General features: G+C 47.7%; 58 protein-coding genes, 1 rRNA gene and 2 pseudogenes (1 of these 61 running past the window's edge). 9 read left to right on the forward strand and 52 right to left on the reverse strand.

The features are described 5' to 3' along the window. The 3 genes from BUB67_RS10590 to BUB67_RS16720 form a co-directional block, all read right to left on the reverse strand. Positions 1–159: ribosomal RNA gene (locus BUB67_RS10590) — 16S ribosomal RNA — on the reverse strand; the annotation flags it as partial. 463 nt (positions 160–622) lie between these two features. Continuing rightward, complete coding sequence (locus tag BUB67_RS10595; RefSeq protein WP_073239405.1) at positions 623–2,170, reverse strand: methyl-accepting chemotaxis protein; 1,548 nt, start codon at positions 2,168–2,170, stop codon at positions 623–625. A gap of 178 nt (positions 2,171–2,348) precedes the next feature. Further along, positions 2,349–2,543 (reverse strand): hypothetical protein, encoded by a 195-nt coding sequence (locus BUB67_RS16720; protein ID WP_073239406.1) that lies wholly within the window; start codon positions 2,541–2,543, stop codon positions 2,349–2,351. Positions 2,544–2,810: 267 nt separating this feature from the next. Here BUB67_RS16720 and BUB67_RS17425 point away from each other — a divergent pair, with 267 nt between their 5' ends. Then, on the forward strand, positions 2,811–3,140 hold the full coding sequence (locus tag BUB67_RS17425) for a transposase (protein ID WP_084127707.1): 330 nt from the start codon (positions 2,811–2,813) through the stop codon (positions 3,138–3,140). Beyond that, on the forward strand, positions 3,086–5,008 hold the full coding sequence (locus BUB67_RS10610; RefSeq protein ID WP_143157058.1) for a DUF294 nucleotidyltransferase-like domain-containing protein: 1,923 nt from the start codon (positions 3,086–3,088) through the stop codon (positions 5,006–5,008). The genes BUB67_RS17425 and BUB67_RS10610 overlap by 55 nt, the downstream gene beginning before the upstream one ends. A gap of 49 nt (positions 5,009–5,057) precedes the next feature. Here BUB67_RS10610 and BUB67_RS10615 read toward each other — a convergent pair whose 3' ends face one another. The 4 genes from BUB67_RS10615 to BUB67_RS10625 all read right to left on the reverse strand — a co-directional run bounded on the left by BUB67_RS10615 (position 5,058) and on the right by BUB67_RS10625 (position 8,380). Then, entirely contained in the window at positions 5,058–5,708 is a 651-nt protein-coding gene (locus BUB67_RS10615; RefSeq protein ID WP_073239409.1) for a 3'-5' exonuclease, read from the reverse strand. A 75-nt stretch (positions 5,709–5,783) separates the two neighbouring features. Beyond that, the gene (locus tag BUB67_RS16445) at positions 5,784–5,951 is read right to left on the reverse strand and encodes a hypothetical protein (protein ID WP_159431834.1); all 168 of its coding nucleotides are present in this window, start codon (positions 5,949–5,951) and stop codon (positions 5,784–5,786) included. Positions 5,952–5,974: 23 nt separating this feature from the next. Continuing rightward, positions 5,975–8,029, reverse strand: coding sequence for a solute symporter family protein (locus tag BUB67_RS10620; protein WP_073239410.1), 2,055 nt, complete (start codon positions 8,027–8,029; stop codon positions 5,975–5,977). A gap of 12 nt (positions 8,030–8,041) precedes the next feature. Further along, positions 8,042–8,380, reverse strand: coding sequence for a DUF485 domain-containing protein (locus BUB67_RS10625; protein WP_073239411.1), 339 nt, complete (start codon positions 8,378–8,380; stop codon positions 8,042–8,044). 919 nt (positions 8,381–9,299) lie between these two features. Between BUB67_RS10625 and BUB67_RS10635 the strand changes: the two genes are divergently transcribed. Next, on the forward strand, positions 9,300–9,725 hold the full coding sequence (locus BUB67_RS10635) for a hypothetical protein (RefSeq protein ID WP_238457028.1): 426 nt from the start codon (positions 9,300–9,302) through the stop codon (positions 9,723–9,725). A gap of 175 nt (positions 9,726–9,900) precedes the next feature. Here BUB67_RS10635 and BUB67_RS10640 read toward each other — a convergent pair whose 3' ends face one another. Genes BUB67_RS10640 through BUB67_RS10650 form a run of 3 tightly spaced genes read right to left on the reverse strand, consistent with a single transcriptional unit; the run spans position 9,901 to position 14,674 of the window. Continuing rightward, positions 9,901–12,993 (reverse strand): efflux RND transporter permease subunit, encoded by a 3,093-nt coding sequence (locus BUB67_RS10640; RefSeq protein ID WP_073239413.1) that lies wholly within the window; start codon positions 12,991–12,993, stop codon positions 9,901–9,903. Between the two features lie 14 nt (positions 12,994–13,007). Then, positions 13,008–14,099 (reverse strand): efflux RND transporter periplasmic adaptor subunit, encoded by a 1,092-nt coding sequence (locus BUB67_RS10645; RefSeq protein WP_073239414.1) that lies wholly within the window; start codon positions 14,097–14,099, stop codon positions 13,008–13,010. A 20-nt stretch (positions 14,100–14,119) separates the two neighbouring features. After that, on the reverse strand, positions 14,120–14,674 hold the full coding sequence (locus BUB67_RS10650; RefSeq protein WP_073239415.1) for a TetR/AcrR family transcriptional regulator: 555 nt from the start codon (positions 14,672–14,674) through the stop codon (positions 14,120–14,122). Between the two features lie 253 nt (positions 14,675–14,927). On the opposite strand from BUB67_RS10650, the gene BUB67_RS10655 reads away from it, so the two are divergent. Then, positions 14,928–16,355: an NAD-dependent malic enzyme gene (locus BUB67_RS10655; protein ID WP_073239416.1), complete on the forward strand. Its 1,428-nt coding sequence runs from the start codon at positions 14,928–14,930 to the stop codon at positions 16,353–16,355. A 109-nt stretch (positions 16,356–16,464) separates the two neighbouring features. On the opposite strand, the gene BUB67_RS10660 is transcribed toward BUB67_RS10655, so the two are convergent. From BUB67_RS10660 to BUB67_RS10715, 13 genes and pseudogenes are all read right to left on the reverse strand, one after another. Next, entirely contained in the window at positions 16,465–17,913 is a 1,449-nt protein-coding gene (locus tag BUB67_RS10660; RefSeq protein ID WP_073239417.1) for a carbon starvation CstA family protein, read from the reverse strand. A gap of 138 nt (positions 17,914–18,051) precedes the next feature. Beyond that, complete coding sequence (locus BUB67_RS10665) at positions 18,052–18,768, reverse strand: LytR/AlgR family response regulator transcription factor (RefSeq protein WP_073239418.1); 717 nt, start codon at positions 18,766–18,768, stop codon at positions 18,052–18,054. A gap of 5 nt (positions 18,769–18,773) precedes the next feature. Next, the gene (locus tag BUB67_RS10670) at positions 18,774–20,522 is read right to left on the reverse strand and encodes a sensor histidine kinase (RefSeq protein ID WP_073239419.1); all 1,749 of its coding nucleotides are present in this window, start codon (positions 20,520–20,522) and stop codon (positions 18,774–18,776) included. A gap of 80 nt (positions 20,523–20,602) precedes the next feature. Next, positions 20,603–21,256: a DUF2250 domain-containing protein gene (locus BUB67_RS10675; RefSeq protein WP_159431835.1), complete on the reverse strand. Its 654-nt coding sequence runs from the start codon at positions 21,254–21,256 to the stop codon at positions 20,603–20,605. Between the two features lie 331 nt (positions 21,257–21,587). Beyond that, positions 21,588–22,697 carry an o-succinylbenzoate synthase gene (menC, locus tag BUB67_RS10680; protein WP_073239420.1) on the reverse strand — a complete coding sequence of 370 codons (1,110 nt, stop codon included), beginning with the start codon at positions 22,695–22,697 and terminating at the stop codon, positions 21,588–21,590. Between the two features lie 2 nt (positions 22,698–22,699). After that, on the reverse strand, positions 22,700–23,530 hold the full coding sequence (locus BUB67_RS10685; protein WP_073239421.1) for a hypothetical protein: 831 nt from the start codon (positions 23,528–23,530) through the stop codon (positions 22,700–22,702). A 50-nt stretch (positions 23,531–23,580) separates the two neighbouring features. Continuing rightward, on the reverse strand, positions 23,581–24,714 hold the full coding sequence (locus tag BUB67_RS10690; protein ID WP_073239422.1) for an amidohydrolase: 1,134 nt from the start codon (positions 24,712–24,714) through the stop codon (positions 23,581–23,583). 6 nt (positions 24,715–24,720) lie between these two features. Then, positions 24,721–25,191, reverse strand: a complete 471-nt coding sequence (locus BUB67_RS10695) for a VanZ family protein (protein WP_073239423.1) — start codon at positions 25,189–25,191, stop codon at positions 24,721–24,723. Between the two features lie 219 nt (positions 25,192–25,410). Beyond that, positions 25,411–25,590: a hypothetical protein gene (locus BUB67_RS16210; RefSeq protein ID WP_143157059.1), complete on the reverse strand. Its 180-nt coding sequence runs from the start codon at positions 25,588–25,590 to the stop codon at positions 25,411–25,413. Next, a complete protein-coding gene (locus BUB67_RS10700; protein WP_073239424.1) occupies positions 25,568–27,232 on the reverse strand; it encodes a long-chain-fatty-acid--CoA ligase in 1,665 nt (554 codons plus the stop codon). The genes BUB67_RS16210 and BUB67_RS10700 overlap by 23 nt, the downstream gene beginning before the upstream one ends. 136 nt (positions 27,233–27,368) lie before the next feature. Next, the gene (locus BUB67_RS10705) at positions 27,369–27,785 is read right to left on the reverse strand and encodes an RrF2 family transcriptional regulator (RefSeq protein WP_073239425.1); all 417 of its coding nucleotides are present in this window, start codon (positions 27,783–27,785) and stop codon (positions 27,369–27,371) included. Positions 27,786–27,963: 178 nt separating this feature from the next. Beyond that, positions 27,964–28,137, reverse strand: a pseudogene (locus BUB67_RS10710) (DsrE/DsrF/DrsH-like family protein); the annotation flags it as partial. A 96-nt stretch (positions 28,138–28,233) separates the two neighbouring features. Further along, entirely contained in the window at positions 28,234–29,400 is a 1,167-nt protein-coding gene (locus tag BUB67_RS10715) for a sensor histidine kinase (RefSeq protein ID WP_073239426.1), read from the reverse strand. 515 nt (positions 29,401–29,915) lie between these two features. Between BUB67_RS10715 and BUB67_RS17235 the strand changes: the two are divergent. Next, positions 29,916–29,993: pseudogene (locus BUB67_RS17235) on the forward strand (NADH-ubiquinone oxidoreductase-F iron-sulfur binding region domain-containing protein); the annotation flags it as partial. A gap of 107 nt (positions 29,994–30,100) precedes the next feature. Here BUB67_RS17235 and BUB67_RS10720 read toward each other — a convergent pair. The 3 genes from BUB67_RS10720 to BUB67_RS10730 form a co-directional block, all read right to left on the reverse strand. After that, the gene (locus tag BUB67_RS10720) at positions 30,101–30,364 is read right to left on the reverse strand and encodes a TFIIB-type zinc ribbon-containing protein (protein WP_073239427.1); all 264 of its coding nucleotides are present in this window, start codon (positions 30,362–30,364) and stop codon (positions 30,101–30,103) included. 419 nt (positions 30,365–30,783) lie between these two features. After that, positions 30,784–31,053, reverse strand: a complete 270-nt coding sequence (locus BUB67_RS10725; protein WP_238457023.1) for a TSUP family transporter — start codon at positions 31,051–31,053, stop codon at positions 30,784–30,786. A gap of 41 nt (positions 31,054–31,094) precedes the next feature. Beyond that, a complete protein-coding gene (locus tag BUB67_RS10730) occupies positions 31,095–31,787 on the reverse strand; it encodes a GntR family transcriptional regulator (protein ID WP_073239428.1) in 693 nt (230 codons plus the stop codon). 224 nt (positions 31,788–32,011) lie between these two features. Between BUB67_RS10730 and BUB67_RS10735 the strand changes: the two genes are divergently transcribed. After that, complete coding sequence (locus tag BUB67_RS10735) at positions 32,012–32,233, forward strand: hypothetical protein (RefSeq protein ID WP_143157060.1); 222 nt, start codon at positions 32,012–32,014, stop codon at positions 32,231–32,233. 322 nt (positions 32,234–32,555) lie between these two features. On the opposite strand, the gene BUB67_RS10740 is transcribed toward BUB67_RS10735, so the two are convergent. Beyond that, positions 32,556–32,906: a hypothetical protein gene (locus BUB67_RS10740; RefSeq protein WP_073239429.1), complete on the reverse strand. Its 351-nt coding sequence runs from the start codon at positions 32,904–32,906 to the stop codon at positions 32,556–32,558. A gap of 77 nt (positions 32,907–32,983) precedes the next feature. Between BUB67_RS10740 and BUB67_RS10745 the strand changes: the two genes are divergently transcribed. Further along, positions 32,984–33,925, forward strand: coding sequence for an iron-containing alcohol dehydrogenase (locus BUB67_RS10745; RefSeq protein WP_238457024.1), 942 nt, complete (start codon positions 32,984–32,986; stop codon positions 33,923–33,925). Between the two features lie 471 nt (positions 33,926–34,396). On the opposite strand, the gene BUB67_RS10755 is transcribed toward BUB67_RS10745, so the two are convergent. The 21 genes from BUB67_RS10755 to BUB67_RS10855 form a co-directional block, all read right to left on the reverse strand. Continuing rightward, on the reverse strand, positions 34,397–34,633 hold the full coding sequence (locus tag BUB67_RS10755; protein WP_073239431.1) for a hypothetical protein: 237 nt from the start codon (positions 34,631–34,633) through the stop codon (positions 34,397–34,399). A gap of 1 nt (position 34,634) precedes the next feature. Next, positions 34,635–35,009, reverse strand: coding sequence for a hypothetical protein (locus BUB67_RS10760; RefSeq protein ID WP_073239432.1), 375 nt, complete (start codon positions 35,007–35,009; stop codon positions 34,635–34,637). An 800-nt stretch (positions 35,010–35,809) separates the two neighbouring features. Further along, on the reverse strand, positions 35,810–36,352 hold the full coding sequence (locus BUB67_RS10765; RefSeq protein WP_073239433.1) for an N-acetyltransferase: 543 nt from the start codon (positions 36,350–36,352) through the stop codon (positions 35,810–35,812). A 42-nt stretch (positions 36,353–36,394) separates the two neighbouring features. Further along, positions 36,395–37,453: a site-specific integrase gene (locus tag BUB67_RS10770; protein ID WP_073239434.1), complete on the reverse strand. Its 1,059-nt coding sequence runs from the start codon at positions 37,451–37,453 to the stop codon at positions 36,395–36,397. Positions 37,454–38,639: 1,186 nt separating this feature from the next. Further along, entirely contained in the window at positions 38,640–39,017 is a 378-nt protein-coding gene (locus BUB67_RS10775) for a hypothetical protein (protein ID WP_073239435.1), read from the reverse strand. A 15-nt stretch (positions 39,018–39,032) separates the two neighbouring features. Beyond that, a complete protein-coding gene (locus BUB67_RS10780; RefSeq protein WP_073239436.1) occupies positions 39,033–39,419 on the reverse strand; it encodes a DUF6573 family protein in 387 nt (128 codons plus the stop codon). A 413-nt stretch (positions 39,420–39,832) separates the two neighbouring features. Beyond that, complete coding sequence (locus BUB67_RS16450) at positions 39,833–40,009, reverse strand: hypothetical protein (RefSeq protein WP_159431837.1); 177 nt, start codon at positions 40,007–40,009, stop codon at positions 39,833–39,835. Between the two features lie 204 nt (positions 40,010–40,213). Beyond that, positions 40,214–40,498, reverse strand: a complete 285-nt coding sequence (locus BUB67_RS10790) for a hypothetical protein (RefSeq protein ID WP_073239438.1) — start codon at positions 40,496–40,498, stop codon at positions 40,214–40,216. A 15-nt stretch (positions 40,499–40,513) separates the two neighbouring features. Further along, on the reverse strand, positions 40,514–41,509 hold the full coding sequence (locus tag BUB67_RS10795) for a topoisomerase (protein WP_073239439.1): 996 nt from the start codon (positions 41,507–41,509) through the stop codon (positions 40,514–40,516). Positions 41,510–41,577: 68 nt separating this feature from the next. Further along, positions 41,578–41,898, reverse strand: a complete 321-nt coding sequence (locus tag BUB67_RS10800) for a hypothetical protein (RefSeq protein ID WP_073239440.1) — start codon at positions 41,896–41,898, stop codon at positions 41,578–41,580. Between the two features lie 135 nt (positions 41,899–42,033). Then, entirely contained in the window at positions 42,034–42,423 is a 390-nt protein-coding gene (locus BUB67_RS10805) for a hypothetical protein (protein ID WP_238457025.1), read from the reverse strand. Between the two features lie 124 nt (positions 42,424–42,547). Next, the gene (locus BUB67_RS10810; RefSeq protein WP_073239442.1) at positions 42,548–43,423 is read right to left on the reverse strand and encodes a zincin-like metallopeptidase domain-containing protein; all 876 of its coding nucleotides are present in this window, start codon (positions 43,421–43,423) and stop codon (positions 42,548–42,550) included. 204 nt (positions 43,424–43,627) lie between these two features. Then, entirely contained in the window at positions 43,628–43,966 is a 339-nt protein-coding gene (locus tag BUB67_RS10815; protein ID WP_073239443.1) for a hypothetical protein, read from the reverse strand. A 788-nt stretch (positions 43,967–44,754) separates the two neighbouring features. Continuing rightward, positions 44,755–45,438 (reverse strand): hypothetical protein, encoded by a 684-nt coding sequence (locus tag BUB67_RS10820; protein WP_143157063.1) that lies wholly within the window; start codon positions 45,436–45,438, stop codon positions 44,755–44,757. Positions 45,439–45,538: 100 nt separating this feature from the next. Then, the gene (locus BUB67_RS10825; RefSeq protein ID WP_073239445.1) at positions 45,539–46,444 is read right to left on the reverse strand and encodes a hypothetical protein; all 906 of its coding nucleotides are present in this window, start codon (positions 46,442–46,444) and stop codon (positions 45,539–45,541) included. Positions 46,445–46,528: 84 nt separating this feature from the next. Continuing rightward, positions 46,529–48,061, reverse strand: a complete 1,533-nt coding sequence (locus BUB67_RS10830; protein ID WP_073239446.1) for a VirD4-like conjugal transfer protein, CD1115 family — start codon at positions 48,059–48,061, stop codon at positions 46,529–46,531. Next, the gene (locus BUB67_RS10835; protein WP_073239447.1) at positions 48,039–48,653 is read right to left on the reverse strand and encodes a hypothetical protein; all 615 of its coding nucleotides are present in this window, start codon (positions 48,651–48,653) and stop codon (positions 48,039–48,041) included. The genes BUB67_RS10830 and BUB67_RS10835 overlap by 23 nt, the downstream gene beginning before the upstream one ends. After that, positions 48,637–49,020: a hypothetical protein gene (locus tag BUB67_RS10840; protein WP_073239448.1), complete on the reverse strand. Its 384-nt coding sequence runs from the start codon at positions 49,018–49,020 to the stop codon at positions 48,637–48,639. Before BUB67_RS10840 ends, BUB67_RS10835 begins: the two co-directional genes overlap by 17 nt. Positions 49,021–49,037: 17 nt before the next feature. Further along, entirely contained in the window at positions 49,038–51,446 is a 2,409-nt protein-coding gene (locus BUB67_RS10845; protein WP_073239449.1) for a DNA topoisomerase III, read from the reverse strand. A 38-nt stretch (positions 51,447–51,484) separates the two neighbouring features. Next, positions 51,485–52,000 carry a replicative helicase loader/inhibitor gene (locus tag BUB67_RS10850; protein WP_073239450.1) on the reverse strand — a complete coding sequence of 172 codons (516 nt, stop codon included), beginning with the start codon at positions 51,998–52,000 and terminating at the stop codon, positions 51,485–51,487. Continuing rightward, on the reverse strand, positions 51,993–53,495 hold the full coding sequence (locus BUB67_RS10855) for a helix-turn-helix domain-containing protein (protein ID WP_143157064.1): 1,503 nt from the start codon (positions 53,493–53,495) through the stop codon (positions 51,993–51,995). Before BUB67_RS10855 ends, BUB67_RS10850 begins: the two co-directional genes overlap by 8 nt. 99 nt (positions 53,496–53,594) lie before the next feature. Between BUB67_RS10855 and BUB67_RS10860 the strand changes: the two genes are divergently transcribed. Together BUB67_RS10860 and BUB67_RS10865 are read left to right on the forward strand one after the other, a co-directional pair. Continuing rightward, positions 53,595–53,987 (forward strand): HEPN domain-containing protein, encoded by a 393-nt coding sequence (locus BUB67_RS10860; RefSeq protein WP_333870947.1) that lies wholly within the window; start codon positions 53,595–53,597, stop codon positions 53,985–53,987. Beyond that, positions 53,966–54,298, forward strand: coding sequence for a nucleotidyltransferase domain-containing protein (locus BUB67_RS10865; RefSeq protein WP_073239452.1), 333 nt, complete (start codon positions 53,966–53,968; stop codon positions 54,296–54,298). Before BUB67_RS10860 ends, BUB67_RS10865 begins: the two co-directional genes overlap by 22 nt. Before the next feature lie 38 nt (positions 54,299–54,336). Here the strand turns inward: BUB67_RS10865 and BUB67_RS10870 are convergent, their stop codons facing one another. From BUB67_RS10870 to BUB67_RS10890, 4 genes are all read right to left on the reverse strand, one after another. Next, positions 54,337–54,654: a hypothetical protein gene (locus BUB67_RS10870; protein WP_143157065.1), complete on the reverse strand. Its 318-nt coding sequence runs from the start codon at positions 54,652–54,654 to the stop codon at positions 54,337–54,339. Positions 54,655–54,959: 305 nt separating this feature from the next. Next, on the reverse strand, positions 54,960–55,910 hold the full coding sequence (locus tag BUB67_RS10880) for a ParM/StbA family protein (protein WP_073239455.1): 951 nt from the start codon (positions 55,908–55,910) through the stop codon (positions 54,960–54,962). A 19-nt stretch (positions 55,911–55,929) separates the two neighbouring features. Further along, entirely contained in the window at positions 55,930–56,523 is a 594-nt protein-coding gene (locus BUB67_RS10885) for an HD-GYP domain-containing protein (protein WP_238457026.1), read from the reverse strand. A 136-nt stretch (positions 56,524–56,659) separates the two neighbouring features. Further along, positions 56,660–57,671 carry the final stretch of a fibronectin type III domain-containing protein gene (locus BUB67_RS10890; protein WP_073239456.1) on the reverse strand. It continues 3,605 nt past the right edge of the window, so only the last 1,012 of its 4,617 coding nucleotides appear in the window; its start codon lies beyond the right edge, outside the window; it ends in the stop codon at positions 56,660–56,662.

A 57,671-nucleotide genomic window follows, 5' to 3' on the forward strand; every position in this document is an offset into this window, starting at 1 on the left:
AGCTGTTATCCCGGTCTACCAGGCAGGTTATCCACGCGTTACTCACCCGTGCGCCACTAGGTTTAAGATTCGCAAGCTTCCTCTTAAACCCCGTTCGACTTGCATGTGTTAGGCACGCCGCCAGCGTTCGTCCTGAGCCAGGATCAAACTCTCCATAAAAATATCTTCAATATTTTTAAAGAGTTTTGGCTCTTTGTTATCCGTGAATTACTCGCCAGCGTCTTTGTTCACGCTTGACGAGGATGTGGTCTGTCACAGTTTCATCTTATATCGATGACTTTTGACTTGACCTGTTGTGCATCCATCATCCACTGTTTAGTTTTCAAAGACCAGCTTGTCAGGCCCGATCTCGCGATCGGAATTTTATCTTACCACAACTTTCACTGTTGTTGCAAGTGAAAGTTGTGGTAATTTGCTGACCACCTTATCGACGGCAAGAAGCTCATCTTACCACTTTCATTGGCTTGTTGCAAGTGGTAATTTTAAACCGCCATCTTGCGGCGACATTTATTATGTTAACACTTGTTAAAGAATTATGCAAGACCTTTTTTAAAAAGTGTTGTTGTTCTGTGATAATGTCACCTTATAACCGTTCTGTGATATTGTATTTTTTCTCTCATTTTTAAAATTTAAACTTATGAACCAACTCGTTTAAGTCGTCGGCCATCTTTGAAAGTTGTTCAGTGGCCGCCGTAACTTCTTCAATGGCTGCGGTTTGTTCCTCGGTGGTTGCGGCTACATTTTGCACACCTTCAGAGATTTGTTCAGCAGCCATGGCTACGCTTTGCACCTGCCTGGCCAGCTCCTCAACCGAACCAAGTATACCGATGAATTTATTGCCAACCTCCCGGACAACAACAGCTCCGTCGTTTGCTTGCTTGTTGCCGTTCTGCATAGCCAGGACAGCCCTCTTTGACTCGACCTGGACCTGGCCGATGAGCTGGTTTATTTCCTTTGCAGCATTACCGGATTGTTCAGCCAGTTTTCTGACTTCCTCGGCAACCACCGCAAAACCGCGCCCCTGTTCTCCGGCCCTTGCCGCTTCAATGGCTGCGTTGAGGGCAAGCAAGTTTGTCTGTTCGGCGATGGCGGTTATCAGATCAACAATTTGATTAACCTTCATGAGAGTATTTGAAAGCAAGTCAACAACTTTGGAGGCCTCGTCGCTGGTTGCCTTTATTAACTCCATTTGCCCGGTTACCTGTTCTGCTCCTTGCGCCCCAAGTTCTGCTTCCCTGGCGGCTTGTCCTGACAGATCGGCTACATGTTTTGCGTTGTTGGCAACTTCTTGGACACTGGCAGCAACTTCAGTGACGGTGGCTGCTGTTTCAGAGGCACCGGCAGAGGTCTGCTGTGCCTGGGCAGCCAGCTGTCTGGATGAATCATTTAACTGGCCGGCAGCTTTTGTTAGTTTTTCCAGCACATCTTTGAAGCTCTCCCGCATCTTGTTCAGCGCCGTTGCCAGCTGGCCCAATTCATCGGATGACTTTATATCAACAGTCTCCCTGAAATCTCCGTCGGCATATTGCGAGGATACTTTACCAACCTGGCTGAGGGCCCTGGTGATTGGTTTGGTTATCAAATAGGCAAGCAATGACCCGGTAAGGATACCAATTGCCAGCAATATCAGAGAAAGCTTTTCTATCCTTTCCTCTGTGCCAGCCAGATTCTGCATAGCTGTGTCAAGGGACCTTTTCTGGTATTCAAGATATTTGTTTGTTTGAGTAAGAACTTTGGCATTGGCAGGAGCCGCCACATTTGACATATAAGAGGCAGCGGTCTGTTGCCCTTGTTCCTTATAGAGTTGGATTATCGTCGGGGGAAACGGTTCGTATTCTCTCGCCGCTTGTTTCAACGGGTCAAATACTTCTCGATTTTTTGCATGCTTATCCAGAAAAGCAAGCTGCTCATCCGCTGTTTTTTTGGCTTCATCATAGTCACCGATAAACTTTTCATCTCCCGTGGCTAGGTAACCACGAACTGCTGCCCCTTGGCGGGCCACATTCAAAGCAAATGAGTGGGCAGCATTCAGGTTGGGCAGCCTATGTTCTGCCAAATCATCTATATTTTCGCGTACCTGTTTTAATTGGTAGTAATTATAGACCACCATAACAGACATCAAAATCAATAACGAGATAAACCCGGCCCATATTTTATGCGATATTTTCATGGAACATCCTCCTTTTATCCTGTACTCTTTTCAAGGGAAAGTTCTTGGCTGGCTTTTCATGGAGTGTTTTCTTGTTCAAGGCGGGCCCGTTCGTTTTGGAGTCCTTGGATGTATTCACGTAATCCTTCTGAACACTTTTCTATTTCACGTTGGACTTCGTGGGGATGGTTTCACCGGGTCAACACCTACCTGATAATACTTTATCAGAGAAACGCCCACGAAACAAACCTTTTATTGGGTATTTTTTTATCCAAGCATCGGCTTCCTCTACCACTTGTCCCAGACGCTCCGAGGCGTCAAAGCGCTTAAAGAAAGCGTTGATTCGGGTTTGGATCTGGATATTTTCAGATAACTCTGTTATAATGGACGGCAAGCAAAGCACCTTCCTTTCGGTTGATGGGTTGTTTGCTAGCTCCATTATCCAGAAGAAAGAGGGTGTTTTTGCTTATTTATAAAATACCTTAGTTTATCATGTTTCAAGAAAAAGATCAACTGCGAAAGTTGAGTTGCTAAGTCCTATCCAGACCTCCATAAGAGTAGTGCCGTCTGCCTTGTTCAGCGGTTTTCAGAAGAACAGGCATAACAAAATTATCGTTTCTTGTCCCAAAGATGAAGCTCCCTTGCGTGCTCACTTTAATGAATCGAGAAAAACTCTTCGGCTCATTTTGATCTAAACATATACAAACAGTGCCCAGTAAAAAATAATTGCCCGGTCCAGAAGAAAAGTGCCGTTTTACGCGTCAGCCAAAAATCTGTACTTGCAGCTAATACCAGGGAACGTATGTCCGTTACATCAGAACATAAGGAAGCTGCCAGTAAGCGCGCTGCAATTGAAGGAACGACTCAAGCCTTAAAGAGGGCACATGGCGCCCGCTTTTTGCAGGGGAATCAGGTATACAAAAGGAGGTGTTTCATGTGGAAGCCGGTGTTAGAGAAATACTACAGTCCATCGTTCCCTTCAATACACTGAACCGGGATATACTGGAGGAAATTGCTCCTCAGTTGCATCTCCGCCGTTACAAAAAGGGGGAGTATGTTTTCCGGCAGGGTACCCCCAGCCTTGGTACTCTGTTTGTTCTTGTGGAGGGGTTGGCAGAAGTAACGGTAACCGGCGAGCGCGGCACCGAAAGTGTGGTGGGTTACCGCCGCCCTCACGAGTTTTTTGGCGAGACGGCATTTTTTACGGGTAACACCTATTCGGGTTCGGTACGCGCCAGGGAACCAATGGTCTGCCTGGTGATTCCCAGGGAAGTTTTTGAACGCCTGATGTACAATCACCATGGCGTGGCCCGCTTTTTCGACCAGGTACTGTTGGACCGGATGCGATCCCTTTATGAGGAGATTGTCAACGAGCAGTCTTTTGAGGCCTATGGAGCCTCGGAGTCCAGCCTTTTTCGCCGGCGTGTCAGTGAACTTATGTCCAGCCCGGTGGTCACCTGCCAACCTTCTGACCCGGTGACCGTAGTGGCCCGCCTTATGAGTGAGCGCAACATTAGTGCTGTAATCGTTGTTAACCGGCAGGGAGAACCGGCCGGACTGATTACTGAAAAGGGTCTGGTAGCAAAGCTGATTGCCCAACCCCGTAATCCGGAAGACTGTAACGCCGGGATGGTGATGGAAACAAATCTGGTGTCCTTGCCGCCTGACGCCTATTTGCACCAGGCCCTGCTGGCCGTGATTAAAGGGGGAGTCAAACACCTGGCGGTAGTGGAAGAAAAAAAACTGGTGGGGATCGTCACCCTCGTGGATTTGGTTAAAGCCCGCAGCACCGGCACCCTGTGGGCAGTCCACCGCATTGACGATCAGCAAACCCTGGCAGGTCTGGCAGAAACCGGCCGGGAGGTGGACCTGCTGCTGAATGCTCTGGTGGCCGAAAAGGCACCTGTACCGGTGATCTTTGAAGTCATGTCCGAAATGCACGAGCGTTTAACCAGAAAGGTGATTACCCTCTGTGAAGAGGAAATGGAGAAGGATGGCTACGGGCCACCACCACTGCCTTACTGTTGGCTAAACCTGGGTAGTGCCGGGCGCCGCGAGCAAACACTGCGCACCGATCAGGATAATGCCATTGTTTTTGCCGATCCGCCGCCTGATCAGGCATCTATTGTTACCAACTACTTCCTGCGCCTGGGGGAAAAGGTGGTGGAAGGATTGGCCCAGTGCGGTTTCACCAAGTGCCGGGGGATGGTTATGGCCTCTAACCCCAAATGGTGCCGTTCAGTTAGTGATTGGCGAAAGATTATTGACATATGGATTAAACGACTGGATCCCGCCGAAGTTCGGATGCTTACCATTTTCCTTGACTTTCGCCCGGTATACGGGGAGGCCCTGCTGGCCAAATCACTTTGGGAGCAATTTTTTACGTCTTTCCGTACCCCCAATCCAGCTTCACACCTGCTGACCGATGACGAATTACAATACCGTCCGCCACTGGGTTTCCGCAATAACATTATCACCGAAAAGTCCGGTCCGCACCGGGATGAAATAAACTTAAAAACAGCGGCCGGGGTACACATTGTGAACTGCCTGCGCATTTTTGCCATCAATTATGGCATAACCGAAACATCTACCCTCGGACGTCTCCGGGAACTGGTGACGCTGGGCGCCATTGGCCAAGACGAGGCAGAATATATTCAGGCAGCTTATGAAACCATTATGATGTTCCGCATACGGGAAAACCTGCGCAAGCACCAGCAAGGAAAGGAACCGGACGATTACATTAACCCGTACCGGCTCAGCAAACGGGAGCAGGACATCCTTCGGGATTCTCTTTCGGTCATTGTAAGGCTGCAGAAATTAACTAACAAATTTTTTACTGATCCATGGCGAAGTAGATAAAAGACGTCCGCCTGACTTATACAGGCGGACGTCTTTTTATAAATATGAATTAGTACAAGCTGCAATAACAGAGAAAATCAGCAAGGTCACGGAGATTTTTAATACCCCGTTGTTCCAGTTGGGGAAACATAGCTTTTAGCAGCCGCGCCGTCATCAAGGAATCGCCCAAGGCGGTATGCCGTCCCTCCACCGGGATGCCGTAGGCCCGGGCCATATCTTCCAGCGAGCGATGCCGCCAATGGGGATGCAGTATTCGCCCCAGAACAAATACATCAAGGCTATGGGCAGCACATAGAGCGTCCCTCCCGGCGCTGCGCAGTGCCGGGTTGAGAAAGGCCAGATCAAATCCAACATTGTAGCCGGTAATAATGCCACCCCTGGCAAAATCCAGGAATTGGGGCAGGATTTCCTCAAGGCGGGGTTGACCGGCCAGCATTTGGCCGTCAATCCCGGTAATGGAGGTGGCAAGCTCCGGGACGGGCCGCTGAGGATCAATTAAGGTAGAGAAACGGTCGGGAGCAACTTCTCCACCGATTAAACGTACTGCCGCCAGAGAAATTACCCGGTCACCATGCTCCGGCTTAAGCCCGGTGGTCTCGCAATCCACCACCACAAAACACTGCTCCCGCAGGGGTACCTCCGGGTCGTGCAGGCCGAAGCGACCTGCCGTGGGCTGTTGCACAAACTTCCCTCGGGCCAATGCCCTGCTCCCCTGCCCTAGGGATTTCAACATATTGAATAACAGGTTGTTTGAAACCATCCCGCTTCAGCCTTTCTACCAGCGGGGCCAGAAGACGGCCATGCCCGCCCCGCTAAGTACCGCCAGGCCAAGACCCATGGCTGCGGAGAGCCCCCAACATTCCACTGCGGCCCAGATTAAACCGAGAACAGCCAGATAAGCAGTGTACAAAACCGTACCCCGCCGCCAGGATTTACGTGCCACCATGAATCCCCCCTGCTTGCTTTTTAATGGGTACCTGCCGGTGCCGGATTCGACCCATCCTTAATATACTCGTCTCTTAAGGCCAATTCTTCCGGAGCGTGCAATACCAGCATCTTACGGCCGGCATCACGGGGCACCGCATCCGGAGTGAGCAAGGAAACAACAAAGATCAGGATCAGGGCGAGGGGGACTGCCCAGATTGCCGGTTGTTCGGCCAGGGACCGGATAACAGGGTTTGCTGCATAAAAGGCGCCAAGGGACGGAATCACTTTTTTATCCGCCAGCATTACCGACACAATGGCCACCAGGGCTGAAATGCCCCCACCAAGCATACCTGTTGCCGCTCCGATAAAACTGGTCCTGCGCCACCATATGCTTACGATAAGCATTGGGAAGTAGGATGCCGCAGCAATGGCGAAGGCCCAGCCAACCATCATATTAATGTCGAAGTTCTCTACCATAGTTCCCAGAATCATGGCCGTTACCCCCCCGCCGACGGCGGCAATGCGGAAGGCCCTCAGGCGCTGGCCGGGAGAAGCCTGCGGGTTAATCATATTCCCGTAGATATCATGGGCCAGGGCTCCTGTAATGGAAACCAGCAGGCCCGAGAAGGTGGTCATAAAGCCGGCAAAGGCTCCGGCCGAGGTGATCCCCGAGAGCAGGTCTCCCAGATAAGGCATTGCCCCGTTTAAGATATGAGGCATGGTCAAAACCACTGAATCTGTGCTAAAGGCGCCGCCGGTAACGGCATATAGATGCGGTACCAAATTACGACCTAAGGCTCCCCACATGGGCGGGAACACATAGAAACAGCCCAGCAATATCAGTACCCAAAAAGCAGTACGCTTGGCTGTCCGGCCGTCCGGATTGGTGTAAAACCGCACCAGGATGTGGGGCAGACCGGCGGTACCGCAGATGATGGCCAGAATCAGAGAATAGGTGTAAAGGAGCGGGTGCCCGTACTTACTGGTAAAAGGTCCGTAGGGTTCCAGCCACTTTTTATCTGGCGGGGCATTGGGCACTTTCTCACCTTTGGGATACATGATCTGTACATTTTCTTTACCGGCGGCAGGAAAGACGGTAAGTTTGACCGGCACGGTTTTGGGTTTGCCGTCGCTGCCGGGGGAACCTGCAGGCACAGGGTCGCTGACGGTAAAACTGCTGCCGGGCGGAAAGATATAAAGAGTAACTTTTTTCCCGGCAATATCCCGTGTAGTGGTTTGGCCGGGCAACCCGGAGATGATCATCTTCTCCGCCGGGACAGTGGCCCCGTTGGGCAGAGGCTTGGCCGTTGCTACTGCTACTTCCGCCCCGTTGACAAAGGTGGCTGTAGCCCCGGCATTAAAAATAATTTCATTGGATGGTGCCTGCGGCTTATAGGAGACGGTTGTGTCCTCCTTAAACTGAGGTATAGATTTGCCAGCTTCACCCTGGTTACCGATTTTGCTCATATGCTGCTGGTAACCCCCAACCATGGAAAAAAGAATAAATATAGGGAGAGAGATGGCAAACATCTTAACCCAGTACTGAAAAGCCTGCACAAAGGTAATCCCTTTCATGCCGCCTAAAGCCACGTTAAAGGTGATAACAGCTCCAACCAGAACAACGCCAACCCAGTAGGGAGTGTGCAGGATATTAACCAGTGCTACTCCTGCCCCCTTCATCTGCGGCATGGTGTAAAAAAAGCCGATAACCAGAACAAAGATAACTGCAATTTTACGAAAAAGCGGGCTGGAGAAGCGCCCCTCGGCAAAATCCGGGATGGTGTAGGCGCCGAATCTTCGCAGTGGGCTGGCAATAAACAGCAACAGAAAAAGATAACCGGCTGCATACAAGGCTGGATACCAAAGTACGTCGTAACCGAATTTCATAACCATGCCGGCTATCCCCATAAAAGAGGCCGCCGATAGATATTCGCCCGAGATGGCTGCGGAATTCATGGGTACGCTGACGGAACGGGAGGCAACATAAAGATCCGCTGCGCTGCGCACCGAACGCTGTACGTAAAAACCAAGTCCGATGGTGCCGATCACCAGCACGGTTACACATAGTAAGGGAATCCAAGAAATACCGGTCATTTTCTTTACCTCCTAAAACTTTTTGGCACGCTTGGCAATTGCGTGTTCAAGATCCAGCGAGAGTTTTACATAGATATAAGCAACCGCCCACGTCAACGGGTAGAACAGGACGCCAAGAAAAAGCCAACTCCCTGTGAAACCAAAAATACGGGCATTGGCAAAGGACGGCAGATAGAAGTTTACCAAAGGCAGGCCAAGGAGAATGACAACAAATACGGCAAAAAGAGCCAAGCTTAAACGCAGTTGCTTAAACATAATTAAGTTTAGAAATTCCTGGCTATACAAATCCATGGGTTTTGCATCCGGTGAAGATGGTTGGTCGATGGTATTTTTCTGTGTAGCAACCTCCATGTTTTTCCCTCCTGATTCTTTATTTCACTTTGCCTGTCAAACAGTTCACAGACTTTTGTCTATCGTAAATTCTTTTTCTTTACAGCCGGCACTATTTCTCTTTCATGTGACCCATCCTCCCTCGTGAAAGCCTTCTTTTTTTAGTACATTTCCATTATAGTTACCCGGCAACATCAGGTCTAACAAGATTCCGCCAAGTGCGGTATTTTCGTGTTAATAGCCATGCTTTCAAGAAAGGCTGCCCGGGCACAAAAATGCTGCATTTCCTCTAAACCGTTAACAGTAAAAAAACCCACGCCAGTTACCATAACTGGCAGCCAATTAGTAAGCCATTATTTGCTTACCGTTTAACCGGGTTTATGACAAACTGTAGGCTGTAAATTACTGCTTAAACAAGAAATACTAAAAAACGTTCAACCCGGGTTTAGTTATAGGATGTTTTATAAATAAGCAAAACACCCTCTTTCTGGTATAATGGAGCTAGCAAACAACCCATAAACCGAAAAGGGGGGTGCTTATTTATGAAAAATTTAGTTTTATCATGTTTCAAGAAAATGATTAACTGTCACAAGCAACCTTTTCATAAATTGCCCCCCTTTATTATTTGATAACCGAGTATAAAAGAATGCCAGTGTTCAGTAAATAAAACACCGGTCAACAACCATATTAACCGGTCCAACCGCTTACCAATGACGGCGGGCCGTTTCCTCTTGCTGGGGAAATCCGTTTTAATATAATGACGGGAAACATAGGGAGTATCCACCACCGCCAGGGTGCTGCCGTCCCCCTCTCCCCATATGATCCGTTCGGAGACCAAAATAGTATAAACATGACATTTGGCCTAGAGGAAAAAAGCAATTTTTGTAAAATAGATATAAATAAGAACGAATATTGACAAGGTGGTAAATTCTTGATTAATATGAAAAACTTGAAATTTACAACGGAAAAAATTGAAGATTTTACTCTTTCCGGGGACTTCGATCAGCTTTGCAACCTTTGCGGCTGCACCGGAGCTGAAATACAACCCGACGTTGAATATGTGAACAACAAGGATGTAAAAAGCCTCTGTTTGTCAATCTATTGTTCATCCAAGGAATGTAGGAATTTATCCTACTATGACTTCCTTTTGGAAAATAAATTAACAGCCAGCGCCTCTGTGGAGGATTTTATACCGTTGCCAAAGGGTCTGAAAATAATCTGCAATCAATGCGGCAATCAAGATATACAGGTTAAAGTGAAAATGGAACAATCGGGTTTTAAGTATGTCTGCGACCTTGTCAATGTATCCCTCTCCTGCTCCTGCGGCAATTGCGCGCAGCATCAGTTCCTGGGGAAATATTTCTAGCGGTAAAAAGACATGGCCTGCGCCGGCGCAGGCCATGTCTTTTAAAATTTACTGTTGAGTTGCTGCCAGAGCAATCGGTGGTAGGGCAGTTTGGCCGTCCCTTCCAGGGTTACGAGTTTCTCCCCGGCTACCCTCTCGCTGCCCACCAAAAGCGTGCTTCTTTTGGTAATGCTCATTATGAATGATTTACGGTTGTTGATTTTGGGGAACGTGAGAAAATTCGCTGCTTTAATCTATGACTCTTCCCTTTAAAATCATCCAGCAGGGTATAAATAACCGGCACCACCACCAGGGTCAGCAGGGTAGAGGTGATCAAGCCCCCGATAATGGCATGTGCCATGGGTGCCCGGCCTTCGGCCCCGGGGCCCAGGGCCAGGGCCAGGGGCATCATACCCAGGATCATAGCAGTAGAGGTCATCACAATAGGACGCAGACGGGTCAAGGCGGCCTTACGGAGGGCTTCGTTGCGCTCCACTCCCTTGGCTCGCTCCTGTTTGGTAAAGTCTATCAAGAGAATAGCGTTCTTTGTGACCAGACCCATCAGCATGATAATACCGATCATACTCATAATACTCAAGTCACTGCCCACAATGAGCAATCCCAGAATGGCCCCGACAATGGCCATGGGCAGCGACAGCATAATGGAGAGGGGATCGATATAGCTCTCAAACTGGGCGGCCAGAATAAAGAAGATAAACAGAACGGCTGTAATCAAGGCCAGTACCATGGCGGTAAAAGTCTCGCCCATCCGCTCCGAATCGCCGCCCTCAAAGAAGCGGTAGCCCGGGGGCAGCTTCATCTCCTTTGCCACCCGTTCCTGAAAGGCCTTGTTGAATTCGCCCAGCGAAATGCTGCCGTCGATGTTACAGGATAACACGATTTCTTTGGTTCGGTCAAAGCGGTTAATCTGACTGGGCGAGGTGGAAAACACCGTCTCAGTCACCTGGCTTAAAGGAACCATGGTGGATCCGTGCTTGCCGGGCAGGTAGATATTGCTGAGATCGGCCAGGTTTGTACGGTGGCTTTCGTCCAGGCGAACCCGAACATCAAAACGGTCTTCGCCGTCCTCGTACTGGCCCACCACCACCCCGTTGAACAAGGTGCGCAGGGTATCGGCCACCGTGGCGGTGCTTACACCCAAGTCGGCGGCCACATCCTGTTTAATTTGAATTTGTGCTTCCGGTTTACCGGGCTTGAAACTGCTGGAGACGTCCACGGCACCGGGGATGCTTTCCATGATTTTTTGGGCCTGTTCCGCATAGACCTGAAGCTGGTCCAGGTCATCCCCCAGCAGCCTGAATTGAACCGCTGCACCGTCGCTCATGCCGGCCTGCTGGTTAATGGTCACCTTGACCCCGGGAATGGTATTCAGCTTATGCCTCATATCCATGGCCAGTTCATCAATGGTTTTGTCCCGTTCATGCTTGTCGACCAGTTTAACAAAAATATTGGTCTGTTCTGCAGTCACGGTGGAATAAACTTTGGTTACTTCCGGGTAGCTTTGCAGAACCTTTTCCATTTTCTCGGTAACTTTGCCGGCGGCTTCCATACTTAGACCGGCATCGAGATCCGCCACCACGTACAGTTCCCCGATGTCTCCTCCCGGCACAAAGGTGGAGCCCAGCAAGGGGATCAGCATGAGACTGCCAAAGAACAATATTAGCGCAATCCCGATGGTCTTTTTGCGATTTCGCAAGACCACCTGGAGAAAATCTGCATATTTTTGGGTAATATGATCAAATCCACGGTTAAACCATTTGATAAACTTACCCACGGGCCCCCTAGGCACATATTCTTCGTCCTTTAAGTAGCGGGAGGACAGCATGGGTACCAGGGTAAAGGCCACAAACAGGGATACCAGCACACTGAAGACTACGGTAATCCCAAACTGTTTGAAAAATTGACCCACGATACCCGTCATCATGCCCACCGGCAGAAACACCGCCACAACGGTCAGGGTGGTGGCAGTTACTGCCAGGCCAAGCTCGGTGGTACCGTCCCGGGCTGCATCCATAGGGCTTTTCCCCATCCGCAGGTGACGTACAATATTCTCAATGACCACAATGGCATCGTCAATCAGCAGACCCACCGCCAGGGAAAGGGCCATCAGGGACATGAAGTTTAAGGTGAAACCCAGCATCTTCATGGCAAAGAATGTGGCAATAATGGATGTGGGAATGGCCAGGGCGCCGATTAAAGTGCTGCGCCAGTCCCTGAGAAAAATGAAAACGGTCAGGACAGCCAGCACACTGCCCTCAATCAGGGTATTCCTTACGTCGTTTACCGCATCCCTGATATTGACGGAGTTGTCCCGGACCAGATCCAGTTGAACGCCCGGCGGCAGTTCCTTTTTAACCTCTTCGATGACTTTCTTGATCTCGTTTGCTACTTCGACGGTGTTGGCGCCGGATTGCTTAATGATATCAATGCCAATGGCCGGTTTGCCCTGGTAACGGGAAATGCTGTCCTGTTCCTCTACACCGTCAACCACGGTGGCGATATCCTTAACATATAACTGGACCCCTTCACGCTGCGCTACAGGCAGGTTGGCAAATTCATTGACCCTGTCGATGTTGCCCACTGTTCGGAGCGTCATCTCCCGGTCGCCGCTCCCCACCTTACCTCCGGGAACTTCCATGTTCTCACTGCGCAGGCTGTTGACGACCTCGCCGGTGGTAAGCCCGTAGGCTGCCAGCTTGTCTTTGTCCAGTTTAATGTGGATCTCCCGTTTTACATCACCGTAAATATTGATGGACCCCACGCCATTGACAGTTTCAATCCTTCTTTTAATTAAATCCTCCACCACTGTGGTCATCTCACGCAGGGAGATGTTCCCGGTTACCGCCAGAGAGGCAATGGGCGCAGCCGAAGGATCAAAGCGGGCGATAATTGGTTCCTCTATATCCTGGGGTAAATCTCCCCGGATGGTACCGATCTTATCCCGCACGTCCTGGGCAGCCACTTCAGGAGATGTCTCCAGGGAAAACTCGGCAAAGACGGTAGCAACTCCTTCCCGGGCGGTGGAATAAATATGCTTTACCCCGGAAATCTGCCCGATGGCCTCCTCCAATTTGGTAATAATCTTTGTTTCTACCTGTTCCGGTGAAGCCCCGGGCTGCACGACGGTAACTACCACATAGGGAAATTCAACTTCGGGATAGTCGTTAATATTCAGGCCAATATAGCTGATAATACCCACGGCCAACAGTGCCAGGATCGTTACCGTAGCAAAAACCGGCCTTTTTAAACTGAGGTTGGTAAGAAACATATTTTATCCTCCTGTTAGTTGGCGATCTTTACCATATCCTGGTCTTTTAATTTGTTGACATTGGTAATGACCACCTGTTGACCCTCGGTGAGTCCTTTCTTGATTTCAACTGATTGATCAATGATTTGTCCGATCTCCACCTGAACACGCTTTACTTTATTGCCTTCCGGTACAAAGACAAAATACATCCCCTGCTTGGTGGTCAGGGCGGCCTGGGGAACGGTTAAGGCGTCCACTGCCTCCCCGGTTTTTACCTGTACTTTGGCAAACATACCGGGTTTTAAAAGTTTTTCCGGGTTATCAACTTTAATCTTGGTCTCAAAAACCCGGGCTCCCTTGTTGGCCACCGGATTGATAACTTCCACAACCCCGTTGAATTTTTTGTCGCCATAGGCATCCACAGTTACATCGGCCTTTAAACCGGGCTTCACTTTGGCCAGGTCCTTTTGCTCGATATTGACAACCACGTAAACGGCTGAAATGTCTTCAACGGTCATCAGGGGAGCTCCCTGAGGAGAAACCATTTGTCCCGTGGTAACATTACGGTTTGCCACCAGTCCGCTGATGGGTGAACTGATGGTGGCGTTTTGCAAGGCTTCCTGGGCTGAAGCTGCGGCAGCCGCAGCTGAACTGGCATCCGCTTCCGCCATTTTCAGGGCAGCTTCCGCCCCTTCAAATTCCTTTTGGGAAATGGCCCCCTGCTTATGTAGTTCCTGATATCTTTGAAAATCCGCCCGGGCCGTGGTGAGGCCGGTTTCCGCCTTCTTGAGGGCGGCCTGACTCATAGCCAGCGTATTGACAAAATCCTGGGTCTCCAGGAGAACAAGCGGTTGACCGGCGGCCACCTGATCCCCGTTCTCCACCGTCACTTTACTGACCCGGCCGGAGACTTTGGCACTGATTACTGCTTGATGATAGGCTTCAATACTGCCGGTAAGGGCCAGGGCATTTTCAACCTTTACTTTGGCCACCGCCCGGGTGGCAACAGTCTGCACCGGTAAATCCTGTTTGGTTTCACTTTTACCCCACAAACTGCCGCCTTTCATAACACCGAAGGCTAATACCGCTACCACCGGAATTAGCCACAGTTTCCATTTCCTCTTCATTCTCGCTTCCCCTTTACCACTTATTCTCTTTTTAAAATACCGTACAGAATAATATTTTTAACCTGTTCCATGGCCTGGCTTATTGTCAGGCCATGTTGGTTTAAAAATTTATAATCAAACAGGGCATCGATGGTTTTATCCAGGGTTAATCCAATAATAGCCGGGTGAAGATCATCCCTGATATCGCCCTTTTCTTTGCCTGTGGCCAGCAATTTTTTTACATGTTCACACTTAAACTCGCCTATGGCATCGGCCTTGGCCCATTCTTCCGGGAAAAAACGCTGTAGTTCCTCCAGCAGCCAGTTCGGTACTTTTTCGTGGTTATCACAAAATACAACCTCTTTAAATTTTTCAATCCAGCCTCCTTCCGTTTGCATGGCCTCGATTGTGCGGGCCTTTTCCATTTCCATGTGTGCGTCTACCACCGCGCTGATAATTTGATTTTTACTGTCAAAATACTTATAGACAGTCTTTTTGCTGATACCCAGGTCTGCGGCAATGTCATCAATGGTGAACTTCCTAAAACCAAATTTTTTAATTTGCTCCATAGCTGCCTGAATAATTTTATCTCTCAAAAATCAAGCCTCCCTTCAGAAACCAATGCAGTTCCCTCAGTTTCTAAGTGTAACGTTACCAGTAATACCGGTTGACGTCAAGTTAATTATTATTAATGATTAAAATATTGAAAGTTCAAACAACTTGCAGGATAATAAAATAATGAAATATATAGGTTGTCAGTGTTTATGAAAGTGTAAATAATACTTATTAGGTAAGACGTTGTTTCAGCACAAAATATTTCACTTTTTATGAAGAGGGATGATTTTTCTAATGGTTATGTCTTTGAATATTACGATTCGACTGAGGCTTGCTAACCGTCCCGGTACCCTGGCCAGGGTACTCAATGTCATTGCCCGGGAAGGGGGCAGCCTTGGGGCCATTGATTTGGTTACTGCCACCCCGTCGTACATAACCAGGGACTTGATGATCCGTTTACGGGAGAGGGGGCACCTGGAAGAGCTGGTTCAGGCATTGCAAAACATGCCGGATGTCCAGGTCATCCATGTGGCGGACCGGGTCTTCACCCGTCACCTGGGCGGTAAAATTGAAATAATCCCCAGGAGACGGATAGAAAACTGGGAGGACCTGTCGCTGGTCTATACGCCCGGTGTGGCGGTGATCTCCGAAACCCTGGCCCAGGAGCCGGAAATGGCCTATAAATTGACCATGAAAGGAAATACCGTAGCCATTGTAACCGACGGCTCGGCGGTGCTGGGTTTGGGGAATTTGGGGCCCACCGGGGCGCTGCCGGTGATGGAAGGCAAGGCTGTTCTGTTCAAGCAGTTTGCCAATGTGGACGCAGTACCCATTTGCCTGGATGTCCATGAACCTCAACAGATCATCGATGCTGTGCTGGCCCTGGCACCGGCCTTTGGAGGCATTAACCTGGAGGACATTGCCGCCCCGAAATGCTTTGAGATTGAGGAAAAACTGAGCCAATTGCTGGATATTCCCGTTTTTCACGACGACCAGCACGGCACTGCCATTGTTACAGTGGCAGGTCTTATCAATGCTCTGAGGGTAGTGGGCAAGACCATGGATAGTATTAAAGTGGTTATGAGCGGCGCCGGTGCCGCCGGGGTGGCCATTGCCAAAATGCTGCTCCGCGCCGGTGTTCGTAATTTGATTGTCTGTGACAGAAAGGGTGCCATCTCCCGGAACAACCTGCCCAAAGATTCTTCCAAAGCCTGGATTGCGGAACATACCAACCCCGAAGGAATACAGGGGAGCTTGAAGGAAGTCATTGCGGGGGCTGACGTATTCATTGGCGTCTCCGGTCCGGGCCTGCTAAATCGGGAAGACATCCTGAAAATGTCCAAAAAGCCGGTTGTCTTTGCCCTAGCCAACCCCGACCCGGAAATTCAGCCGGAGGAAATTTACGATATCGCAGGGGTGATTGCCACCGGTCGATCCGATTATGCCAACCAGATTAACAATGCCCTGGCCTTTCCCGGTGTCTTCCGGGGCGCCCTTAACTGCCATGCCCGCACCATCAATGATGAGATGTGCCTGGCGGCTGCCTACGCCCTGGCCGGCATCATTACCAGCGATCAGCTTACGGCCGAAAATATCATTCCATCTGTCTTCAATGAAGAGGTGGCCCCGGCAGTGGCCCGGGCGGTGGAGGAAGCGGCTGAACGCACCGGCGTGGCCAGAAAAGTAGCGGCAGGCTTTGATGGAGAAGTTTTTAAGCCCTAGAACGGAAAAGACAAAATAAAGGCTAAAGCAAAAAATAGGTGACAGGAGTTCCTTAACTCCCGTCACCTAAATTTAGCAGCATATATCGATTTTCAGAAGGGGCCAAGTTTTATGATACCGGCTTTTTGGCCGGGGATACTGTCAGTTGGTCGTTGTTCATTCCCAGGACTTTCTTAATAAACAGCCCGATGGGAATCAGGGCCAGCACAAAGCCCAGAGGGTATGCGATGCCGGTGGCCAGCTTAAATCCTTCCGGCGCCATCAGGATGTAGGTGAAGGTCACTACGGTCATGAAGGCAGCGGGAACCGAAGCCACCCAATGGAACTTTTTCTCTTGTACAAGGTAAACGGCGGCTGCCCACAGCATGATCATGGCAGTGGTCTGGTTGGCCCAGGCAAAGTACCGCCACAGGAAGTTAAAGTCAATCAGTGTGAGCAGGTAACCCACGGTGAACAGCGGAATGGCAATGACCAGCCGTTTGCCAAAGGGCTTTTGGTCCATTTTCAGAAAGTCCGCAATCAGCATCCGGGCGCCGCGGAAGGCTGTGTCACCGGAGGTAATAGGCAGTACGATGACACCCAGCACTGCCATAGTACCACCCACGGCGCCCAGCATGGTGGTGGCCACTTCCTTCACTACACCGGCGGGACCGGGGCCACCGGGCGCCAGCACGGCGGCCAGGCCTTCATAGCTGCCGTAGAAGGACATGCCGGCAGCGGCCCAAATCAGGGCAATAATTCCTTCGGCAATCATCATGCCGTAGAAAATCTTACGGCCATATTTTTCATTTTGCGTGCAGCGGGCAATAATGGGAGATTGGGTGGCATGGAAACCGGAAATGGCGCCGCAGGCAATGGTAATGAACAGCAGCGGCCAGATGGGTGCGCCTTTCGGGTGCATGTTGGCCAGGGTGAGCTCAGGAATATGATACCCCTGGAGGATTAAGGCACCAGCTACACCAAAGGCCATAATTAACAACAGGGCGCCAAAGAACGGGTACACCCGGCCGATAATCTTATCAACGGGCAGCAGGGTGGCCAGAACATAGTAAACTAAGATGATACCAACCCAAACGCCTAATGTCATCCATCCCGGTGTCAAGTTTGCCAGCAGTTTGGCGGGACCGGTCATAAACACGGTTCCCACTAGGACCAGCAGAACCAGTGCAAAAACATTGGTAAAGGCTTTCATGCCTCTGCCCAGATACTTACCTACCATGTCCGGCAGACCCGCTCCGCCGTTTCTCACAGAGAGCATCCCGGAGAAGTAGTCGTGTACCGCACCGGCAAAGATGGAGCCAAGCACAATCCATATAAAGGCCACGGGACCCCACAGGGCACCCATGATGGGTCCAAAGATGGGACCCAAACCGGCGATGTTCAACAGCTGAATCAGGCTGGCCCGCTTCCACTCCATGGGAACGAAATCCACACCGTCTTGCTTGGCGTAAGCGGGGCATACATTGTTTTCATTTACGCCAAATACTTTTTCTACGAATTTACCGTAGGTAAGGTATCCAACAATGAGTAAAATAATTGCAGCCAGAAAAGTAAACATGTGCTTCCCTCCTTTATTGATTTCTTGAGTCAATTTAATTTTAATGCAGGAGGAAAGCTCTGTGTTTAATTTGCGTATACTTTGTCAAAAAGCTCGCACAAATGGTTCATATAACTGTCTAAAAGGAAACCGGCACTCCTAGATACCCAACAGCCGTTTAATTTCTCTCATGCCGCTGCGGCTTACCGGCACCCTGGAGGATTTATTGTCTTTCATTACCAGTTGGTAGCCATGAAAGGCAGGTTCAATTTTTTCAATCTTGTTAACATTAACCAAAAAGCTGTGGTGAGGCCGAAAAAAGGAAACTTTATCCAACCGCTGTTCCAGGCCTTGTAGCGTATAGTTAACCTTATATTCCTTGTCGAATGTTTTTATGATTACTTCCCTGCCTTGGCGGCCGGCGTAGACAATCTCTGCGGGGTCCAGCAGCGTGATCAAGTCTTCATCACTGACGGCAATCTTGTTTTGCAAAGGGTGATGCCCGGTCTTTCTTTGGTTAACCAATCGCCTCAGTTTGTCGATGGTTTCCGCCACCCGTTGTTCAGAAAAGGGTTTCAACAAATAGTCCACTGCATTCACCTCAAAGGCTGCCAGTGCGTGGCGGTCATAGGCGGTGGCAAATACCACCAGGGGGGGATCTGTCATACGGGCCAGCTTCCGGGCCACTTCCAGCCCGTCTCCCCCGGGCATGGATATGTCTAAAAACACGGCATCCGGCCGCTCTTTTCGTAAGGCCAGCAGGGCGGCATGGGCATCCTCCGCCTCGGCCACCACCTCCAAGCCGGCATGCTGTTTTAACAGGTATACCAGTTCATCCCGGGCCGGGGCCTCATCATCCACCACCACAACTCTCATGCCAATCACTCCTCTTGCTGTACAGTCAAGGGTATTCTAAACTGCACCGTTGTACCCCCATGGGGGGAACTCTGAATAGAAAGACCGTAACCGGGGCCGAAGACCCCCTTTAACCTGCTGTGTACATTGATGAGACCAATCCCCCCCTCATGCCGGTTGTTCTTCCCTTCTAACAAACTTTTTAGTTTCTCCGGGTCGATCCCGACGCCATTGTCTTGGACGGTGATGAGAAGGTCTTCATTTTGTTGGACAGCTCTAATAGAAATCATAGATTCATCGGTAAATTTGATAAACCCGTGCTGGACGGCGTTTTCCACCAGCGGCTGCAGGGTTAAAGGCGGCAGGGATGCCCCAAGAAATCTGTCGGGAACATCGACGATTACCTTTAAGCGGTGGGAAAAACGAGCCTGCACCACCGCCAGGTAGGCCTGCACATGTTTTAATTCTGTTTCAAGATTTGTCCATTTACTTAAGGAGCTCTTCAAATTTTGCCGGATGTAATTACCCAGCTCTATGAGTACCTTCCGGGCTTCATCAGGATTGGTTCGAATTAAGGAAACTACGGTGTTTAAGGCATTAAACAGGAAGTGCGGATTAATTTGTGCCTGCAGCGCCTTGATTTCCGCATCCTGCAGCAGCCTGGCCTGCCTCTCGGCTTCCCCTAACTCCAGCTGTGTGGAAAAGAGCTGGGCCAAACCCCGGGCCAGCTCCACCATTACTTTGTCCGGCCTGCGCCGCTTGACAGAATATAATTTGAGGGTTCCGATAATCTTTTTTCCGCTGTAAAGGGGAACCACGATGGCCGATTGCAGGGGACATTGTCGGTTTTTGCAAAGGATTTCCGAAGGGTTGGCAGCGGTTTGCAGTTGGCCGTGCTCCAGCACACGCTTGGTAACTTCGGTCAAAATGGGCTGGCCGGGCAAGTGGTGGTCCGCCCCTTCCCCCACATGGGCTAATATAAACCGGTGGTCGGTAATGGCCACCGCACCCGCCCCTGATTCTTCATAAATAATACGGGCAGTGGCCAGAGCAGAGTCAAAATTTAAACCGGTCCGTAAATGGGGCAGGGTTTTGTCGGCAATGGCCAGGGCCTTTTGCGCTTGAACCGCGCCAATGGTTTTTTCACGCTCTACCACCGCGTGGATAATGGCCATAAACAGCGCAATGCCCAGGCTGTTTGCAACGACCATGGGTATGGCAATGATTTGCACCAGGGCCAAGGCCTTGGCAAAGGGTTTGGCCACCAAAAGGATAATGGCCATTTGTCCCATTTCTCCGGCCATGCCCGTGGCCAGAGCCACCCCCGGAGAAATGATGCCATGCCGCCGTATCCTGGAGTAAACCAGTCCTCCCAGCAGTCCTTCATAAACGGTGGAAATACCGCAGGCAATATCAGTAAAGCCGCCTAGGGACATCCTGTGGATACCGGCAATGAGCCCGGCCCCCAGGCCGGTGAGGGGACCGCCCAAAAGGCCCGCCACCATCACCCCAATGGCCCTGGAATTGGCAATGGCATCCTCATAGGAAAGGGAGCCGGGGAAACGGTGCTGCACCTCTCCGGGACTGACGGTGATGCCGGTATAGGTGCCGATAATACCTAAAAATCCAAAGATCAGGGCCAGAAGGAACCTGCTTTGTGGATTGGGTCGGTTGTCCAGCAAGGTGCGAAAACCCGACCAGCGGGTAAACAAAAAAGCGATGGCCACTATAATGCCCATACGTTCTGCCATGGAGATTAACAGGGACCAGGACAATACAGCCACCTCCTTGACCATAGGGTTTCTAAAAAACCTTTACCTTATTAGGGTCCATGAAAACCTGTCGCCTCATGGCTTTATCCTTCGGACAAATCTTCCAAACCCCGGCGCAGTTTTCGAAGATAATGCCTGCCTTCCCGGGTGATTCGATAGTAGGTATGGTTCATGTGCTTGATCCAGTCCTTTTGCCGGTGGTAGCCCTCCAGCATATTGCCCGGCACCCTTTCCAGCAGGCCCTTTTCCAGCAGGGCCTCCAAACGCCGGCGGGATTCTGCCACATCAAGGCCGATATTGATACCCAGCCGCCAGGCATATTCCGGCCCGGCATACTCAATAAACTTAAGGATGGCCAGGTCCGTCTCGTCTTCGACCTCCTCGGGCAACAACCCCATCTCCATGAGCGTCTGGTAGACCTGCAGGGCCTTATCCCGGCAGAGGTCCAGGTATTCCCGGTGAAGGGATACCAGTTCATGTTCTTCGTCCGGTTCCTTCTCGCCAATCATTTCTTCCAGTTCTCTAAGATCCTTCACAAGGCTTCTTAACTCATGAAAAAGGAGGCATTTTGGGTTTAAGTCGTTTAGTTTTTTGGCCAATTCGGGCATCCTGCAGGGGTCGGTGCTTACCTCAGGCTTAGCCAGCAGCCTGTGCACCTCATCCCTTTCCTGAACAATTTTATCAATTCTTGACCAGATTTCTTCATCACTGAGATATTTGGCATTGAAAACAGGCATGGTCCACCTCGTAGAAAAGGAGCTATTCCTAGCATACTTCCCGGCGGTCCCTTTCATAATACCGGGTTTATTTTACCTTCACGAGGATTCCACAATGGGATTGCATGGCATATACGATATTGGCGATAGGATCGTGACGTAACCGTTTTTGATAAGTGTTTGTGCCATAAATCAAATCTCCTCACTTTTTTCCAAGGGGCAACCCGCTTGTCGAAAATTGCAGTATATACATTCTTTAGTACCACAACACTTGTTAGAATCCTGCCCGGCACTTTGTTTTGCCAGAATCAAAAAACCTGCCCGTGGGGCAGGTGAAATGAATTATTCCTTCTTACCGCCGAAATGTCTCGCTGTACAGAGTGAACTGATCAATGATCTCCCGCACCGGCTCATAGCCGATACCTGGCCTGTCCGGCACTTGAATGAGACCCTTTTCCACCGTGACCTCCGGTTGGATGATGTCCTGCTCCCAGTACCGGCTGGAGGCGGCGGTGTCGCCGGGCAGGGTGAAACCGGGCAGGGTGGTGAGGGCCACATTGTGAGCCCGGCCCACGCCGGCCTCCAGCATACCGCCGCACCATACCGGGATTCCCTTATCCCGGCAGTAGTCGTGAATGCGCCTAGCTTCCGTGAGGCCGCCTACCCGGCCGATCTTAATGTTAATAATGCGGCAACTACCCAATTCGACGGCTTTGCGGGCATCCTCCCGGGAGTGAATGCTTTCGTCCAGGCAAATGGGGGTTTTCATCCGTTTCTGCAGGGCGGCATGGTCGATAATATCGTCATGGGCCAGGGGCTGTTCCACCATCATTAAATCAAATTGATCCAACTTCACCAGATGGTCCATGTCCCGCAGAGTATAGGCCGAGTTGGCATCCGCCATCAATTGAATGTGCGGGAAACGGTTGCGCACAGCGGCCACCACGTCAACATCCCAGCCCGGTTTAATTTTTATTTTGATCCGGCGGTACCCCTCGGTGACGTACTGTTCCACAAGGGACAGCAGCTTTTCCACCGACTCCTGGATGCCGATGCTGATGCCCACTTCAATTTCACTGCGCTCCCCTCCCAGGGCCCGGCTGAGAGGAATGCCCTGCTGCTTGGCATAGAGGTCCCAGATAGCGCCCTCCAGGGCCGATTTAGCCATGTTGTTGCGGCGGATATGACTGAAAATGGCCGTGACCTCCTGGGGGTGCTGCAGAGTCTTTTGGCACAGCAGAGGAATGAGAAAGTCTTTCATCATCAGCCAGTTGGTGCCGACAGTTTCTTCATTGTAAAGGGGCTCCTTCATGGCCACCGACTCGCCCCAGCCGCTGCGCCCTTCCTGATCCCGGACTTCCACTAGAATAAAGTGTTTGTCCCATTCGGTGCCAAAACTGGTTGTAAAGGGGGCCTTCATGCGCATTTGCATAGCCCGCAGGGTAATAGAGTGAAACTTCATAATTACTCTCCTTTCTGCCAGGGCGCCCGGGGGATGGACAGAGATGCACGGGGTACCAGCAAGTACTCATGTACCGGTTCCCCCCGGTGAAGCCGGAATCCCGCCACCGCCCAACCGGCGGCAAAGCGTTCAACGAACACCTGCCGGGTGTACTGTCGCCATTCCCTGGCCAGTGCCAAATCTTTTTCTCTCATGTCCTGAAAATATGCCGGCACAGCCACCCTCAGCACCTGCGCATCCAGGATGCTGTCCGTCAGCTTGTGTGGGACCGGGAACCCGCCGTCATTCAATTGCCACTCAATAAGGCTGATTTCCTTGCCCTGGGGCAGGATATGTCTTTCCCGATCAAGCCACCATTCCACTTTAAAACGATCCGTGGGCAACCCCTTGTTCATGGAGTCGTTCATTTCGCCATAGCAATTTTCTATATAGGTGGAGCAAATGACACCCAGTTTGCCAACATTGAGGTAGCCGTTGGGAGTTAACAGGGGATCGTAGGTCCAGGTCATCAGCCGGTAACCCTTGGCCAGGGCCGCTTCGGCCTGGGCAAGTTTCAGTTTTTCGCCGATTCCCATGCTGCGCAGGTCCTTCCGCACAGCCAGAGTATGGGAACAAAGGTAAATCTGGTTATTTAAAAAGCCCGGAAAACTGTAAAGCATTCCCACCATTTGCTCCCCCAGAAAAGCACCCAGCAGAACACCGCCGTTCCTTGCCACCGTTAAGGTTTGGTGTATGGGCACAGGTATTTCGGTTTCCCACACCGATTGTTCCAATTCCTGCACGGCTTTCATATCGGAAACCGTTGTCAAGGGTCTAATGACGATCTCATCCATTATAGCGAAACCTCCTGAATAACTTTTTGCCGGTTCCCGGTAACAGTTTGTCACGGGGTTCCGGTGCAGGCATACCAGACCGCCCTGGCCAGGATTTCCGACCCGTCCAGCAGGTATTGGCGCTCAAACCGCATGTCCGGGTGGTGCAGCCCCGGTTCCAACCGGCATCCCAATCCCAGCATGGTTGCTTTAATCCCTGGGCGCAGGCGGGTGTAATAGTGAAAATCTTCGGCGCCCGGGGTCATCACCGGGGGCGCCAGGTTTTTCCCACTGATGGTATCGGTGATGGCGCGGGACAAAATTTCCATTGCTTGCGGACTGACTTCAGCCGCCGGTGTTTCCACCCCTTTGGTAAAGCGGATTTCAGCGCCATAGACCCCGGCCAGGCCGGCTGCCAGCTGCTCCACTGCGGTCACCAGTTCATTCATATGCCGGTTGGTTTGGGCCCTTACATCCAGCGTAAAGGCTGCGTGGTCCGGAATAATGTTGGCAGCTTCACCGCCGGCCCAAAGGCGGGTCATTTTTATGGAGGCCGGCTGCAAGGGATTCCAATGCAGCCCATGAATCATCTGGACCAGCATGGCAGCCACTTCAATGACATTGATCCCCAGGTGGGGCCTGGCCCCGTGGGCGCTCAGGCCCTTGATTTCACCATGCAGCAGGCAGGCTGCCCCGTTTTGGATGGCCGGCGCGGCAAGACCGCCGGGTAATTCCTGTATAGGTCTTAGATGCACACCGAACAGAAAGTCCACATCATCAAGGGCCCCCTTTTCAATCAGCCGCAGGGCCCCTTCGCCCGTTTCCTCTGCCGGCTGGAAGATTACCTTCACCCGGCAGTTTTTAGGCCGGGGCATTTTCCTCAGGGCAGCGGCAGCGGTGAGGACCATGGCCATGTGGGCATCATGACCGCAGGAATGGATAAATTCGTCACCCTTTTCTGTCCGGTGGCAGAGGGCGTCCATATCCGCCCGCAAAGCCACCGTGCAAGGTCCGTCGCCCAGCACACCGATTACACCGGTACAATCGGGGAAGGTGATGGTTTGATAACCTAGTTCCCGAAGCTGCTGTTGCAAAAAGAGGGTTGTTTTATTTTCCTGCCAGGCAGGTTCCGGCATGGCGTGCAGCTGATCAAAGGCCTGCTCAAGATAGGGCTGCCAGCGCTGCCGGTCAAAGATAAAGCCCATGTAAACTCACCTTTCTTCTTTCTTTTCTTGTTGTTTCCCCGGCGGTGCAAAGGTACGGGTCACCCAAAAAAGAAAACGGGTGATTTTTGCGTATGGATTGCGGAAATAGGTTTCTCTTACTACATACCAAACGAAGGCGATGCCGGTCACATCTTTGATTATATCTGTAACCGAGGCGGACCTGGAAGGGATAAAGGACTGGTGAAACTCGTCCAAAAGGGCATAGGCCACCGAGATGATTACCGCCAGCTTGTTCCCTGCGGGGGTCAGTTCACCCCGGGTCAGCAGGGCCAGGACCAGCAGCCCGTACAAGATGGCAAATTCCACCAGGTGCAGGCTTTCCTTAATCAAAGAATCGTAAAAACCCAGATCTACAACGGAATGACTGGGCCGGCTCGATAAAAACCAGATGAACGCCATATAGGCCAGGGGTAAAATTTGAATACCTGAACGGACAACCTTTCGCCGGAAAGACATTGGGTGACTCCTATGTTAATTATTCTTTTAAATTTTATTTCCACAAATTATTGAATAGTCCTTTAGGCATAAGGGGCTTTTTTACAGGTGTTTCCTTGTACAACCACCTTCCAGGGGGTCCATCGGGGTCATGCGTGAGGTGCAGTAAACCTGTGTTCCTGCAGCCCTGAAGCCGGTCAATACATAAGGAGCAGTCAATATGCTGCTCCTTTTCCATGCTTAACAGGTATTTTTTAACCACCGGCTCGTAGTATACACCGGTTCATCAAGTTCGGCAGCCATCCGGTGGAGTTTTTCAACGGAGGAATGAACCTCTTCCATGGCGGCAGTCTGATCAGGCAAACGCTTTTCCAACAGCGCTTTTAGTGACCCTGTTTTATCTTTGTTTTTCCTCTTCAACCAAAACCCGGCGCAGAATTTTGCCTACTGAGGACTTGGGAAGCTCGGCACGAAATTCAACCTGTTTGGGCACCTTGTACTGGGCCAAATAACGGCGGCAGAATTTAATGATATCTTCCCGCCTGGCTTCCGCACCCTCTTTCAAAACAACAAAGGCCTTGAGGACTTCCCCCCGATGACGATCTTTAAGGCCGATGACCGCAGCTTCTTTCACAGCGGGATGCTCATAGAGGACTTCCTCCACTTCCCTGGGGTATACATTATAACCCATACTGATGACCATGTCTTTCTTACGATCGACAATATAAGTAAAACCGCTCTCATCCATGCGGGCAATGTCTCCGGTATATAACCAGCCGTCCCGCAGCACCTTTGACGTTTCTTCAGGCATGTTCCAGTAGCCCTTCATCACCTGGGGCCCCTTCACACATAATTCTCCCACTTCTCCCGGCGGCAGTTCCCTGGTCCCGGTTTCCAGGTCCATAATTTTGATCTCGGTATTGGGCATGGGAAGCCCTATGGAACCGCTGATTCGATAGCCCGCCACAGGGTTGCAGTGGGTGACAGGAGATGCCTCGGTTAAACCATAACCCTCCACCAGCTTGGCCCCGGTAAGGGCTTCAAACTGCTGCTGCACCTCGGCAGGCAGCGGCGCCCCGCCGGACACGCAGCAACGGATGGAAGACAGGTCGTACTTCTTCACCTCCGGGTGGGAGATCACGGCTACATACAGGGAGGGTACCCCCTGGAACACGGTGGGACGGTATTGTTGAATCTGTTTCAGTAAATTCATTGCCTCTAGGCGGGGAATCAGGATCATGGCGGCGGCCAGGTATACGGATAGGTTCATACAGGTGGTCATGGCAAATACATGAAAGAAGGGCAGGACACAGAAGAACCTCTCCTTCCCCTCCTCACAGATGTTCAGCCAGGCCCTGGTTTGCATCACGTTGCTAGATAAGTTTTTATGGGTTAACATGGCCCCCTTTATAACACCCGTAGTCCCCCCGGTATATTGGAGCAAAGCCAGGTCCTTTTCCACCTCCAGTTCCACTCGGGGCGGGGTAGGCAGGTGCTGCTGCAGCAGTTGTTCAAATCGAAAGACGCCCCGGGTTCCGGGCTCGTGCCCTTGACTTGTTTCCTGAGAGGAACCGGGCAAATGCAGCGGTAGGGACAGGTAGTCCTGGAAACCGGTTGAAATGACCCTTTTAACCGAGGTTTCAGGCAGGACGTTGATTACTTTTTGCTGGAGTTGGTCCAGGCAAATGATGGTTTCCGCCCCGGAGTCTTTTAATAGGTAAGAGAGTTCCCGCTCCGTAAACAGCGGGTTCACCATCACTCCCACCGCTCCCAGGCAGGCCACCGCATAGTAAGAAATGACAATTTGCGGGCAGTTAGGCAGCATGAAGACCACCCGGTCCCCTTTTTTGATTCCCAGGCTGTGCAGAGCCATGGCAAACCGATCCACCCTTTCTTTTAGTTGGCGATAGGTAAGCTCGTGGTTGAGAAAAAGGATGGCCTGGTTATCAGGATATTTATGGGCGGCCTGTTCAAGCAAGCAATACAAAGAAACATTGGGAAGATCCATTTGAGTAGATATACCCTCCGGGTAATACTTGTGCCAAAGTTGATCTTTAGTCATCCTTAACCCCCCTGGGGACTAAAATTATGAAAGATCTCCTAAAATGAAAAGCCTTCAAGAATTTTTCCTTGAAGGTTTCTTTAAGAACGGAGGTTTTCCCTTTTCAAGTTTTCCCTGAAATAAAAATTTTTTACCTTTATTTATCAGTACAAGCACGGAGGTCTGCAAAGTTATAGCTTGCCAGTTCTCTGTTCAGCGTCTGCTGAATAGAAAAAAGGGCCTTGTGCAGGGGGCACCTGGCAGCGAAGTTTTTACTGCATTCCTCCGGCGCCACCAAGCATCGATTAACCACCAACGGTCCCTCCACCGCTTCCACAACGTCCTTCATGGTGATCTCTCCGGGATCCCTGGCCAGGGCATAACCCCCGCTGACCCCCCGGTATGATTCCACAATGCCGGCTGCAGTAAGCAGTCGGAGAATTTTCAGCAGGAACCGGATGGGGATCCTCTCCTGTTCTGCAATAAGTTTAGCTTCCGCCAATTGTCCCTTGGGCAACTGGGACAGATATAAAACCGCGCGAAAGGCATAATCTGTGGCCTGGTTTAGCCTCATCCTGAACAACCCTCTTTCATATTAAAATACACCTGTTAAGTGTACTTTTGCTTACTATAACGGACCCACCAAAAGAAAGTCAAGCAGCACCTTTAAATTCAAGTTGGGGACGGTTCTTGACTTGAATTCCATTATATGGAATTCAAGTCAAGAACCGTCCCCAACTTGAATTTGTGTTTTAAATGAACAGGTTGACGTTGGATTGTTCGGCTTCTCCCAGGTACATGGCTGCACCGCCGATTTCCACCCCGTCGATGAGTTCCGCGGGCTTGATGCCCATGACGTCCATGGACATCTGGCAGGCCACCAGCTTGACGCCGTTTTCTTTCGCTAACTGAATGAGTTCTTCCAAGTCACCGGCCGGCCCATGGCCGCCGTCCGTTGGCGATGATAAAGGCCGCCATGGCTTTGTCCAATTCAAAGCGGCAAATCAAAAAAGTGACACTTTCTATTCATCGGACAAATGCAAGGGATAACTGGCGATAAACGTTGTTCCCTTTTCTTCATTCACCACAAAGGAGATGGTTCCTTTAAGATAACGCTCGGTCAGGAGCTTCATACTATAGGTTCCCAGGCCCCTGCCGCTGCCCTTGGTGGAGAAGGATCTTTGGAAAACCTGCAGCTGCACCTCCCTCGACATGGCCAGAGGATTGTTCACCCAAAACTGAACCCGCCTCTCCTTTTTCATGACCCCGAGGGTGACGGTGTCTCCGGTTTTGGAAGCTTCCAGGGCATTTTTAACCATATTCCCCAGCACCCTCTTTAACAGGACCGGGTCAGTCACAAAGGACACGTTTTCAGTGGCTTCGTCTACCTTGAGGAAAATACCCCTGGCCGCCGGGTGGTTGGATAGTTGATGAATGATATAGTTTAATAGCTCGCCGGATTCCACCGGTTCCCTGTTAACCCTTAATTCATTGTTTTCGGCGCTAACCAGGTCCCGCTGTTCCAGTATTTCCTCAATTAACGAAGCAGATACTTCCTCCAGGTCTTGCAAGAGTTCCTTTACTTTGGCAGGGTCTTTGGTATGGCCCAATAACTCAACCACACCGCGGAGACTGCCTGCGGTATTCAGGATATCGTGGAAAAAGATCCTTTCCAGGGCTCTCCTTCTTTTTTCATGGCTGATGTCCGTAACAAAAACAATGGTAAAATGCTGTCCTGCCAGTTCAAAGGGTTTGGCTGAAAAAAGCAAGTCCAGGGATACATATTCATCACCTTTTTTTACAATCAGCCGGCATTCCCGGGCAGCTTCTTTACCGCTCTGGCTGGTCAGAATGGCCAGCGCCGCACCGCATGTACTGCAGTTTTCACTGGTGCCGCAGCCGGGTTCGTTTTTCCGGGCATGAATGCAGTTTAAAACCTCCCCTGGCCTAGCCCCCAGGATCTGGCTTGTATCATGAATATTTAACAGGTCCAGAAGAGCCTGGTTGCCATAAACAACCTGCCTGTATTCATTTAAAATCATAATTACATTGGGAAATGCATTAAAAACATTGTGCAGGTCATGAAACTTTGCCACAGCCTGGGATTGCGCCAGGACCCTGTCCAGGGCTAACCTTTCTGCCGGGGCAAAATGGGTATAGGTGTTTTCAAACAACAACATATTACTCATGCGCCGCCCGCACCCCCTAATACATTAGAATATTTCAGCATAAAAAGGGAATATTCCTTTCCGCTTGCCCTAAGCAAGCAAATCATTTTTTTGGTTTTTTACAGTGGAACCTTTTTTGACACCTTTCCATACTATGGAGCAAAGGGCAAATAATGGCGCCCCTTATCATTAAGGAAAGGAGGATGCTTCATGGGCGGTTACGGTTATTACAACAACTTTGCCTTCATTATTTTCCTGGTGCTGATCCTGCTATTCTTCGGTGACGGTTTCTATGGCGGCTACAACAAATAAGAATAACCCAACATTAAATTCGTCCGGGTTTTGCCCGGGCGTTTCATTTTGTATGATCTGTCTCTTTTGGGACAAGCTAAGAGTTAGCCAGTGTCGGAGGTGATATGGATTGCATGTGCAGGACCCCGAGAGAATAGAAAATTTCACCGGCTTGATAAAGTGCTGGAAAACTACGGACGGGATCCGGAACAGCTGATCCGCGTGCTGTGGAACGGATCACCTAGGGCAATGGAGAAATGGAGGACCTGGATGAATTGGAGGAACTGGCCAAAGACATTAAAGATGCTTCCCTGTGCGGCCTGTCCCACCGCCTCTTTGTTTAACGTTTTTTAAACAACCCATATTTTTAGTGTAATCCAAGAAAAAAAGCCGGAATCCGGCTTTTAGATGGTTATATACCTCAACAAAATTAATCAAAAATGTCTTCCAAAATACTAAACAGGCTATGCTTCTTCTTATAATGCTTGTATCCATGGTGATGGTCGTGGTGTTTGTGGTGATCGTAATACTTGTATAGTTCATCATATTCCACCATGGCATGCCTGGCCTCATGCATTATCTTTTCCAGTTCCCCATGATCCAGCCAAACCCCACGACACCGGGGACATACATCAATAACGACCCCTTCTTTAACAGCCTGACGCATCTCTATTTCGCACTTGGGACAAAACATGAAACATACCTCCTTATGATTAGTATACCCAAAAGATGGCAATCTCCATGCGCCGCAGCAACCTGTTCGTCGTAAACCCCTGCAATATGATAAATATGATTTTGCCTATAGAAAATAAAAAGGCAACGATTACATGTTGTGTCATGAATTCGTTGCCGTTATGTTATTTTCTATATGAAATGATAAATCCCTGCCAGAGCGGCTCCATGATACACGTTTTTCTTAATTCTGCAAAAAATACTCTTCTTTACATGGTTTTACACCATTCGACTTATCCACATAAAAGGTCGCTTTTCCACAGAGTTATCCACATCTTATCCACGATACCGGTGTTCGCAGCGGGCCTTTAGACCTATACAAAAAAGTCTTAGATAGGTAACCGATCCTAGTCTTAGTCTAACAATATACTTTACGGTGCCCTAGGCCCCGCATAATCCGATTTTTAAATTGATCAGCAAGCCTCCTGAAGCATTTATGGGGTAAAAATATCCCTTATTCTTAAAATAACCAATGGCCACCAGGCTCTGCACCATCAACGCAACACGGTTGGTGCCGTTTGCCACGGCCGACGGTAAGCCTAGAAAGATTAAAGCAGGCATGGCAATTAAAGAACCCCCGCCTCCTACCACATTAACAAACCCGGCGGCAATTCCCGCCACAAAGATAATGAAAAACTCCAGTGGTGTCAAAAGAAACCCTCCCCCTTAACATGATCAAAAAACAGACTGCCCTATGCCTGCCCCATCTTACAGGCCACTTCGCTGAAATAGGCCCGTCGAGAATTATCGATGTGCTCCCTGGCAATCCGTTCCGCCAGGCTGCCGTCCCGCATTTTAATGGCCTCCACCAGAAGTCTGTGTTCCTGGGTGGCTTCCTCGATACGCCCGGGGTGGCAATACCCAACCCTGGTATACCTATTAATATGTTCAACCAGGGAGGTAATCATGGCATACAGCCGTTGACTATCCGCCGCTTGATAAATCACATCGTTAAACTGCTGGTGCGCCTTTTCCAAGCTTTCCAAATCGCCTCCGGAAGCATACCCTTCGATATCTTCCATCAGGCCAACCAGCTGCTGCAGCTGCTCCGGCTTTATTTTCTCCGCCGCCATGCGGGCGGCCAAACCCTCCAGCACCGCCCTTATACGGTAGATCTCCAGGACCTCCAGATCGCTAACCCGGGCCACCACCGTGCCGCCCCGCGGCAGGTGAGCCACCAACCCCTCCAGTTCCAGCATGCGAATAGCTTCCCGCACGGGGGTCCGGCTGACCCTCAGGATATCTGCCAGTTTTCGCTCGACTAAACGCTCTCCCGGTTTTAAGCGGCCCTCCAGGATGGCCTGCCTCAGCTGCCGGTAAACCTTGTCTCTTACCTGGGGTTGCGGGTCGGCTTCCACCGGCATCAGATCATATTCTTCTGTCATCTTCCTCCTCCTTATATGGTATACCGGTATACCATTTCTGCTTTTATGCTAAGTGTTACATAAAATGTCCGCAAATGCCATTGGTGCGAAAAAACATAAATTCCCTCTGCTATTTGGCTTTTTATTAACCAATCCTGGACCGTTCTTAATTTTTTCTTGAAGCCAAAAATTCCAGTCAAAAGTGTCATTGTTTTATGGAAAGTTAATTAGACCGTTGCTTTCTCTTGGTCTTTCCTGTAAAGGATACAACCATTGCTTCGCTGCTGGCAGCCTTTGTCACCATCCCCTCAGCCTTTGCCTTTAATGGTGTGGAACGGGCACGTGCCCAGGTCAATAAAGGCGCGGCTAAGCCACTGGGGCCCTGGTGGGGTTTTCTGGCCAAATATATCTTTACCGGCGTAGCCCTGTTTATCTTGGTTATGGGTATTGTTTTGGGAGGCATTTAGTTATGTTGATTAAGACCGGGATAAGGAGGTGATCAAATGCCCAAAGAGAAAAACACTACTCTAAAGACCAAAAGGGAAAATAAAGAATTAAAGTTTGAATTAGACACCCAATCCAGCAGGTATTAAAAGGGTGATTATGCCAGCATGTCCGACGGCATAGTACCCTAACGGAGTTATCGGATTAATTAAGGCCACCGGATTTTATCTTGGTGGCCTTTCATTACTGGTATAATTTTGCCAAACACTTGGCATCGATACATGATAAATAGACACAGCTTAGCAGGTGGAATATTACTTTCAATATCAAATTGTTTCAGGTAACTTATCCTGCTATTAGCTTTTTAAGATTGTAAATATCTTTGTCATGCTGATGGGTTTTATAGTCTATGTAATCTACTTCCTTCTGGATCATGTCAAGCTGTTCTTTTATCTTTTTAACATCTGTTAATAGTTCCGTAGAGGCTACTTCCAATCTTTGGAACCGTTCCTCCATAGTCTTTTCCATGTTATCCAATCTGGATTCCATGTTTCCCATCCTGGATTCCATGTTATCCATTTTGGATTCCATATTTTTCATTCTGGATTCAAAGTTTCCCATCATGGATTCCATGTTTTCCATTCGGTTATCCATCTGTTCTAACTTGGCTAAAATTTGTTCCCATATTTTTTCCATTAATCCCCACCCCTTTCAAATATTATACTTAAGGAACGGGATTTGTTCCAGCATTAAAACTAAGGTTTCTGCTTCCCTTGTTTAGGAATATTCACCGGCGTCCGCAGGTTTGGGCTACGGAGGGATTTTCTTATAACAGCCAATCTATAGGTATGTGGGTCAAATATGAGTATCCAAATCTTACCTGGGACGAAGTTTTTGGGGAACTCCCACCCTTACGTCAAAAGGCTCGCTTTATTGCCATTGCTACCACCAGTGGCACCGGTTCGGAAGTTACATGTGCCGCGGTAATTACAAACCGCAGCGTTGAGCCTCATGTTAAAAATGTTATTGCCGGTAACGAAATTACCCCTGACATTGCTATTACTGATCCGGAGTTAGCTTCTAACATGCCTCCTAAAGTCACAGCGGCTACCGGTATGGACGTACTAACTCATGCCATAGAATCATATACCTCGATTGCTGCCACAGAAATTGATAAGGCAATTGCTATACGCGCCATTCAAATGGTCTTTAGGAGTTTACCCAAGGCCTATGCCGATGGTCGCAACAAAGCAGCTAGGGAAGATATGCATACCGCCTCTTTAATGGCAGGGATGGCCTTTACGAATTCGTTCCTAGGCATAGTTCACAGTTTAGCGCACCAGTTAGGATCCCAATATGGTATTCCTCATGGTTTAGCTAATTCTTTAATGTTACCCTATGTCATAGAGTATAACTCAATTGCGGTTTCCGAATTGTATGCAGAAATCGCCAGTGCATTGAAAATTGACTTTGAAAATAACAGGGATGCTGTTAATAAACTTGTACAGGCCATTTATCAATTACAAACTGATATCGGCCAACCCCATACAATTAAGGACGCTGGAGTAGATGAAAAAACTTTCTTTGACAGACTAGAAATAACTGCTCAAAATGCACTGAACGACATTTGTACGTACTGCAACCCAAGAGTACCTAATATTCAAGATATGAAGAATCTTTATACTACCGCTTATTACGGAAAGGATTCAAAATAACATCGTCACGAGGCCACTGTGAAACGGTGGCCTCTTAATATTTTGCTTAAAAGCTGCCCCCAGCACATGGCAAACAGCCGGCTGGCGGTGGCATTACCAATCTTATCCGCCAGTGTATCGGTGTCTCTTCATCATGTTTTCGAACCGCCGTTATCCTCGGCCATAATGTTGACTAACATTGGATAGCGCCTTGTTATTTAAAAATTGCATAGAAATCTATCCTATAGCTGCAGGGCAGATATTTTTATTTTTTCGCACCCCCGCAATAGCGCCGGCCGGTGAGTCCGCTGCCACTAAAAATAAAAAGCCGCCGAACATATGTCCGGTCGACTTTAAATTTATTGTAATGCAGATATTTCCAGTTGTCACACGTAGGCGGTTAAATTGGTTTAAGATGGTCATATTTCTGAAGCGGGCGGTCTTAAGTAAATTTTTCTTTGGCAAACCAACAAAAAACAGGGTTGCCTCCGCTTAACGTCTTGTTATTTTAGAAATAAACTCATCTACAGAATGATAGATACTGTAGTTGGTTAAGTTGCGGTGTGTCCGACGCAAGGTGGCAAAATCTTTGGCGCCATATACACCGATGCTGGCCCCTGGGACACTGGCTTTAATTCGTTTGTATGCATCCTTCACTTCCTGGGAAGAAGCGATTTCTAGAAGGCCGGTACTGCCTTGACATTTGGAATATAGATATAGTCTGGACATATCAAATCTCCTCCCGATTCTGCTGCTGAAACGCCTTTTCATAAAGATAATCTACATATGACTTCAAGCTGTGGCCCACGGGGTGAGCGGGGATTTGCTCCAGCCACTTCCGTAAAAGATCATCTTTGTACCAATTTCGTTCGATGGAATTATCCTCTTTGTACCGGAAGGTAAAATCTATGATTTGACTATGACCAGTCATGATTTTATCAATTTTCTCAGAATATTCCAGGGTGGAGAGGATAAATTCGTCCTTTAAACCTAGAATATCTTCTAAGGTTAAATCGGTTTTATCCTTTGTGTTTTTCATATTAAAGGGCAAGCCAAATTGCTGTATCATTAGAATATTGTCCCATATCTCTTTATATGGTAACAACCCGATCAAACCCTTTCAACAACATTCCAGCCATACTTTACCTTCATTTCTTGAGGGGCAATTATTGATTATGCCATTTAGAATTAAATAATTAACCTGAATCCGTGAAAATTACCTGAGTTACCTATTAATCAATCCATGGAAATATCAAAGGCTACACCAAAAACCGGCTTTAAGCTGCCAGGAGAGAAGGAACTGCCTCCTCAAGCCTTCATTGCTCTTGGAAGATGTAAAAATAAATATTCAATGGAAAGTAGCTTCAGAAACAGAACCTAGAACTTTTTCAAATTATAAATAATCTCTTGAAACTTCCACTATTTCACCCTGCTAAAAAATAAAGACTCCGCGCAATGTAAAGACATCATCGCGGAGTACGTTGAGCAGGTTAATGTGACCCGTGAAAAAGTAGAAGTTATATTTTAAAAAACTGTGAATATGGTGGTGGAGGCGGGCCTTGTGTCAATATATGCACAGCCAACACTACCACTTTTATATCTCTTTATTATAATGATCTACGACATTAAGGACTTTTTGGTTTAAACTAAAACCCAAGTTCTTTAATAATATAGATGTGACGACTCCCCGGACCAAAGTCCGAGGCTTCCCGGTTCATCCGGGTTGCTGCCGCAACCCGTCCCCGAAGGCCCCCGCCCGGGATCCTTAATATTAACGGTAGTCAACTATTGTACCGCGGATCTTTAACTAGCCTCCGTATTTTAAAATATACTATAATAGCACACCCAGTGAGGCAAAAAGTACAATGACTACCCGAAGTAAAACATCGTCTTCTTGCTAATTAACTACCAGAGATATTTAACCATGAAACCATCGCTTATTTTTTTATATCCAAGTTTTTGGTAGTGTCTCACCATTTTTTGCCGCATTTTTTTAAATTCCTCTGAATCATGATCTATTTCTAAAGGCCAGGGTTTTACAATCGCAATCTTGGCTTTATTTTTAAAATAATGTTCAATTCTTTCGGTAACTGCCGATGCTATTCCATTAGAGCGATATTGTTCTTTAACCGTTATTCGGTGCAAATAAAGGAAATTCGGAATATTATTTTTTCCAAAGTACACACTTAGAGCCTTATAAAGGTCATAATATTCCTGGTCAATATCATCTAAAATAGGAAATATATCTTCTCCGTTTTTAATTGCACTGTCATTATCAAAATAATCAAACTCAACTTCCCCAACTTCTACTAATTCTGGACTTTCTTCGGCGTCGGTTTCCCAATCGCTAAAAATAATTTTCCCGTAAAAAGATTGAAGATAATACGCTGGGAAGTCATTATTTAGTTCCATCTCGTGCGAAATTCGAACATTAATATCCTCTATCATTTTTAATCACCTTTCGTCAAAACTTTTAGAACCATTTCATGGTTATTTCTTTTTCTCCTTCCTCGGAACATACCGGTAAGTAACCTCCACCCTGTTATGCCCAAGATCCCGTGTTAACCTGAGCCTGGACACAACATCCACCACTTTTCTTAGTGGATTTTTACACATACGTCTGGCCTTTTGCTCTGATATTGAAAATTCTTCAGCAAGTCCCTGCCAATCCTTGGCTTTCACCAATTCATTTATTCTGCTTATATATTCCTTGTGCCGTTGGACGGCAAAGGTTTTTCGCATTCCGTGCAATCCACGACCACTAAAGCCACTTTTTTCCGCAATCGTCTTAATCTGTGAATAAATGGTTTGTTGATTTACGCCGGCAAAAATACCTCCATAGGAAGCTTCTTGAACTAATCTTTGCATAAGATTATGAAATTGTCCATCATATCTTACTTCCCTTACCTTCCCTCCCTTCTCAATTAATGTCACCGTCCTTTTTTGAAGATTAATACGCTCTGCGGTAATAGCCTTGCTAAAATCCCTATAGGTTTTATTCCCTTTTTTCAAAACGGTGCCAAAAATTGATTCGGCCCGGCAGCCGGTAGCCCGAATAAATTCTAAGGCATCCCCTGCTCTTGGGTTTATTTTCCTCAACTCCTGAATAAGCCGATCTGCCTCTTCCGGTGTATAGGCCGGCCCGCGCTGAACCGTAACATCCTCCCTGCTTCGGCGAGGTCGCTCAAACTCATCAATTTTCCAGGACACCCTGCCAAACCATTTATTTGTCATTTTCTCCAATTTTTCAAGGGCTGAAGAATATTGATGTACTGTTTCTGGCCTCCGGATCTGCTTTATCCTTTCAAGAAAATTCCGCACTTCTTCAGAAGTTACGGAACATATTTGAAATTTTGTTGTCCCCCTTCTCTCCGCTAGGTCTTTGGCAAACCGCATACAAGCCGCCCGGTAGAGGTCGTATGTTGCAGCCCCAGTTATAGCTGCGTCCAGCTGACCGGCTTTCTTTAATTCCTTTTTCTTTTGTCCAAAGCTCCTCGACATACTAAATAACTGGTCAATCTGCCGATATATGGTTTTAACCTTCGTCATGCTACACCATCCTTTTTGTTTATGTCCGGACAATGTCCGGGCAAAACATTTGGAAATTCCTTATATCCGGACATTGTCCGGACAATTTTTATCCTGTTTTAGTTTTGTTTTTCAGATTTGTCCGGAATGTGTCCGGACAAATTATTCTCCACAGTGTATTTCATTTCCAAATTTTTTAAAAAATACTATATCGTGTATTTTAAAATAGCTTATGTCCGGACATTTTCCGGACATTCATTACATGTTTCAGGTTTTATGTCCGGACAATATCCGGACATAAATTAATTTTTTCGTATAGCTGCCGCAGGATAAAGGTACCACTGCCAGGGTTTTGACTGCCCTTACCAGGGCAGAAATAAATTCCTCCTGATCATTTTTTTACCGACCAGCTTGCATTGCTGCCGCAATGCAAGCAGCACCTACCGGTGCTGTGGTACCCTGGGCTCCCGCCCAAGAGCTTAGCTTTGCTATTGCCTTGACACTACCGTTTCAAGGCAATAGCAAAGCTAAGGTTTGACGCCCCCTGCCAGGGTCGTTTATTTATACCTACCGGTCTAAATAAACGACCCTACGGGTCTTGGACGCAAACCTTCCTGCCGGAAGCTTTGCGATATTCATCCGCCATTGGTCTGTTCCCATCAGCCCAACGGCTATGTATTTCTTACAGGTCTTTATTCGACCCATGCGACTCCCGTCGCTCTCGACCGGGTCCCTAAAGCCGCCCTACCGGTCCGTCTCACCTACCGGTCATCGACGTTTAGACTCCATACATAGGAACGATCCCTATGATGGAAAATACTCATTTGGGAAAAATGAGCTGAGACAAGTGATTTAAGGCAGTTACCACTGCCGCAGGTTCTACCGAACCTATCCGATCAACCTGGTTTCCACCAGGTGAAATATAATCATATGTGCTGTAACCCCAGCACGTAGGACAAAATTGTTGCAAAGCTATTCCCCCGTCAGGGGATGGCCTGGCTTGCACCAGGCCAAAATCTGTTAATAAAGTTTATTCTTCTTTAACAATAACCTTGTGAATATGATGGTCGCATTTACTTCCACTGCAACCTTTAAAACTTTCTTCCTTGTATTTATCACATTTGTTTACGACTTCTCGCGTTATGAATGCCTCGTACTTATTGCAATAATCTCCCGATTCAATAACCATACTATCTATCATCCTTTCCTAAATTCTTTCTACAATCAGCGCTTTTTTACCAAACTCCCTCACATCAGCCTTAGCAATTTCTGCTACAGTATTTAAAAACTTATGGTTATGAAGGAGTTTAGTAACCCCTTCTCTTTGAAATATTTTTATCAACTGTCTTATCCGGTGCTTAATTAACCTGTTCTCAAAAACTTGGTGTGCTTTCAGCATTTTTTCCATCTTTTCTGCAGATATGCCGGCTTCACACCAGTAGCACAAATAGTCAGGGCCGCCGGGGAATCCTATATATGTCCCGTGCTCACAGTGAGTAAGGCAGTAATCACATTCCTCGCTACTACCGTTGATGGAAGGGTAAAAAGGGTTACCGCAGGTTTTGCAGATCTTTTCAACTAACATTTAAAAACCCTCCCTTTAATCTTCATCCGGCAGCATGATGGTGACAACGGGCTCTCCCCTGTCACCCGGGTGGCACAGTGCTTTGAGCTTCACTGTTTCCCGGTGATTACCCCTTACCGCTTCAACACTAAACATGATCTGTGATTGTGCCCTGCTTCGTCTGGCGGCTAAGTAACACATCCAGAGGACATCCCAAAGCCGGCCGGTCTCTGATTGACCTTGGGTACGATCTGCTTCATCCGGAGTAATTAGTTCCGTCCACACAGCCTGGGTAACAGCTACAGGATATCTAAATCCTACTTCCATGGCAGTTTGAGAAACATCAATTAACACACCGTCTTCAATAGCCTGTTGTCTGGTATAAGTGTAAATTACTTCCCCAAAATCTAATAAACTTTCCATGTTCTTGATACCGGCTGCCGCCGGTATCCTCCCTCCTTTCGGATTGAATTTACCGGCTTTTAGCCTGGTATTTTCTTGCTACGCTATGCTTGATTATCACCACAAAAAATGTATAATTTAATCAAGCATACTCCTCTGTGAAGGAGGAGGCGTGTGGTTTTTTAAATAGGGCTTTTACTGTGTCTGCGTTAGGTTTATAATGTAACCTAACGTTTTTTCTTTCTCTTGCGGCTGACGCTGTGCCTAAGTTCAACCAGTTTCGTCAGCAGTGTAATGGCTGCTGTCAAAAGCTGGAGCAACTCAATTATTGGCATGAGCGTCACCCCCTCTCTCTGTGGGTCCCACACGCCTCCATGTGTAGGGACCAACAAGAGAGGGCTGCGTCAGGGCTGTACCACCAAACCCATATTCTTTTACTTATTTATCAGGTAGTTGATTAGATGGGCGCCAAAGTACAGCGGCACCGCGACAATCAAAAACCTGAACAGCTTACGCTCGTAAAAATCATCCAGCCAGTTGAAGGTATCCATCAATATATCTTCACTGGTTGGTTGGCTTTCGTAAACAGCCTTTCGTTGTACTTGTTCCATACTTAAAGCCGGGTATGGCCCTGCCGGGGCCAATTCCCCGGCAGGGCACCTCCCTACTGGTTAATTCTTTAGCTTTCTTTAATTTTCCGGGCCTTCAAGGACCGTACCCCGGTCCGTGCTCACCCGGCTTTTAATCCCCACTTTTTAGCCGCCAGGCACTTTGCTTGTTCGTGACTTTTAGCAACTACCCTGGTTGTTAAACCGTCAATCCTGGTGACCAGATAAACGTCCATCGTACTCATTCTCTACTGCACCGCCTTTCATGATTTCTTGATAAAGCTCCAGGAGTGGTGCTGCTACGTGCAGCAGTTCCTTTTCCACTTTATCTCTGTCATTAGCCATGACTGCGGAGAAAAGATGGCCCATATGTTCTGCAGCAATCATGGCCCATTTCTCCATAGGCAGGTCATGATCGCCTTTTACCATGCGGTTCATTAAAGCTTGTAAAGCTACTTTACCCAAGAAACTGTTCTTAACTTGCTCAGTCATTTAAAACATCCTTTCTTATACTTTTTTGAACCAAAACTTACACCCGGCTACAGCGGCATCATCTACGCCTTTGAATTTTTTGTGCCAAAGGGCTTCAAATAACCGCCTGCCGGCTCCGACTGCCGCATTTCTAAAGTCTTCGCAGGCTATACCAACGCGCGGGTTGGTATACTTGTCCTGATCAAAGGCTTCTATTACTTCGTGATCAGGGAATTTCTTTTGAAGGACTTCTACTGCTTCTGACCACGTATTAACGCTTACAGTGCCTAAAACTACGGCATTGATCCGCTGGCTGAGGATAGTAGCCTTTAAGGCCCCCTCCGTTACCCAGATTCGGCGGTCTTTTATTTCTTTCGGCCTGGCCACATGTACCGGAACTCCGGAACAGGCTCCCGATAGCTTATTTCCCGAGCTGAACAGCTGGTATTTTCTATCCCCGCTGGGTTTGTCTAGCCTGATCTGCAGGGCCTGGATTCTTCCTTCGGAATCCAGGATGGGGAATACAAACCCGGGGGAGTAGTTGAAACACCAGTAGTAGCCGTTGCCTTTTTTGTTAGGGGCCTGGTAGAACCCAGGTACTCCTTCCAGGTTATGACCCATATTGATGAGTCTCTGGCACACTTCCCAGGGCTTTATGCCGGTGAGTGACCGAAAGCCTGCTTTCTCAATTTCTTCAGCCGTTAAGCCCCGCCGTTTGAGCTCCTTGATGTGGTGGTGTTCCAGGGACAAAAGGTTAAGCATTGCCCGGTATACCTGGTTGCACACTTCAATTGGAGCTCTTACCGCAGCTTTTTCTGCCCTGTCCACGGGCTGATAATATACCGGCGGGGCAGTCAGTTTATGCAGCCAGCCGCCCATTTTACCTGATACTGGGTGGTTACTTTCAATGCGCATGCAGATGGCTATGCGGTCGTTGAAAGAACACCAATCAGCTTTGCCGCAGATGGGGCAGGGCTGATGCCGATTTACCCGTTGCAGCGGCTGGTTTATATACTTTTTGGCATAAGTCATATATCCGGCGGCTGCTGCCGCCCTTCACCTCCTTTAGGTTTGGGCGGCCTTTGCCGCCTTATATCTTCTTATTCTTCATCTTCGTCATCATTGAAAACTTCAAATTCAAAAGAATCCAATGCGCTTTGTATTTCATTTATCCAACCCCAAAGCTCGCCTTCCTCATATTGGTAACATGCAGTTTCTATTTCTTCTATTAATCCTTCTGCCTGTCTTATATAAAATTCCAGGGCAGCTAATCCGCTTTTTTTTGCTACCTCATTTCCCCGTTCAGCACGGCATAGATAAAGATTTTCACGTGCTTTTTCTAATTCTTCACAAAAGATTTCAGCTTCTTTGTAAATTTCATCTCTTTCCATATTTTTGTGTACCAGCCTTCCGGCTGACACTTATCCCCCTTTCGTATTTAAATACCGGGAAAAGACAAAAAGAGAACGCTTCAATGGTAGTTCCATTGATTAACGTTCTCTTTCTTGATATCCCTGCCTTGACGGCCTTGCTTTTTTCCCAATCCTTTCCAGGGGTTACAGCTGCTTGGCTCTAATAGCAAACCAGGCTTCCCCGTCTTTCATTACATTATACTCGATCTCAAACTTCTTGTTCAGACCATCTTGCAGTGTTTTTCCGACACCGTTTTTGGCAATGATTATTTGGTCATCCTTGCCGTTTTCTACCCGGCAAACAGCCCTGGTATTGCCATTCTTGGTCACTTCCACTTTAACTACAGTGACTACTGCTGTCGGATTCTCTTTTGCGTTCTTCTCTGCCCCTTCGTTTTCAGTAGAAGAATCGTTTTGGTTGCCGGTGTTGTTGGTAGGCCGTTCGGCCGTATTTTGATTAGTTAAGCCAGAAAATATAACCGGAACCGCAAACATACGGCAGGAACCGGACCATGCCATACACTGCTCACGCAAACATTCTTCAAAACCTCTGAACGGACATGCTTTTTTCATTTTTCCGGATACGGGCCTCGGCCCGCATCCTCCACCTCCTTTTAGTTTAGTGTAGGATTACAGGCCGCTAGGCCGTCAGCTTTCTTTATGCAGCACTTTTCTTTTCTAAGTCTTCTGCTGCTGCAAAAACCCTTTTCATGCACTCTTCCACATCGGATAGTACACGAAAGATAACTTTTAAAGCCTCGCCGGGATCATTGGCGGCGTAGTGTTTGATATATTCCCAGGAATACTGATGATATCCCCGAATACCGTGCAGCTCACACATTGTGGCCGCAAACACTTCAGCAACAATTTCTTGCTCTGATACCTGCCCGTTTTGAAGATTTCGGAAAGTATGGTGGACTGCATGTCCTAACTCATGAAACCACGTCTTTACGTCATGGGTATGCAGAACAATTTTCTTTCCGTTTTCACCCCAGGCATAAAAACCGTAGGATCTGTCGCTGCTGGGCGTGTAGATAATTTCTTTTACTCCGAACGCTTTTGCCACCTCAGCCAAGGGCGGCGGTTCGGGTGGAGCATATTTACTTTCTAAAAGAGGTTCCCCTTCGGTATCCTCATAACGGAATACCGGGATAAACCGAAACCCGATAACAACCATGCGTTCTTCTTCGATTTTACGTTCTTCTCCCGTTTCCGAATCTATTTCTTTGGCTTTAAATATTACTTTTTTAGTTAACGGCGCTAAAATATAGAAAGCTTTGGCGCCCTTTTTAACACGCCTATTGACTTCTTCCCACTGTTTAAACCCCCGGGCATCTTCGGTACCGTTTAAAAGCATTATGATTCTGTTGCCCATGCTCCACTTATCAGACGGTCTTTCGTCACCCGCCTGACGGCGAAGCATTGTTCTGGCCACGGCCGGCGGCAGGTCGCCGCTTTCAAACATGGCCATCAGCCGGTTTAGGGTTGCCTTTGCTTTCTCAGTATCAAGTTTCATGCTTGCAGGGCAGGCCATCTATTGCCCGCCCCTTTCACCTCCTTTGTGGTGATGGGCGGGCCGGGCCGCCTGGAATATTAATTTTCTTTCCAGATACATCCACAGACAGGGCAAATAAAATACCCTTCTTCATCTACCTCAACCAAAGATAGACAGTTGTAGCATTGACAGTTAATAAGAATTCTTTCCATAGACACATCCCCCCGCTACGCTGTTTTTATTTCATCTTGCAAACTTTTCCCGGTACTCCCGCGCCGCCGGCGTGTCGAACCGGAGCGGGTTTTCTCTGATTTCCGCCCAGAAAGTGCGCCGGTTGGCCGGAGCGACTCCGAATTTACGCAGGCACTCGGCTTTAACCAGACAGAACAGGCGCTGCTCTTCCCGCTTGGCCAGCTTTTTGAAGTCCGCCAGCGTGTTTTGAAGCGCGATGTTCGCGTTTTCGATGCCGTAACGCTCCACGTACTCGTTGTAGCGTTCCATGATGTCCTGCTCAGTCAGGTCTTTCCCCGCCTGCATGGCGTAGTGCAGGGTCTTGACGATAAGTTTTCTAATACTGTCCATTAGCCGTACACTCCTTCCATAAAATTATGTACAGAGCGTCCGGCTACCCAACCGGACGCTAAAATAAGCTGCCCGGCTGGGCAATATTTTCACGACTTTCAATAAAAAAAGGCACGCCAAAAAGCGGTTATCAATACCGCAGTTTGCATACCTTTCAATAGCTTCTTAGCTTATGCTAAATCATCTTGCAAACGTTTCTTATCCGGCATCACATCCAGTGCATGGGCATACCCGGACTTTAACCCTTACACCTTCACCCTGCGCTTGCCGCCGCATCAGCACTGGTAGTGCGGGACCACACCTTCACCAGTGGTTCGGGTTCTCCTTGCTCTCAGCCCCGTGGCGGCGAAATCCCTCAAAAGCCCTACACGGGGGTTGGTGCCGTTTCATAAGTTTAACCTGCGTCTCCCCTCGGCGGAGCACACCCGCCTGACGCTGCATTTCTGCGCGGTTAAACTAAATCTTCCTGGATTTATTAGGCCAGGTCCTTACTGCTGCCAAGAAGGGGTAGTTGACAACAGCATTTTCCCAGTGTGGCCACTCACCGAGTTTTGTTTTGACAACTACTTTCTGTGAAAATGCACAAAAACCGAGTTTTTATGCCTTAACACCATAGTTGTCTGTCAAAACCACTAAACCCTGTTTAGTGGTTTTTGACTTTGGAAGACTATAATAACCCTGTTATTATAGTGGCCGGTCTTCCTGGTATAGCCGTTTTCCCACTCAGTGGATAGCTATACCTTTTATTTGATTACACATTTTTACAATACCAAATATTAATTCAAAAATCAATCCACAATATCTAAAAATTGTTTTTTACTTATATCATAAAATTTGTTCCCGTTACAATCCAGTTGTTTGGCCAGGTCTTTGGCGTATTTGTTTATATTTAGCGCATCCAGTGTTTTTATATTTACCAGGAAGATTGTAAATCTGTAGTTAGGTATTTCAGAAACTCTGACATCTTCCAAAAGTTCTATGTTATATACCTGACCCTTCTGGTTTTCTTTTACTTTATAACAACCTATCATAGCAAATAGTTCCTGCACATCAAAAACAAACTGCGCCTTAAGGTACTGTTTATATTTTTGTTCTAAAGAAAGGGTAAATGGCAATGAATTATATTTCTCCCCCATATCTTCAAGGGCATATACACCACCTGTATCTACCATATACCAAAAGTATTCTTTTTCTTCTGTTTTTATACGATTTTCGTAGACTAAACCAGTAATGACACAATCCTCAATTAATCTTTTAAATTTATTAAACTTTATACCTATTCCTGGGATTATCATATCCTTATCAGCTATCTGAAAGTAGTTAATAAATCTTAATATGGATTCATGTTCTTTTGTAAGCATTAATGTTTTAAAATATCCGGCTACATCATCCTTTGATATATTACGACCAATAAGTGGTTCTTCAAAGCCAATGTTATATCTCCGGCCTTGTGTAGATTCGATTGATTCCATAAAATAGTCCGTGTCATAATTACATAGCATACTCTTCACCTCAAATTAACATTAATTTTGGAAAATCCCCGGACAAATGGTGTCCGGGGATTTAAAGACACTACTTTTCTTCTCTTTTATGTTCCGGGTTCGGTTGAACCAGGGTTAATTTGCTTGTTTTTTCAGCTTTTTTATTCCGCCAGTAATTGCGGTTTTTTCTTCTCCCCCTAATTAATTCAGGGTCAAAAACAGACAAACTAATTTCTTTTTCTTTCGTGTTGCAATTATTGACAATGCAAACTAATTTTTCTCCCAGTCGCGGTGTTGGATTATTGACCGGATAAGGGGCTATACCTACCACACCAGGGCTTAATGCTAAAAAGATGTTGCCTAGGCCGAGTCGCACAACAGTACCGGTTACAATATCTCCTCTAATATATTTTACATGTTCCCATGGATCGATCAGGGAAACAATAATTTGGCCGGTAGATTTGTCAATTTTATCAATTATGGCCTGTACATATTGGCCTTCACTATATAATTCGTCCAACCGCATAGAGCGTGAAACCCTGGCTTCTCTGGGGTTAAAACTGACGATTACACCACCACCAATATCTACGCCCAGCCATATGTCACTGACAAAGACTACCTGTGCCTCGAATTTTATTCCTTCTTCTGCAATATGCAAAAGCCGGTTACGGGCTTCTTCTACCAGTTCGCGGCGGGTGCAGGCTACCAGGTTGTTTTTCTTATCGATACCTTTGATTCGAATATTTATTTCTTTTCCTACAAAGAAATTCATCATTTTATCGGTAGGAAGGCCTGTTTCACTTGCCGGCACCAGTCCCCGGACATTGGGAAAACCATCAAACTCCAGTTCCCAAGCCAGTCCTTCCAGGGTTTCATGTCTTCTAGTGGCAATTACTGTGGCTGTCATTATGGTGTTGCGGTCCCTGGCATCGTAAAGTAGGTTCCAATGATCTGTTTTCTGTTCAAAGTTTCTTTCAGGCGGTAATAGAGTTTTCATTATAAATTTCCCCCTTTATTTTTCTTGGGTATTCGGATTCCATAGAATTCGAATACCCATTTAAATCAGTTTTTGGTTAGTTTTTTACCAGTGGTTGTGGTTGTTAAAATTAACGGTGTACTTATGGGAATTTTTTGTACTAGAATTTTTTTGAGACTGATTATTAGTTTCAATATAACTGATGTTCGGTAAGCTAACAGTAAATGGCCTTGGCGTTACTATTGAGCTGATGGGCAATTCTCCCAGTTCTTTTATCTCTTTAGCTTGGGGCAATCTATCCCAGCCCACTTTTTTAAGGTATAAAGGGTAGCACCACTGTATCAGTGCCAAGCAGTCCAGCGGGTGCATTCTGGCTATTTCATCCGGGGTCATCAGGGACCTTTCGATGACCTTTTTGGTCTTTTTGCTTAACTGAAGGTGGTGAGCAACCGGTACGGTCACGTCTTCACTCTCAAATTTGCCGTATACCGCAACTTTCCCCAGTATCCGCGAGAACATTTCTGCTGTTTCAAGATCCCCGGGGGTAACTCCCAATAGCAGAAGGGTTGGGCAGTTAGCTAAAATGTTTTTTGCTTCTTCTCTGCCGTATACATCGTCCAACTGGCTGCGGCCCTGGAGGATAAATTGAATGTGAATACCTAAACTGCGTGCTGTTGAAATAATTTCTGAAAAGCCTGGTATTTGGCCGATGTTGGCAAATTCGTCTAAAAGCATACGCACCGGTACCGGCAGTTTACGGTTGTTGCTGTCTGCCAGTTGATACAGTCGCTTAAATAAAAACATGTAGAAGGTTGAGAGGATGGGTTTTAATACTCTGTTTTCTCCTCTGACCGGTAGTACACAAAAAAGTGCTGTCTTTTTTTTACCCACATCACTTAGTTCTATTTCCTGCTGTGATAACAGGGCTGCCAGTGGTTCAGTGGTAAGCACTTTAAGTTTTGCCGAAAGGCCGGAAACTGCGTGTTCAAAGTTAGCTGATGCGGTGCCCCGCCAGCGTTCGTAGATGGTAGCGCTAATTTTGCCCGTCTGGTAGGCTTCTTTAAAACGATAATTAAGCTGTTCTTTATCCCATGATGTAAGGCTCATCACAGTTCGCATGTGTCTTTGCTCTTCCGGAAAATCGCCCTTTAGGAGGCCCACCAGGGCTTCTAAAAGCTGGATTTCTTTTGCCACAAAATAGCCAGAATCATCTTTGGCCGCATTATTAATAAAGCATGAGGTCATTTCTGCCACTTCTGCGTCGTCACTGCTTTCCAGAATGGGATTCCAGCGGTGACTGCAGGCAGGGGTATTTAAGTTGAAAATTTTTACTTCATAGCCCATTGCTGCTAGCCAGGCAGACATAATTTCTGCCAGTTCTCCCTTGGGGTCTATAACCACCATGCTTTGACCGTCTGCTACGGCCGCAATCATGTTGCCCAGGACAAATGAGTAGGATTTACCGCTGCCAGTGCCGCCAAAGATGGCTGCATGACCAGCCAAGCTGGGCATCCCTTTAGGGGCTTTGCCGGGTATGACTCGGATGATCTCTCCGTCCAGTTCGCCAAGTATAATACCGCCCGGGTAGGCGGTATTGGTAAACAGTTTTATCACATTAAAGGGCGCTTGTCTGGTCAATATGATCTTCTCCTTTCTTTACAATCTTAGGTGTTAAAGGTGGGCCAAATTCACAAAGGTGTTTAATATCTTGTTTAGCGGCCCACCGTGAGGTGCCGTGGGCTGCGCTGTCGGCTACTTCTAATCCATGTGAGAATTTTGAGTTGTTTTTTCTCTTCCCCCCTTTCAGACTGCGGGTTATTTGTATAGCTACTGGTACTAAAAATACCAGTAACAGGTTTAGCCACAGCCAGATCTTTCTTACATTCGGCTGACTGAGTTGGGTGCTGCTTTTACTGACCCAGGCCCAGGCGGTGGTGATGGGATGCTGCCAGTAAAAACTAACTGAATCAAATGCGTGTTTAGCCGCCTCTTTTTGGGCGGCGGTAGCAAATATTGATATTCCGTCTGCCCATTTACCAAGCCCCGACAGCCAAGCGGCCAGGGTGCCCAGCAGCCACACGTCTGCAATATAGAGCAGTGGTAAGGCCACCGGCAGCCCGGCGGTAATGAGTACGGCTTTTTTATGTTTCTTTACCCAGGGCGGCAGGTCTATGTCACGGGCAGCTTTGATTGTTTTTAAGGCAGGCTTAAGTTTATCCGGCAGTCTCAATCAGGGCACCTTCTTTCTGGCGTGTAATGTCGTAAGGCACAATTCTCATGGCCAGTTGGTTGTCTACGCCCAGGGCGTCTAAAACCTCCCGCCGGACGTAGACGTAGCCTATTTCTCCCAGTTCATTCAAGTTTTCGCTGAAACGAACGCAAGCCTCGTATTCTTTGTTGATTTTCAAAGAGGTAACATACCCGCCCGGGGGAAGATATTTTTTGTCGGTATCCAGTTGGACCAGGATTTCATCCACAATTCCAAGCCTGCTTTTAAGTTGGTGAGGAATGTAAATTCTGCCGATTCTGTTCATGCCTTCGGTAAACACTGTTTTGTTGGGTGTTTTCTTATAGTACCTCATGTAGAAGCTGTACATGGGTTCATCTCCTTCCTTTAGTTTTTCCGGGTGAACTCAAATTCTACTTTACCGTTGCCGATAACCAGGGCAGCTTCAAATTCCTTGCCGGCTTTACTTTTGAATCCTTTCAAAACGCCAGTGCGGCCTTTAGCCAGCAGTTCCCTGGCAGCGGTAATGCCGATTTTCTTCCCCGAGATTTCCTTCCAGATGGTGAATTTACAGCCCTCTTGATAACCGGTGCATCCAAATCCACGGCTGTTTTCAACCACGTCTCTGCCGCAGATAGGGCATTTACCCAGGGAGTTACTGCCGGCTTCACTCTTCCGGCCGGTATTGTCCGTTGCTTGGGACCTATCCGGGAAGCTAAACTCGATCTTGCCGCCTTCCCCAAGAACCAGCACTGCGTCAAAGCTCTTGCCGGATTTCCCCTTAAAACCTTTAATGATTCCTGTTTTGCCCTTGGACAGCAGATCCCCGGCTTGCTTTTGGGTGATCTTTTTACCTGCCATTTCTTTCCAGATGGTGAATTTACAACCGTCTTTGTACCCTGAACACCCGTAACCCTTTGTTGTTTCCACCACGCCCCGGCCGCACACCGGACAATTGCCAAGAGCTTTCTTTTCCGCGGCAATGCTGATGGCTGTTTCTTGATTCCGGGCCAGTTCCACCAGTTCCCTGGTATATTCACATATACTCTTCATCCATGCCGCGCTGTTTTCTTGTCCTTGCTCGATTCGCCGCAGGCCTTCTTCCCAGTTTGCGGTCATTTCTACCGATTTCAGCTGCTCCGGCACCAGGTCAATCAGGGTCATACCTTTAGGTGTAGGGACCAGGGATTTCTTTTCTCTGACCAGATAGCCTACTTTTATCAGTCTTTCAATAATGGCCGCCCGGGTAGCAGGTGTGCCAATGCCGCCAGCCTCCTTCAGCACCTCGGCCATTTCCTTGTCATCACAAAACCGGCCGGCGCTTTCCATAGCCGCCAACAGTGTTGCTTCTGTGAATCGCTTGGGCGGTTTGGTCTGTTTTTCCACCGGCTCTGCCTTGGATACCACAACGTTTTCCCCTTGACTTAAAGGCGGCAGGTTCTGGTCCTCGTTCTCATCGCCGTCTTCTTTTTGCTCCTGCTGTTTATCACGCCACAGAACTTTCCAACCAGCGGCCAGCTCCACTTTACCCTTGGACATAAAGGTTTCACCGGCTGCCTGGGTGACAACTTCGGTTACGGCATACCTGGCCTCAGGGTAGAAAATGCTTAAAAACCGCCGCACCACCAGGTCATATATTTTTTCTTCTTGATCGCTCAACCGCACTTCAGCCGGGTTTCTGTCGGTTGGTATAATGGCATGGTGGTCGGTGATTTTGGCATCGTCCACGTATCTTTTGTCCAGGTGTGGTATGTCTGCAGGAATAAAGTCTTTATATTCCGGCATATTTTTAAGTGCTGCCAGGCGGCCGGCCAGGGTTGGCACCATAGCTGTAGACAGGTGACGGCTGTCGGTTCTCGGGTAGGTAAGAAGTTTGTGCTTTTCATACAGGGCCTGGGCAATATCCAGTGTCTGCTGGGCTGTATAGCCGTACCGCCGGTTAGATTCTTTTTGCAGGTCGTTAAGGTTAAATAAAAAAGGCGGCTGTTCTTTGGCCTCCTTCTGCATTAACGTTATGATTTTCCCTACGCCTTCACGGGCAACTTTGTCTGCCAGTGTTTTGGCGGTCTGGGAATCTTTGAATTTGGTTGTGTCTTTTGTGAACCATTTGCCCCGGTAGGTTCCCCCGTTGGCCTGAAAAACTGCGTAAACTTCCCAGTATGGCTTTGATACAAAGTTTTGTATCTCTTTTTCCCTGCTGACCACCAGGTTTAGGGTTGGGGTCTGCACCCGCCCCACCGACAGTACGGTGTTGTGCCGTACTGAAAAGGCCCTTGTGCCGTTGATCCCTACCAGCCAGTCCGCCTGGCTGCGGGCTTCGGCGGCTGCTGCCAGGTTGTTGTATTCTCTGCCGTCCCGCAAGGCAGCAAAGGCGGCTTTTACCGCCGACGGCGTTGTTTCGGACAGCCACAGTCTTTTGATTGGCTTCCGGCTGCCGCAGTACCGGTAGATCCGGCGGAAAATTAATTCCCCTTCCCGCCCAGCGTCGCAGGCGTTTATCACCTGGACTACTTCCGGTAAGTTGAGCAGTTTTTTCAGCGCCCGTAGCTGTTTGGCAGATGAGCCAATCTCTGTAAGTTTGAAGGTGTCAGGTATAATGGGCAGGGTGCTTAAGTCCCATTTCGTAAGGGCCGGGTCGTATTCGGACGGGTCGGCCAGTTCCACCAGGTGGCCAAAGGCCCAGGAAATCAGGTATTCATTGTTTTCCAGGTAGCCGTCCTTGCTTTCGAATTTGCCTAAAACTAGGGCAATATCTTTTGCTACCGATGGTTTCTCGGTTATTACTAAAGTTTTCAAGTAAGCACACCTCCTGTATTGTTTTTTGACTTGAGTGTCTAACCGGTTCCTAACATCAGCCGTTCCGCTACGCCGTTAATCAACTGGCGTATATCAGAAGGCATGATGGCCATTTCCCTTTCCCGGGCGGCGTATTGCTCATAGGCCATGCGGAATTGGCCCCGAAGTACGTCCGGTTCCTCGCAAGCGCACATTTCCCGCCAGCCAAAGCGTTTTACCACGGCGGCGGTGGCCGGGGACATTGACGCCAGGGCTTCTTCCGGCCGGTAATAGCCATACAACCTCATAGCCCTGGTTACTTCACCCCAGGCTTCAATTGCACTGGGCAGTCTCGGGGTGGTCATCTCTACAGCTGCTGCCCTTATTTTTCCCACCGCCGGCAGGCATGAAATTTCCTGTTCGGCTAATACTTTTTTGACAGCAGCTTTGGCATTTTCGTAGGGTATGTCGCATAATAAGTCATGCCACGCCTCTATGGTCCCTTGTCTAATATCAATATTGGGATATACCGCCGTGATGTAGCTTAACAGTTTAGCTGTTTCTGTTTTAGTCAATGGAGCAGCCCTCCTCTTCTTGTAGGTATTTTCTCAATACATGCCAGGCTTTCGGGACATTATCTCCGGCTGTTTTTAGTGCTGATTCCAACCAGTCATCACTGTGGCTTTGCTCGCAGGACTCTTCCTCAAGGTATCTTTTGATTGTGTGCCATGCTTTAGGCACATTCAGATCTGTTTCTACAGAAGGTTTTACCCAGTCCTCATAGGGCTTATTAGGGCCTAGGAAAGTTGCAGGGTGTTTGATGTATTTGGGTTCGGTCCCGTGTGTCAAGCAGTATTGCCGGTAGTTTCGGGCAGCCAGTATCAGATCCCCGGGGTTAACGCCTTCTTTTAATCTGGCTTGAAAGGCTTTAAATGCTTTCCGTTTTTCGATTTTACGGGGATATTCGGCATAGAATTTTTCAAATTCTTGGGTATATGTGTCGTTAACCGGGTTATTATCCTTTCTGATCTCTTCGGGTTTATTGATATGGGCAGGAATGTCTTGCGGCATATCTGTTTTTTCTGGCGTCAGTTTGGCAATAACAGCTTCTTCCTGTACGGTATTAATAATCGCCTTTAAAAGGCCGAAGTAGCTGTGTTTAATGTTACCCTGTTCTTGTTGCTGATTGGTCCTGCGGATTGCTTCAAAAACTTGTTCCGGTGTGGCTCCGGTTTCTGCGCATAACTGGTCAATGATAACTTGTTCCGGGTCGCTATCGGCTACCTCCAGTTGTTTGTCTTGAGCAATCTCTGCGCAATTTTGGTGCGACATATTATATCTATCTATCCATCTATCATATATGGGTATTGTTATCTGGGTATTGTTAGAGTCAACTGGCTTTACTACGTCGTCAAATGGCTTTACCACGTGGTAAAGCTGTTTTACCACCCCCCCGCCTGTTTCAGGTGGGTTTTCGGTAATATTTTTTACCGGTAGTAAAGCAGTTTTACTACCCCCCATTTCTAAACCTGTTTGTTTTTTTACCGGTGGTAAAGTAGCTTTACCACCCCCTTCTTCCTCTGGTTCAGTCTTTACCGGTGGTAAAACTGTTTTACTACCATCATCTGTTTTTGGAGGGTCCAATAGGGCATAGACAGTGCTTTCATGTTCCTGGTTAGGTCTGATGCGGATTGTTTTTTGTATCCAGCCTTTTTCTTCCAGTTCGTTTATTGCTTTTATTACGGTTGGCTTGCTTATTCCGCAGCATTTGGCAATGTAGTTTAGTGACGGCCATGATTGACGATCTCCGTTGGCACAACGAGCTAAAAATAACCTCACAAGTTTTGCTTTGTCTGAAAGGTCAGAGGAAAACACATCGTTATAATCCCAAAACCAGTTTTTACGGCGGTTGTCGTTTAAGTAGATTTTGGGTTCTGTAATTTGAACATCGGGCATTTTTATCCCTCCATAATTTTCTTCTTTAAAAAAGAAAAGCTCGGCATAAATACCGAACCTAACAATAGTAGCTTTTGGGCCGTATCTAGGGGTAGGGGTGCTGGTGGTTAACACATGGGAAAATATATTAATTACAAATATTTACAGCTTACGTTGACACGGCTTATTTTGGTAGCTATACTGATATAAACAGTGCATAGAGGCTGGGGAGGGGTGACATTGAAAAAGCAAACAGAATATTGGGTTGCAGAATCAGAGGAAGATATTCTCACAGCTAAGATATTATTAAGGTCTGGAAGATTGCTGGAAAGTGCTTTTTTCTGCCACCTTGCCTTAGAAAAAATGTTAAAAGCATTTATAGTTGAAAGACAAGACGAAATACCTCCCAAAAGCCATAATCTTTTGGTATTAGCTAAAAAGTCAGGAATACACAAACAGATGGATGAAGAAACCATAGACTTACTCGCCGAAGTACAGCCATTCAATATCGAAGGCAGGTATCCTGAAACAAGAGAGAAGCTGCTAAGAAACACTCCGACAGCAAGATTTGCAGATATTGTGAGCAAAACGGAGGAAAAGATAAAATGGTTCAAACAAATGCTGTAAAGGAAAATATCAATAAATTAATTAATGATCTACAGAAAAAAAATATTCGTGTAAGCTATATCGTTTTATACGGTTCTCATGCTAAAGGAAGGGCAGGAAAAGACAGTGACATAGACATTGCTGTTATATCTCCTGATTTTGGCCAAAACCCTTTAAACGATAGCAAAGTTGTTTATAAGTCAATTTTTAATCTTGATATAGAGCCAAACTTTGATGTCAAAACATTCTCCCTGGAAGAATTTGAGAAAAACAACCATTATTTTGTGAAAGAAATAAAGCGTACTGGTAAAAAAATATATCCTTCAGTGTAAAATACCGCCTATCCCGGCGGTTTTTCTTCTGGCAGATGTTAAAAATCTGCCAGAGCCTTAGGGTTTTTTACCGCTGGCTTTGGTTTTTCAATGAGTGGTTCTTCTTTTTTTGGTTCTTTAACTGGCTTGTCATTAATTGAGATACCACTTGCCAGTAAACTTAAAACTTGATCTATTTTATTCTCTAATCTTTGGATAGCCTCCCCTGGATCCGGGGTGCGTTTCATGTTTCCCAGGGCTATTGAAACTACCTTCTCCAACCACTCCTGACGTTCTCCTACTGGCACTTCTATAAAGAAAGGATGGTCTTCCGGCAGCCGGAATTCCACCCTTCGTCCAAGGCGTTTTTTTACCATCCCCACACCTCCTGGCTTATCAATTCCGGACACTTTCCGGAAAAAAAATGTCTGTCCGGGCAATGTCCGGACAGTTTTAAATACTATATCCGGACACTTTCCGGAAAAATCATTCATTCCCGGACGATGTCCGGACATTATTTTAAAATTATCCGGACATTATCCGGATCTTTTATCCGGGTTGTGTCCGGACAATTTTATACTGATCAGGGAAAGTTATCCGGAATCTGTCCGGACAAACATCTTAATGCCTGGATGATATCTGAATGATATCCGGACAATATCCGGTCATTAATTACTCGTAATTACTCACTCATGGCCAGCTGCAGATAGGCCCTTGCGTTGGCAGTCTGGGGATTATCAATAACCACCGCCCCGGGAATCATTTCTTTAATAGGTAGGGACTCGGCACCGCCTCCATGAAGGTAAAAGCCGGCCGTAAAATCTGCAACTTCCCCCAGACGCTTCATAGCGTCATCAACAATGTTTCTGGCAATCTCTTCTTTGGCTTTTAGAACTTCCATGGTCATGTCAATTTTTTTGAGTTTATATACGGCAGTACCTTCTTCTGCAATTATCCTGGCTTGTTCAGCGGAAACAGGAGCTCCGGTTTTGGATTGGAATTCTTTTTGAACAGCTTCAATTACTTTAGAATAACCATATTCTAAGCTGAAGCATTTACTAGGAATTGGCTCAATTTCACCGTTTTTAAATTTAACCGTACTCACATCAGTGGTATGTTCACCGATGTCAAAGGAAATCAGTGTTCCGTTGGGCAGTTCCGGAATCAGATAGAAAGCAACAATACCTTGACGGAATACCCGCACGTTATTAAATGAGATTCTTTTAGGTTTGCCGCCGTCAACACTTACGTCACCATACAGGCGTTCTAAATGGGTTTTCAGTGTTGCCTTCTGATCTGCATATCCGATGGGAACTCCAACCACCAGGATGTCTCCACTTTCATACTCCAATTTTCTGGCCGCAGCCAGCATCAATATATCGTGGGAAGGGTGCAGATGCTTGTCTTTTTCAGTGGTAAATCCTATCCCAGTTTCTTCAAGAGCCTTTTGACCGTAAAAATACATTTCCGGTTCACCGCCGGGCTTGGTTATTGATACCACCCCGTCCATCCCTTCTGACATAGGATGTTTTACATAGGGTGCTAGAGCCGTGGGAAATTTAATTTCCAAACCTTCGGAATTTACCCCTTTAATTTCCCTGTAACCAAAATCAATAGATACTACTTTTGACATTTGTTTTACCTCCTGATCATTAAATCATTAAAAGTATTCCAGCAGCAGCCTTTTCGTCATTTTTTACATCTTGGCCGATCTGTACCGCCTTCGCCAGCGCCTCAACCACCTGCTCCGGCGCAAACCTGGCTACCTCCGCCAGGGCTACTTCCGGAGTGAAGGCTTTCACCGTGCGATAGTCCCTTTTGGCCACCATGGCTGTATACACGTCACAAGCCGCCAGCACCAGGGAATCAAGGGGCGGGTCGTATATGCCATACGGATAGCCCCGGCCGCCGGGCCTTTCGTGGTGTTGTACTACCAACTGCAAAATATCCTCAGGCACGTCCGGCCAGCTTTTCAGAATAAGCGTTTCGCTGACCAACGGATGAGTTTGTATAATATCCCACTCGTGCGGCAGAATAGGTGCCTTAAAAAACAGCTCCCTTGGCCAGGTGGTTTTGCCTAAATCATGTAAAAATGCGGCCATACCTAGATGTGTTACCTTTTCACTGTCAAACCCTAACGCAATAGCCGTTTTGAGGGCTAATTCCATGGTTTGTACAGCGTGTTGATGTAGCACGGGTATCGGCTTCATCAGTTTTTCAGCCCAATACAGGTCTTTTGTTATCACCAGGGTTAACACCGCCTTTGATTGAGATTTTGTGTTCTATAAAAAAAAGAACCCCACCGTTTAGGTGAGGTAGGAGAAGTTAGTGTAATTTTTGGGTTACAATAATTGTGCGGTCTAAGATATGTCTTATAAGTGATTATTTTACTGTAAACCATTTAGTCTCTAAAGAATTAACATCAATCTCCGCTGAAAGCTGCTTTATTGATTCAGTGATACGGTATACAGCAATGTCTGTATTTTCGTAGCGAAGAACTATAGTACTTTCCATATCACTAAGTTGTTTAAGCAGATTCCTTCTAAACTGAAGAATTATCTTACTGTCGGTACTTTTGATATGACGAGTAAGGTTAATATTAACAACTGACTGGGCTTGGATTTTTTGTTTCTCAATAGGTTTACCTTTAGTTTTAATAAAGACGTTGTACTTTCTGCGCGCGGGCAGGAGGATAAGGTAAATAGCTCCTATTCCGCCGCCGGCGACGGAAACTGTTGCTGCGGCTGTTGTAACAATCATTTCAATTTTTTCAATTGGCTTAGGCAGTTCTTTAACCACGGCAGGCTTTAGCAGTGCCAGTTTTTCTTCTAAAATAACAAAGTCTACCCGTTCACCTGTAGCCTGGGCTTTAACCTGTACCTTAACATTACTAACATCCTTCTTTTTACTAAAAGCAGATTCGATAAGGTTCATGCCCGGACGAACTATTATCTTGGCTACAGCTAATTCAATGAGTCGGTCTTTATCACGTATGAAGAGATGGTGTTCGCCAGGCTCTACGTTATCAAATCTGTAGTAACCATTTTTGTCCGTGTAGGTTATCCGGATAATTGAGTGTAACTCTACCATGAGGCCTGCCAAGGGGTTTCCGGCTACATCAACTACCCTTCCGTAAATCGTGCCCATTTGGTTGCTATTATTTGAGGGTATAACGGGCTGTGATTCGGGTTGAACGACCGGAACAGGTTCAGGTTGTGGTACTGGTTCAAGTTTCGGCTCCGTATCTGGTAATGGCTCTGGTATAGGCATCGGTTCTGGGATTGGCTCTGGAATGGGTTCAGGTATCGGCTCCGGTTCTGGAGGTACGCCTCCACCGCCACCAGCTGCCGGGGGAGATGCCACTGCCTTTATCTGTATTCCATGCAGTGCAATT

The organism is Desulforamulus putei DSM 12395 (assembly GCF_900129195.1).
Classification (GTDB): Bacteria; Bacillota; Desulfotomaculia; order Desulfotomaculales; family Desulfotomaculaceae; genus Desulfotomaculum; species Desulfotomaculum putei.

Bases quoted from the DNA above. Each gene is read 5' to 3' on its own strand.
- BUB67_RS10595 (WP_073239405.1), bottom strand. From the start codon at position 2,170: ATGAAAATATCGCATAAAATATGGGCCGGGTTTATCTCGTTATTGATT.
- BUB67_RS10620 (WP_073239410.1), bottom strand. From the start codon at position 8,029: ATGACCGGTATTTCTTGGATTCCCTTACTATGTGTAACCGTGCTGGTG.
- BUB67_RS10625 (WP_073239411.1), bottom strand. From the start codon at position 8,380: ATGGAGGTTGCTACACAGAAAAATACCATCGACCAACCATCTTCACCG.
- BUB67_RS10635 (WP_238457028.1), top strand. From the start codon at position 9,300: ATGAAAAACTTGAAATTTACAACGGAAAAAATTGAAGATTTTACTCTT.
- BUB67_RS10640 (WP_073239413.1), bottom strand. From the start codon at position 12,993: ATGTTTCTTACCAACCTCAGTTTAAAAAGGCCGGTTTTTGCTACGGTA.
- BUB67_RS10645 (WP_073239414.1), bottom strand. From the start codon at position 14,099: ATGAAGAGGAAATGGAAACTGTGGCTAATTCCGGTGGTAGCGGTATTA.
- BUB67_RS10655 (WP_073239416.1), top strand. From the start codon at position 14,928: ATGGTTATGTCTTTGAATATTACGATTCGACTGAGGCTTGCTAACCGT.
- BUB67_RS10660 (WP_073239417.1), bottom strand. From the start codon at position 17,913: ATGTTTACTTTTCTGGCTGCAATTATTTTACTCATTGTTGGATACCTT.
- BUB67_RS10665 (WP_073239418.1), bottom strand. From the start codon at position 18,768: ATGAGAGTTGTGGTGGTGGATGATGAGGCCCCGGCCCGGGATGAACTG.
- BUB67_RS10675 (WP_159431835.1), bottom strand. From the start codon at position 21,256: ATGCCTGTTTTCAATGCCAAATATCTCAGTGATGAAGAAATCTGGTCA.
- menC (WP_073239420.1), bottom strand. From the start codon at position 22,697: ATGAAGTTTCACTCTATTACCCTGCGGGCTATGCAAATGCGCATGAAG.
- BUB67_RS10685 (WP_073239421.1), bottom strand. From the start codon at position 23,530: ATGGATGAGATCGTCATTAGACCCTTGACAACGGTTTCCGATATGAAA.
- BUB67_RS10690 (WP_073239422.1), bottom strand. From the start codon at position 24,714: ATGGGCTTTATCTTTGACCGGCAGCGCTGGCAGCCCTATCTTGAGCAG.
- BUB67_RS10695 (WP_073239423.1), bottom strand. From the start codon at position 25,191: ATGTCTTTCCGGCGAAAGGTTGTCCGTTCAGGTATTCAAATTTTACCC.
- BUB67_RS10700 (WP_073239424.1), bottom strand. From the start codon at position 27,232: ATGACTAAAGATCAACTTTGGCACAAGTATTACCCGGAGGGTATATCT.
- BUB67_RS10705 (WP_073239425.1), bottom strand. From the start codon at position 27,785: ATGAGGCTAAACCAGGCCACAGATTATGCCTTTCGCGCGGTTTTATAT.
- BUB67_RS10715 (WP_073239426.1), bottom strand. From the start codon at position 29,400: ATGAGTAATATGTTGTTGTTTGAAAACACCTATACCCATTTTGCCCCG.
- BUB67_RS10720 (WP_073239427.1), bottom strand. From the start codon at position 30,364: ATGTTTTGTCCCAAGTGCGAAATAGAGATGCGTCAGGCTGTTAAAGAA.
- BUB67_RS10730 (WP_073239428.1), bottom strand. From the start codon at position 31,787: ATGACAGAAGAATATGATCTGATGCCGGTGGAAGCCGACCCGCAACCC.
- BUB67_RS10740 (WP_073239429.1), bottom strand. From the start codon at position 32,906: ATGGAAAAAATATGGGAACAAATTTTAGCCAAGTTAGAACAGATGGAT.
- BUB67_RS10755 (WP_073239431.1), bottom strand. From the start codon at position 34,633: ATGTCCAGACTATATCTATATTCCAAATGTCAAGGCAGTACCGGCCTT.
- BUB67_RS10765 (WP_073239433.1), bottom strand. From the start codon at position 36,352: ATGATAGAGGATATTAATGTTCGAATTTCGCACGAGATGGAACTAAAT.
- BUB67_RS10770 (WP_073239434.1), bottom strand. From the start codon at position 37,453: ATGACGAAGGTTAAAACCATATATCGGCAGATTGACCAGTTATTTAGT.
- BUB67_RS10775 (WP_073239435.1), bottom strand. From the start codon at position 39,017: ATGTTAGTTGAAAAGATCTGCAAAACCTGCGGTAACCCTTTTTACCCT.
- BUB67_RS10780 (WP_073239436.1), bottom strand. From the start codon at position 39,419: ATGGAAAGTTTATTAGATTTTGGGGAAGTAATTTACACTTATACCAGA.
- BUB67_RS16450 (WP_159431837.1), bottom strand. From the start codon at position 40,009: ATGGAACAAGTACAACGAAAGGCTGTTTACGAAAGCCAACCAACCAGT.
- BUB67_RS10790 (WP_073239438.1), bottom strand. From the start codon at position 40,498: ATGACTGAGCAAGTTAAGAACAGTTTCTTGGGTAAAGTAGCTTTACAA.
- BUB67_RS10795 (WP_073239439.1), bottom strand. From the start codon at position 41,509: ATGACTTATGCCAAAAAGTATATAAACCAGCCGCTGCAACGGGTAAAT.
- BUB67_RS10810 (WP_073239442.1), bottom strand. From the start codon at position 43,423: ATGGCCTGCCCTGCAAGCATGAAACTTGATACTGAGAAAGCAAAGGCA.
- BUB67_RS10815 (WP_073239443.1), bottom strand. From the start codon at position 43,966: ATGGACAGTATTAGAAAACTTATCGTCAAGACCCTGCACTACGCCATG.
- BUB67_RS10820 (WP_143157063.1), bottom strand. From the start codon at position 45,438: ATGGAATCAATCGAATCTACACAAGGCCGGAGATATAACATTGGCTTT.
- BUB67_RS10825 (WP_073239445.1), bottom strand. From the start codon at position 46,444: ATGAAAACTCTATTACCGCCTGAAAGAAACTTTGAACAGAAAACAGAT.
- BUB67_RS10840 (WP_073239448.1), bottom strand. From the start codon at position 49,020: ATGTACAGCTTCTACATGAGGTACTATAAGAAAACACCCAACAAAACA.
- BUB67_RS10865 (WP_073239452.1), top strand. From the start codon at position 53,966: ATGGTTCAAACAAATGCTGTAAAGGAAAATATCAATAAATTAATTAAT.
- BUB67_RS10870 (WP_143157065.1), bottom strand. From the start codon at position 54,654: ATGGTAAAAAAACGCCTTGGACGAAGGGTGGAATTCCGGCTGCCGGAA.
- BUB67_RS10880 (WP_073239455.1), bottom strand. From the start codon at position 55,910: ATGTCAAAAGTAGTATCTATTGATTTTGGTTACAGGGAAATTAAAGGG.